This window comes from Xylophilus sp. GW821-FHT01B05 (assembly GCA_038961845.1).
GTDB lineage: Bacteria > Pseudomonadota > Gammaproteobacteria > Burkholderiales > Burkholderiaceae_C > Xylophilus.
In genome coordinates this window covers 5619119-5675858 of record CP152408.1, presented here as the reverse complement: position 1 = coordinate 5675858, position 56740 = coordinate 5619119, and the positions used below count along the sequence as shown (strand labels likewise).

At 65.7% G+C, this 56740-nt stretch carries 50 protein-coding genes, 2 tRNA genes and 3 rRNA genes (2 of these 55 cut by a window edge); 40 read left to right on the top strand and 15 right to left on the bottom strand.

What is annotated here, in order from left to right; translation table 11 throughout:
• Positions 1-316: the end of an IclR family transcriptional regulator C-terminal domain-containing protein gene (locus AAFF27_26470; protein XAH23474.1), read on the top strand. The gene continues 524 nt to the left of window position 1, outside the view; the window shows 316 of its 840 coding nt (coding positions 525-840); the start codon falls outside the window, past its left edge; its stop codon occupies positions 314-316.
• 385 nt (positions 317-701) lie between these two features.
• Here the strand turns inward: AAFF27_26470 and AAFF27_26465 are convergent, their stop codons facing one another.
• Positions 702-1622 carry a LysR family transcriptional regulator gene (locus AAFF27_26465; GenBank protein ID XAH23473.1) on the bottom strand — a complete coding sequence of 307 codons (921 nt, stop codon included), beginning with the start codon at positions 1620-1622 and terminating at the stop codon, positions 702-704.
• A gap of 146 nt (positions 1623-1768) precedes the next feature.
• On the opposite strand from AAFF27_26465, the gene AAFF27_26460 reads away from it, so the two are divergent.
• From AAFF27_26460 to AAFF27_26405, 12 genes are all read left to right on the top strand, one after another.
• On the top strand, positions 1769-2860 hold the full coding sequence (locus AAFF27_26460; GenBank protein XAH23472.1) for a 4-oxalomesaconate tautomerase: 1092 nt from the start codon (positions 1769-1771) through the stop codon (positions 2858-2860).
• Between the two features lie 85 nt (positions 2861-2945).
• Positions 2946-3899, top strand: coding sequence for a tripartite tricarboxylate transporter substrate binding protein (locus AAFF27_26455; protein ID XAH26336.1), 954 nt, complete (start codon positions 2946-2948; stop codon positions 3897-3899).
• Positions 3900-4137: 238 nt separating this feature from the next.
• Entirely contained in the window at positions 4138-5196 is a 1059-nt protein-coding gene (locus tag AAFF27_26450) for a porin (protein ID XAH23471.1), read from the top strand.
• A 551-nt stretch (positions 5197-5747) separates the two neighbouring features.
• The gene (locus AAFF27_26445) at positions 5748-6686 is read left to right on the top strand and encodes a LysR substrate-binding domain-containing protein (GenBank protein ID XAH23470.1); all 939 of its coding nucleotides are present in this window, start codon (positions 5748-5750) and stop codon (positions 6684-6686) included.
• A gap of 194 nt (positions 6687-6880) precedes the next feature.
• Entirely contained in the window at positions 6881-8302 is a 1422-nt protein-coding gene (gene tcuA, locus AAFF27_26440; protein XAH26335.1) for an FAD-dependent tricarballylate dehydrogenase TcuA, read from the top strand.
• On the top strand, positions 8286-9506 hold the full coding sequence (gene tcuB, locus AAFF27_26435; protein XAH23469.1) for a tricarballylate utilization 4Fe-4S protein TcuB: 1221 nt from the start codon (positions 8286-8288) through the stop codon (positions 9504-9506). Before tcuA ends, tcuB begins: the two co-directional genes overlap by 17 nt.
• Before the next feature lie 24 nt (positions 9507-9530).
• On the top strand, positions 9531-10499 hold the full coding sequence (locus tag AAFF27_26430; protein ID XAH26334.1) for a tripartite tricarboxylate transporter substrate binding protein: 969 nt from the start codon (positions 9531-9533) through the stop codon (positions 10497-10499).
• A 25-nt stretch (positions 10500-10524) separates the two neighbouring features.
• Complete coding sequence (locus AAFF27_26425; GenBank protein XAH23468.1) at positions 10525-11322, top strand: class II aldolase/adducin family protein; 798 nt, start codon at positions 10525-10527, stop codon at positions 11320-11322.
• 54 nt (positions 11323-11376) lie between these two features.
• Positions 11377-12378 (top strand): tripartite tricarboxylate transporter substrate binding protein, encoded by a 1002-nt coding sequence (locus AAFF27_26420; protein XAH23467.1) that lies wholly within the window; start codon positions 11377-11379, stop codon positions 12376-12378.
• Positions 12379-12427: 49 nt separating this feature from the next.
• Positions 12428-13330 (top strand): amidohydrolase family protein, encoded by a 903-nt coding sequence (locus AAFF27_26415; protein ID XAH23466.1) that lies wholly within the window; start codon positions 12428-12430, stop codon positions 13328-13330.
• 117 nt (positions 13331-13447) lie between these two features.
• On the top strand, positions 13448-14365 hold the full coding sequence (locus tag AAFF27_26410; protein ID XAH26333.1) for a tripartite tricarboxylate transporter substrate binding protein: 918 nt from the start codon (positions 13448-13450) through the stop codon (positions 14363-14365).
• Complete coding sequence (locus AAFF27_26405; protein XAH23465.1) at positions 14362-15339, top strand: D-2-hydroxyacid dehydrogenase; 978 nt, start codon at positions 14362-14364, stop codon at positions 15337-15339. The genes AAFF27_26410 and AAFF27_26405 overlap by 4 nt, the downstream gene beginning before the upstream one ends.
• Here AAFF27_26405 and AAFF27_26400 read toward each other — a convergent pair.
• Positions 15336-15818, bottom strand: coding sequence for an NUDIX hydrolase (locus AAFF27_26400; GenBank protein ID XAH23464.1), 483 nt, complete (start codon positions 15816-15818; stop codon positions 15336-15338). The two genes, AAFF27_26405 and AAFF27_26400, sit on opposite strands and share 4 nt — an antisense overlap.
• A 146-nt stretch (positions 15819-15964) precedes the next feature.
• Between AAFF27_26400 and AAFF27_26395 the strand changes: the two genes are divergently transcribed.
• The 5 genes from AAFF27_26395 (at position 15965) to AAFF27_26375 (ending at position 21418) form a co-directional block, all read left to right on the top strand.
• Positions 15965-17095, top strand: a complete 1131-nt coding sequence (locus AAFF27_26395) for a Re/Si-specific NAD(P)(+) transhydrogenase subunit alpha (GenBank protein XAH23463.1) — start codon at positions 15965-15967, stop codon at positions 17093-17095.
• 16 nt (positions 17096-17111) lie between these two features.
• Positions 17112-17441 (top strand): NAD(P) transhydrogenase subunit alpha, encoded by a 330-nt coding sequence (locus AAFF27_26390; GenBank protein ID XAH23462.1) that lies wholly within the window; start codon positions 17112-17114, stop codon positions 17439-17441.
• A complete protein-coding gene (locus tag AAFF27_26385) occupies positions 17438-18859 on the top strand; it encodes an NAD(P)(+) transhydrogenase (Re/Si-specific) subunit beta (protein XAH23461.1) in 1422 nt (473 codons plus the stop codon). The genes AAFF27_26390 and AAFF27_26385 overlap by 4 nt, the downstream gene beginning before the upstream one ends.
• 86 nt (positions 18860-18945) lie before the next feature.
• Positions 18946-20619 carry a long-chain-fatty-acid--CoA ligase gene (locus tag AAFF27_26380; GenBank protein ID XAH23460.1) on the top strand — a complete coding sequence of 558 codons (1674 nt, stop codon included), beginning with the start codon at positions 18946-18948 and terminating at the stop codon, positions 20617-20619.
• A gap of 34 nt (positions 20620-20653) precedes the next feature.
• Positions 20654-21418, top strand: coding sequence for a 5'-methylthioadenosine/adenosylhomocysteine nucleosidase (locus AAFF27_26375; GenBank protein ID XAH23459.1), 765 nt, complete (start codon positions 20654-20656; stop codon positions 21416-21418).
• A 48-nt stretch (positions 21419-21466) separates the two neighbouring features.
• Here the strand turns inward: AAFF27_26375 and corA are convergent, their stop codons facing one another.
• On the bottom strand, positions 21467-22453 hold the full coding sequence (gene corA, locus AAFF27_26370) for a magnesium/cobalt transporter CorA (protein XAH23458.1): 987 nt from the start codon (positions 22451-22453) through the stop codon (positions 21467-21469).
• A gap of 460 nt (positions 22454-22913) precedes the next feature.
• Here corA and raiA point away from each other — a divergent pair, with 460 nt between their 5' ends.
• From raiA to hprK, 3 genes are all read left to right on the top strand, one after another.
• On the top strand, positions 22914-23243 hold the full coding sequence (gene raiA, locus AAFF27_26365) for a ribosome-associated translation inhibitor RaiA (protein ID XAH23457.1): 330 nt from the start codon (positions 22914-22916) through the stop codon (positions 23241-23243).
• A 102-nt stretch (positions 23244-23345) separates the two neighbouring features.
• Positions 23346-23813 (top strand): PTS sugar transporter subunit IIA, encoded by a 468-nt coding sequence (locus AAFF27_26360; protein XAH23456.1) that lies wholly within the window; start codon positions 23346-23348, stop codon positions 23811-23813.
• Positions 23810-24763 (top strand): HPr(Ser) kinase/phosphatase, encoded by a 954-nt coding sequence (gene hprK / locus AAFF27_26355; GenBank protein ID XAH23455.1) that lies wholly within the window; start codon positions 23810-23812, stop codon positions 24761-24763. The genes AAFF27_26360 and hprK overlap by 4 nt, the downstream gene beginning before the upstream one ends.
• A 112-nt stretch (positions 24764-24875) precedes the next feature.
• Here hprK and fur read toward each other — a convergent pair whose 3' ends face one another.
• A complete protein-coding gene (gene fur, locus AAFF27_26350; GenBank protein XAH23454.1) occupies positions 24876-25301 on the bottom strand; it encodes a ferric iron uptake transcriptional regulator in 426 nt (141 codons plus the stop codon).
• Between the two features lie 229 nt (positions 25302-25530).
• On the opposite strand from fur, the gene AAFF27_26345 reads away from it, so the two are divergent.
• The 7 genes from AAFF27_26345 (at position 25531) to holA (ending at position 32481) form a co-directional block, all read left to right on the top strand.
• Positions 25531-25989: an outer membrane protein assembly factor BamE gene (locus AAFF27_26345; GenBank protein XAH26332.1), complete on the top strand. Its 459-nt coding sequence runs from the start codon at positions 25531-25533 to the stop codon at positions 25987-25989.
• 56 nt (positions 25990-26045) lie between these two features.
• Positions 26046-26879, top strand: coding sequence for a 4-hydroxy-tetrahydrodipicolinate reductase (dapB, locus tag AAFF27_26340; protein ID XAH23453.1), 834 nt, complete (start codon positions 26046-26048; stop codon positions 26877-26879).
• 8 nt (positions 26880-26887) lie between these two features.
• A complete protein-coding gene (locus AAFF27_26335; GenBank protein ID XAH23452.1) occupies positions 26888-27535 on the top strand; it encodes a MotA/TolQ/ExbB proton channel family protein in 648 nt (215 codons plus the stop codon).
• 15 nt (positions 27536-27550) lie between these two features.
• Positions 27551-27991 carry a biopolymer transporter ExbD gene (locus tag AAFF27_26330; GenBank protein XAH23451.1) on the top strand — a complete coding sequence of 147 codons (441 nt, stop codon included), beginning with the start codon at positions 27551-27553 and terminating at the stop codon, positions 27989-27991.
• Between the two features lie 75 nt (positions 27992-28066).
• Positions 28067-30745 carry a leucine--tRNA ligase gene (leuS, locus tag AAFF27_26325; GenBank protein ID XAH23450.1) on the top strand — a complete coding sequence of 893 codons (2679 nt, stop codon included), beginning with the start codon at positions 28067-28069 and terminating at the stop codon, positions 30743-30745.
• A gap of 14 nt (positions 30746-30759) precedes the next feature.
• A complete protein-coding gene (gene lptE / locus AAFF27_26320) occupies positions 30760-31263 on the top strand; it encodes an LPS assembly lipoprotein LptE (protein ID XAH23449.1) in 504 nt (167 codons plus the stop codon).
• Positions 31264-31395: 132 nt separating this feature from the next.
• Positions 31396-32481 carry a DNA polymerase III subunit delta gene (gene holA / locus AAFF27_26315; protein XAH23448.1) on the top strand — a complete coding sequence of 362 codons (1086 nt, stop codon included), beginning with the start codon at positions 31396-31398 and terminating at the stop codon, positions 32479-32481.
• Positions 32482-32671: 190 nt separating this feature from the next.
• On the opposite strand, the gene phnE (AAFF27_26310) is transcribed toward holA, so the two are convergent.
• The 4 genes from phnE (AAFF27_26310) to phnD form a co-directional block, all read right to left on the bottom strand.
• Positions 32672-33502 (bottom strand): phosphonate ABC transporter, permease protein PhnE, encoded by an 831-nt coding sequence (phnE, locus tag AAFF27_26310; GenBank protein ID XAH23447.1) that lies wholly within the window; start codon positions 33500-33502, stop codon positions 32672-32674.
• The gene (phnE, locus tag AAFF27_26305; protein XAH23446.1) at positions 33495-34301 is read right to left on the bottom strand and encodes a phosphonate ABC transporter, permease protein PhnE; all 807 of its coding nucleotides are present in this window, start codon (positions 34299-34301) and stop codon (positions 33495-33497) included. Before phnE (AAFF27_26305) ends, phnE (AAFF27_26310) begins: the two co-directional genes overlap by 8 nt.
• Entirely contained in the window at positions 34298-35083 is a 786-nt protein-coding gene (gene phnC, locus AAFF27_26300; protein XAH23445.1) for a phosphonate ABC transporter ATP-binding protein, read from the bottom strand. Before phnC ends, phnE (AAFF27_26305) begins: the two co-directional genes overlap by 4 nt.
• 99 nt (positions 35084-35182) lie before the next feature.
• Entirely contained in the window at positions 35183-36175 is a 993-nt protein-coding gene (gene phnD, locus AAFF27_26295) for a phosphate/phosphite/phosphonate ABC transporter substrate-binding protein (protein ID XAH23444.1), read from the bottom strand.
• A 208-nt stretch (positions 36176-36383) separates the two neighbouring features.
• On the opposite strand from phnD, the gene AAFF27_26290 reads away from it, so the two are divergent.
• Entirely contained in the window at positions 36384-37055 is a 672-nt protein-coding gene (locus AAFF27_26290) for a response regulator (protein ID XAH23443.1), read from the top strand.
• Positions 37048-38481 (top strand): sensor histidine kinase, encoded by a 1434-nt coding sequence (locus AAFF27_26285; GenBank protein ID XAH23442.1) that lies wholly within the window; start codon positions 37048-37050, stop codon positions 38479-38481. The genes AAFF27_26290 and AAFF27_26285 overlap by 8 nt, the downstream gene beginning before the upstream one ends.
• Here the strand turns inward: AAFF27_26285 and AAFF27_26280 are convergent, their stop codons facing one another.
• Positions 38482-39216 (bottom strand): ABC transporter substrate-binding protein, encoded by a 735-nt coding sequence (locus tag AAFF27_26280; GenBank protein ID XAH23441.1) that lies wholly within the window; start codon positions 39214-39216, stop codon positions 38482-38484. It lies immediately after the preceding gene.
• 69 nt (positions 39217-39285) lie between these two features.
• Here AAFF27_26280 and AAFF27_26275 point away from each other — a divergent pair, with 69 nt between their 5' ends.
• From AAFF27_26275 to AAFF27_26265, 3 genes are all read left to right on the top strand, one after another.
• Complete coding sequence (locus AAFF27_26275; protein XAH23440.1) at positions 39286-40566, top strand: glutamate-5-semialdehyde dehydrogenase; 1281 nt, start codon at positions 39286-39288, stop codon at positions 40564-40566.
• A gap of 118 nt (positions 40567-40684) precedes the next feature.
• Positions 40685-41980: a glutamate--cysteine ligase gene (gshA, locus tag AAFF27_26270; protein ID XAH23439.1), complete on the top strand. Its 1296-nt coding sequence runs from the start codon at positions 40685-40687 to the stop codon at positions 41978-41980.
• Between the two features lie 177 nt (positions 41981-42157).
• On the top strand, positions 42158-44029 hold the full coding sequence (locus AAFF27_26265; protein ID XAH23438.1) for a potassium transporter Kup: 1872 nt from the start codon (positions 42158-42160) through the stop codon (positions 44027-44029).
• A 61-nt stretch (positions 44030-44090) separates the two neighbouring features.
• On the opposite strand, the gene AAFF27_26260 is transcribed toward AAFF27_26265, so the two are convergent.
• Entirely contained in the window at positions 44091-45014 is a 924-nt protein-coding gene (locus tag AAFF27_26260) for a polysaccharide deacetylase family protein (protein XAH23437.1), read from the bottom strand.
• 84 nt (positions 45015-45098) lie between these two features.
• Between AAFF27_26260 and AAFF27_26255 the strand changes: the two genes are divergently transcribed.
• The 7 genes from AAFF27_26255 to rrf all read left to right on the top strand — a co-directional run bounded on the left by AAFF27_26255 (position 45099) and on the right by rrf (position 53153).
• Positions 45099-46277: a benzoate/H(+) symporter BenE family transporter gene (locus tag AAFF27_26255; protein XAH23436.1), complete on the top strand. Its 1179-nt coding sequence runs from the start codon at positions 45099-45101 to the stop codon at positions 46275-46277.
• Positions 46278-46304: 27 nt separating this feature from the next.
• Positions 46305-47258, top strand: a complete 954-nt coding sequence (gene gshB / locus AAFF27_26250; protein ID XAH23435.1) for a glutathione synthase — start codon at positions 46305-46307, stop codon at positions 47256-47258.
• Between the two features lie 659 nt (positions 47259-47917).
• A 16S ribosomal RNA gene (locus AAFF27_26245) occupies positions 47918-49450 on the top strand.
• 100 nt (positions 49451-49550) lie between these two features.
• Positions 49551-49627: transfer RNA gene (locus AAFF27_26240), tRNA-Ile, on the top strand.
• A gap of 14 nt (positions 49628-49641) precedes the next feature.
• Positions 49642-49717: transfer RNA gene (locus AAFF27_26235), tRNA-Ala, on the top strand.
• A gap of 323 nt (positions 49718-50040) precedes the next feature.
• Positions 50041-52920, top strand: a 23S ribosomal RNA gene (locus AAFF27_26230).
• 120 nt (positions 52921-53040) lie between these two features.
• Positions 53041-53153, top strand: a 5S ribosomal RNA gene (gene rrf / locus AAFF27_26225).
• The 16S, 23S and 5S rRNA genes sit together here with 2 tRNA genes alongside, the layout of an rRNA operon.
• Before the next feature lie 119 nt (positions 53154-53272).
• On the opposite strand, the gene AAFF27_26220 is transcribed toward rrf, so the two are convergent.
• The 5 genes from AAFF27_26220 to AAFF27_26200 all read right to left on the bottom strand — a co-directional run.
• On the bottom strand, positions 53273-54061 hold the full coding sequence (locus AAFF27_26220; protein XAH23434.1) for a class II glutamine amidotransferase: 789 nt from the start codon (positions 54059-54061) through the stop codon (positions 53273-53275).
• 5 nt (positions 54062-54066) lie between these two features.
• A complete protein-coding gene (locus tag AAFF27_26215) occupies positions 54067-55551 on the bottom strand; it encodes an MFS transporter (GenBank protein ID XAH23433.1) in 1485 nt (494 codons plus the stop codon).
• A 23-nt stretch (positions 55552-55574) separates the two neighbouring features.
• Positions 55575-55766: a 4-oxalocrotonate tautomerase gene (locus tag AAFF27_26210; protein ID XAH23432.1), complete on the bottom strand. Its 192-nt coding sequence runs from the start codon at positions 55764-55766 to the stop codon at positions 55575-55577.
• Positions 55767-55776: 10 nt separating this feature from the next.
• The gene (locus tag AAFF27_26205; GenBank protein ID XAH23431.1) at positions 55777-56013 is read right to left on the bottom strand and encodes a cysteine-rich CWC family protein; all 237 of its coding nucleotides are present in this window, start codon (positions 56011-56013) and stop codon (positions 55777-55779) included.
• Between the two features lie 104 nt (positions 56014-56117).
• Positions 56118-56740, bottom strand: the final stretch of a protein-coding gene (locus AAFF27_26200; protein XAH23430.1) for a TonB-dependent receptor. 1510 nt of this gene lie beyond the right edge of the window; 623 of the gene's 2133 nt are visible here — the last part of the coding sequence; its start codon lies off the right edge, out of view; the stop codon is at positions 56118-56120.

The following is a 56740-nucleotide window of genomic DNA, read 5'->3' as shown; positions in this document are numbered from 1 at the left end:
GTCGGCGTTGCCGGATGACGAGGTCAAGGCCACCACCGCAGCCAACGCCGCAGTGCTGGCGCAGTACGGCGGCATGACGCCTGAGCGCATGCAGATCCTGGTGCGCGCCACGCGCGAGCGCGGCTGGTCCGTGATCGGCAACCATGCAACCCAGGGCGTGCTCGCTGCCGGCATGGCGGTGCGCGATGCCAGCGGTGCGCCGGTGGCGGGTATCAGCGTGGCCTCCTCCATCGACCGCATGCCGCGCGAGCGCCAGCAGTTGATAGCGCGCGCCATGCGCAGCGCACTGGCGGCCTTGCTGCCCAAGGGTTTGTAAGACGCATCCCTTTCAAGGTCTTGTGGTCTGTTCGATAGTTCTGGTGTTTTGCTGATGGCGGGAGCTGGGCCGAGCGCAGCGATGGCCCGTGTGGCTGTCCCGGGGTCCCCTCTGTGGCGTCGAGGAGCGGAGGTGGGGGCAGGTTGCCGCGCGTAGCGCGGTCGGCGAGGACTGTTTGAGCGAAGCGAGTTCCGCAGTCGCCTGCCCACGCCGAGCACCGCAGAGCAGTCCGGCAAAGCCGGACCGCCACAGTGGGGTCGCCCTTTCTTTGGTGACTTTCTTTCGGCGACGCGAAAGAAAGTTACTCGCCCGCCGGGGCGAACTCCCGGCACCCGCCGCCTGCAAGGCACACAGCGCAGAGATATCTCAAACACCCTCTCGCGGCTCAGGCCTTGCGAACGCGCGTGGACCGAGCGGAGCGCGTCGCAGCCAGCAGCTCATAAAGCTGCTGCGCAGCCGGCGACAGCGAGCGGCCACGACGCTTGATCAGCCCCATCTGGCGCGTGACGACCGGGTCCACCAGTGGAATGCTCACCAGCGTCGGGTGGTCCTTGCCCGGCATCGCCAGGCCTGGCACGGCGGCCACGCCCAGGCCGGCTTCCACCAGGCCGAGCAGGGTGGTGACATGCTTGGCCTCGTACAGGCATTGCGGCCGGTCGGGTACGTTGGCCAGCGCCAGGTCCATCAGCAGGCGGTTGCCAGAGGTCTTGCCCACCGACATGAAGTCGTGCTGCCCCAGGTCGGCCCAGCTCACCTTCTTGCGCCGCGCCAGTGGGTGGTCGCGCCGGCAGGCGGCAACAAAGCGCTCGGCCAGCACCGGCTTGAATTCGATCTCGGTCTCTTGGCTGCCAATGAAGTTGAGGCCAAAGTCGGCATCGCCCTGGGCCACCGCCACCAGCACCTCGTTGGCGCTGGCGTCGTGCACCTTCACGCGGATGCGCGGAAAGCGCTCGTGGTAGCGCTTCACCACCTGCGGCAGAAAGTAGTACACGGCCGAGGGCACGCAGGCGATGGTGACCTCGCCCATGCGCTGTGCCGCCACGTCGCCCAGGCCCATCAGCATGCCGTCCAGGTCGTCCAGCCACTGCCGCGTCTTGCGCGCGAAGTCGCGCCCCACGGCGGTCAGCGTGACGCGCCGCGTGGTGCGGTCGAGCAGGCGCACGCCCAGCGCTTCTTCGAGCTTGTCTATGCGCCGGCTGAAGGCCGGCTGCGACAGGTGGATGGATTCGGCCGCAGCGCGAAAGCTCTGTAGCTCGGCGACGGCGGCAAAGGCCTGCATGTCGGCCAGGTCGAATTTGGTGTTCATGGATCGGGTGCGTGAGCGGGTGCAGGACGGTGCCGCATGGTGCACCCATCCATGCCCGGCGCGCAATAAGAAACCTCCGTGCCATGCATCAATGCTTGTGAAAATTGCAATTCACAGATGGTCGGTCAGAACCGAACATCGCCGCCATGGTTCACAGCATTCCTTGCGTTCTGATGCGCGGCGGCACTTCCCGCGGCCCTTTCTTTCTGGGCGATTGGCTGCCTGCCGACACGCTGCAGCGCGACCGCGCGTTGATTGCGGCGCTGGGCTCGCCGCACGAGCTGCAGATCGACGGCCTGGGCGGCGGCAACTCGCTGACCAGCAAGGTCGCCATCGTCTCGCGCTCGACCCAGCCGGACTGCGATGTCGACTACCTGTTCGCCCAGGTCAGCGTGGAAGAGGCCCGCGTCGATACCCGCCCCAACTGCGGCAACATGCTGGCGGGCGTGGGCCCGTTCGCCATCGAGCAGGGGCTGGTGGCCGCCAGCGCTGGCAGCGACACGACGCTGGTGCGTGTCTTCAACGTCAATACCCGCTCCCGCATCAACGTACAGGTGCACACGCCCGGCGGCCGTGTGAGCTACGAGGGCGATGTGCGTATCGACGGCGTGCAGGGCACGGCCGCGCCGGTACTGCTCAGCTTTCTGGATGCCTGGGGTGCGGTGACGGGGCAGATCTTCCCCACCGGCAATCGCATCGACCTGATCGACGGCATAGAAGTCAGCTGCATAGACGCGGCGCAGGTCATGGTGCTGGTGCCCGCGCATGCGCTGGGCCTGCGCGGTGACGAGACGCCGGCCGTGCTCGATGCCGACACCGCCCTGCTGGCGCGGCTGGAGGCGCTGCGCCGCAGCGCGGCCCTGCGCATGGGCATGGGCGATGTCTCCAGCAGCGTGCTGCCCAAGCCGGTGCTGGTGTCGCCAGGCCCGCTGCCGGGCAGCATCCAGTCGCGTTACTTCACACCTGCGCGCTGCCACCGCTCGCATGCCGCCACCGGCGCCATCGGCGTGGCCGCAGCCCTGGTGCTGCCGGGCACCGTCGCCACCGATATGCGTTGCACACCCAGCAGCGGCACGCGCCGCGTAACGGTGCTGCACCCGGCCGGCTGCATCCACGTAGAGGTCGAACTGGCCGAGACCGATGGCGTGTTCCGCCTGGTGCAGGCCGCCCTGGTTCGCACGGCGCGAAAGATCCTGGAAGGCACCTTGTACATGCCTGAGAGCGTTCTCGCGACCTGATCCCCGGCGCTGCCAGGCAGCGCCATTTCGCAAAGAAGGAGACATCATGAAAAGCCATCCACCTGGCCCGTCCGGGCGCCGCCGCATGCTCGGCACCATCACCGCCGCCGCGCTGGGCATCTGCGCCTTTGCAGCGCATGCCGCCTACCCCGAACGTGTGATCACGCTGGTGGTGCCGACGGCGGCCGGCGGCGGCAACGACGCCATTGCGCGCACCGTGGCGCAGAAGATGTCCACGCTGCTGGGCCAGCAGGTCATCGTCGACAACAAGGCCGGCGCCAATGGCTCGATCGCCTCCGAGTACGTGGCGCGCGCCACGGGGGACGGCTACACCATCCTGTTCGGCTACATCGGCACGCATGGCATGAACCCGGCGCTGCAAAAGCTGCGCTATGACCCGGTTGCGAGCTTCGAGCCGATCGGCATGGTGTGCTATTCGCCCACGCTGATGGTGGTCAACCCGCAGGTGCCGGCCAAGACCGTGGCTGATCTGGTCCGGCTCAGCAAGGCCCAGCCGGACAAGTTCAACTACGCATCGGCCGGCAATGGCACGGCGCCACATTTCGCGGCCGAGATGTTCAAGCTGGCGAGCGGCGCGCAACTGGCCCATGTGCCCTACAAGGGATCGGCGCCCGCCATGACCGACACCATGGCCGGCCAGACCCAGGTCATGTTCCCCAGCCTGTTCACGGCCTACCCCTACGTCAAGAGCGGCAAGCTGCGCGCGCTGGCGGTAGCGGGTGCCAAGCGCTCGTCCGCCATGCCCGACATCCCGACGCTGGAAGAGCTTGGCATCCAGGGCGTGGACGTGACCCAGTGGTATGCGCTGTTTGCGCCGGCCAAGACGCCGCGCGCCGTCGTCGAGCAGCTCAACAAGGCCCTGAACACCGCGCTGGCCGACAAGGAGATCGTCAGCCGCATCGAAGCCCACGGCGCGGTGGTCGATACCAGCACGCCCGACGGCCTGGGCAGCACGGTGCGCCAGGAATTGGTCAAGTGGCGCGGCGTGGTCGAGCAGGCGCGGCTCGCGGCTGATTGAGGGTACTGCGCCGCTGATATGCCGATAAGTTTTATCGGCACGTCCAATGCCTTTTGCCCGCTATCTGATTGGGGGAGTGCGCCAGAGCGCCAAGGGTTAACCCCAGATAAATAAGTTATTGAGAACGCAAGGCAATCAGAAATCACGCTGCGCCGGGAACTACTGGCCGAGACTGCGCGCTTGGTTTCACCGCCTTGCGGACGACCGTTTTCCCACTAAAAAAACTGAGGAGACTTTCATGAAAAAAACACTCGCACTGTGTGCCGCCCTGGCGGGCAGCCACGCCATGGCGCAGACCAGCAATGTCACGCTCTACGGCATCGCCGATGCCAGTGTGCGCCATGCCAGCGGCCTGTCGCCGTCGTTTGCGCCGGCGGCGGGCTCGTTCAGCGGGCTCAACAGCGGGGTCGACAACACCAGCCGCTGGGGGCTGCGCGGCACCGAGGACCTGGGCGGTGGCCTGCGGGCGCTGTTCCTGCTGGAGGCGGGCCTTAACCTGGATACCGGGACGTCGGTCAACAGCAAGTACTTTGACCGGGGCTCGTACCTTGGCTTGTCGGGGCCTTGGGGCACGGTGACGGCGGGCCGCCAGACCACGGTGCTGGCCGATGCCATCTCGCCGGTCGACCCGCTGGGCATGCGGGTGGCCAGCTTCAACCCGAACATCAACACCGTCGCCCTGAGCCAGCACGGCCTGGGCATTCAGTTTGGCAGCGCGGGCCTGACCACCGGCTCTTACCGGCTCGACAACTCCGTGAAGTACAGCGGCAGCTTTGGCCCGGTGACCGCACGCGCGATGTACGGCTTTGGCGAGGCGGCAGGCAGCACATCGTCCCTGTCCTCCAGCGGAGCGGGCCTGGCCTATGCCAGCGGCGACCTGGCGGTATCCGGCGCCTACCAGGGCTTCAAGGATGCCGATGGGCGCAAGCTCGAGGCCTACACGCTGGGCGCCTCTTACCGCTGGGGCGCGCTGCGCCTGGCCGCCAATGCGGGACGCAACAAGGCGCAGACCTCGGCCACCGCCGAGACGGTGCAGCGCGTGCTCTCGGCCGGCGGTACTTTTGCGGCAACCCAGGCCATCGACATCACGGCGGCCTACTACAAGGTGGATCGCTCGCGCACCACGGCGCGGGCCGACGGCTATGGCCGTGCCGTGGTGGTGGGCGAATACAAACTGTCGCGCCGCACGCGCCTGTATGCCGAACTGGACCTGACCCGCTGGCAGGACGGCTACCAGGGCGCGGGCAACAAGTCGCGCTCCACCGGGGCTTCGCTGGGGGTGATGCACACCTTCTGAGCGGCATCGCTTTGAAGGTCTTGTGATCGGTTCGGTAGTTCTCGTGTCTTGCTGACGGCGGGAGCCGGGCCGAGCGCAGCGATGGCCCGTGTGGCTGTCCCGGGTCCCCTCGGGATGCGCCGAGGAGCGCAGCGGCAGGCGGATAAGGGATCGCCCTTGTCTGAGCGAAGCGAGTTTGGGCGATACCCCGCCTGACGCGAGTACCGCAGGTTGCCCCGCAGCGAAGCGCAGGGGACGCAGCACGTGGGGTCGCCTTCTCTTTGGTGACTTTCTCTTGGGCAGACCACAAGAGAAAGTTACTCGCCCGCCGGGGCGAACTCCCGGCTCCCGCCGCCTGCAAGGCAAGCCGCCAAGGGATATCTCAAAGACCTTGAAAGGGATGCTTCTGAGCGGCGCGCTTCCCGGGGGCAGATCAGAATATTGATGAAATATGCCTCTAGCCCAGGCGCCACTTGGGCTAATAGCTATCTATTTAATAGCTTACATGCGGTGCTGGCTGCAGGCGCTGGTTCCGCAGGACAATCCCGCTTCTTCATCCAGACAGGGAGCCCGTGGAACTGCGCCAACTCCGTTATTTCGTCCGCGTCGTGGAACTTGGCTCCATGGGCCGTGCCGCGCTGGACCTGGAGTTGGTGCCTTCGGCCCTGAGCCAGCAACTGAGCCGACTCGAGAGCGAGCTGGCCACGCGCCTGCTGCAGCGCAGCAGCAAGGGCGTGGCGCCGACCGAGGCCGGGCTGGCCTTCTTCCGCGAGGCCCAGCTCACGCTGCGCCACGCCGAGCAGGCGGTGCGCGCGGCGCAGCAGGCGCGGCTCACCGGTTCGGTCACCGTGGGCCTGGCGCCCACCACCGCATCGGTGCTGGGCGTGCCGCTGATGCGCGCCATGCGCGAGCGCTATCCCGACGTGCGGCTGCATATGGTCGAGGGCCTGTCGGGCCATCTGTCCACCATGCTCAACGCGCGCCAGCTGGACCTGGCCGTGCTGTTCGACACCCAGCCCGCACGCCGCTGGAGCGTGCTGCCGCTGCTGGACGAGGCGCTGTTCCTGATCCGCTCCGCGCAGGCCATGGATGCCCCACTGCCGGCGCGCCTGCGCCTGGCACAACTGCGCGACGAGCCGCTGATCCTGCCCAGCGGCCCGCATGGCCTGCGCAGCACGCTGGACGCGGCCTTTGCCCGCGCGCGCACCAAGCCGCGCATCGCGATGGAGATCGACTCGCTGGCGCTGGTCATGGACGCGGTCAACGCCGGCCTGGGCAGCACGCTGCAGCCCTGGTCTGCCGTGGGGCGCTTTCACGACGCGGCGCAGCGCTTTCATCTGGCCGAGATCGCCGACGCTGCGGCCCGGCGCCGCTCGCTGCTGTGCAGCCTGTCGGACGACGAACTGTCGCCCGCCGCGCTGGCGGCACGCGTGGTGCTGGCCGACTGCGCCCGCGCGCTGGTCGGGGCCGGCCGCTGGGCCGGCGCCACGCTGCTGCCAGCGGATAGCTGACGCACGCACCCATCACGAATCGTGATGGGGCCATGCCTGCACGCGCCTTTCGCCCGGGCGCCGCACTGCCTACATTCAGTGCAAACAAAACCCCACGACGGAGACCGCTCTGTGCACCGCAGCTTCCAACGGGCAGGCCTGGGCCTGCCTGCTCTTCACTCCCGCCTGATCGCCAAAGGCCGCGCATGATGGCGCTGCCTGATGTGTTGGTAATAGGCGGCGGCAACGCCGCGCTGTGCGCCGCCCTCATGGCACGCGAGGCCGGCGCCAGCGTGCTGCTGCTGGAGGCCGCGCCGCGTGCCTGGCGCGGCGGCAATTCGCAGCACACCCGCAACCTGCGCTGCATGCACGATGCGCCGCAAGACGTGCTGGTCGATGCCTACCCGGAAGAGGAATACTGGCAAGACCTGCTGAAGGTCACCGGCGGCCAGACCGACGAGCACCTGGCGCGGCTGGTGATACGTGCCTCGTCCCGCTGCCGCGACTGGATGCGCAGCCACGGCGTGCACTTCCAGCCGCCGCTGTCGGGCGCGCTGCATGTGGCGCGCACCAATGCCTTCTTCATGGGCGGCGGCAAGGCCCTGGTCAATGCCTACTACCGCAGCGCCGAGCGCCTGGGCGTGCAGATCCGCTACGACACACCGGTGACTTCCGTGGAGCTGGACGGTGATTGCTTTGTCGCGGTGCACACCGAGCGCGGCGAACGCATCGCCGCCAAGAGCTGCGTGCTGGCCTGCGGCGGCTTCGAGTCCAACCGCGAATGGCTGCGCGAGGCCTGGGGCCAGAACGCGCGCGGCGAATGGCCGGCCGACAACTTCCTGGTGCGTGGCACGCGCTTCAACCAGGGCGTGCTGCTCAAGCACATGATCGAGGCCGGCGCCGACACCATTGGCGATCCGTCGCAGGGCCACATGGTGGCGATAGACGCGCGCGCGCCGCTCTACGACGGCGGCATCTGCACCCGCATCGACTGCGTGTCGCTGGGCATCGTGGTCAACCGCGAGGCGCGCCGTTTCTACGACGAGGGCGAAGACTTCTGGCCCAAGCGCTACGCCATCTGGGGCCGCCTGGTGGCGCAGCAGCCGGGGCAGGTCGGCTACTCGATCATCGACCAGAAGGCCATCGGCCGCTTCATGCCGCCAGTGTTCCCGGGCACCACCGCGCAGACGCTGCCCGAGCTGGCGCGCAAGTTGGGCCTGGACGAGGCCACCTTCCTGCAGACCGTGGCCGACTACAACGCCGCCTGCCGTGTCGGCACTTTCGACCACACCGCGCTCGATGACTGCCACACCGAAGGCCTGTCGCCCGCCAAGACGCACTGGGCGCGGCCGATAGACACGGCACCCTTCTACGGCTACCCGCTTAAGCCCGGCATTACCTTCACCTACCTGGGACTGAAGGTGGACGACACCACCGCCGTGCGCTTTGGCGGCAGGCCCAGCCCGAACCTGTTCGTCGCCGGCGAGATGATGGCCGGCAACGTGCTGGGCAAGGGCTACACCGCAGGCGTGGGCATGAGCATAGGCACGGCCTTTGGCCGCATCGCCGGCACCCAGGCCGCACGTGCGGCGCAGCAAAAGAATCACCAGGAGGCCGCGCATGCAGCAGGTCGTTGAGCTTGTAGAGCGTGCCAAGGCCGATGCCGGCGGCATCGCCAGCCCGCGCGTCATACCGATCCACGCAGCAGCGCTGCCGTTGAACGCCGGCGAGGCCGAGGTCGCGCGCATCCTGCAGATCTGCAATGCCTGCCGCTACTGCGAGGGCTTTTGCGCCGTGTTCCCGGCCATGACGCGCCGGCTGGAGTTTGGCAGCGCCGACACGCACTACCTGGCCAACCTCTGCCACAACTGCGGCGCCTGCCTGCATGCCTGCCAGTACGCGCCGCCGCACGAGTTCGCCGTCAACGTGCCCAAGGCCATGGCCGAGGTTCGTGGCCAGACCTATGCCGACTACGCCTGGCCACCCGCCTTGGGCGCGCTCTACAAGCGCGCCGGCCTGACCGTGGCGCTGTCCCTGGCGGGCGGCCTGGCGCTGTTCCTGGTGCTGGCCGTGGCTATGGCGGGCGCGCTGGTGCACGCGCCGCTGGCGGGCAACTTCTACGCCATCTTTCCGCACAACTTTCTGGCGGCTGTGTTTGGCAGCGTGTTTGCGTTTGTCGTGTTCGCCCTGGGCATGGGCGTGCGCCGCTTCTGGCGAGAGGTCTCGCCGGCCCGCGATGACCCGGCCGGCACGGCCCGCGTGCGCGGCGCCGCCGCAAGCGAGGCCGCGCAAGATGCGCTGCGGCTGAAGTACCTCGATGGCGGCCACGGCGAGGGCTGCAACAACGCAGACGACCGCTTCACGCTCTGGCGCCGGCGCTTCCACCATTTCACCTTCTACGGCTTCATGCTGTGCTTCGCCTCGACCGGTGTGGCCACGCTCTACCACTACCTGCTGGGTCTGCAGGCGCCCTATGCGCTGTCCAGCCTGCCGGTGTTGCTGGGCACGGCTGGTGGCATCGGGCTGGTGATAGGGCCCGTGGGCCTGCTGTGGCTCAACCTGCGGCGCGATCCGCAGCATGGCGACGCGGCGCAAAAGCCCATGGACCGCGGCTTCATCGCACTGCTGCTGCTGGTGAGCCTGACCGGCCTGGCGCTGCTGGTGCTGCGCGACACGCGCTTCATGGCGCTGTGGCTGGCGATCCACCTGGGCACGGTGATGGCGCTGTTCCTCACGCTGCCCTACGGCAAGTTTGCCCACGGCATCTTCCGCTCGGCCGCGCTGCTCAAGTACGCGATAGAGAAGCGCCTGCCCAGCAGGCTGCAGCTAGGGTCGGATTGAACAACAACAGGAGACAAAACCATGATGAAACGACGCACTGCCTGCCTCGCCGCAGCCTGCGCACTCGCTGCCGCAGCGATGCCCGCCGCGGCCCAGGATTTCCCGCCATCCAAGCCGGTCACGCTGGTGGTCGGCTTCGCGCCCGGTGGCGCGGCCGATGCCGCCGCGCGCATCATCGCCAAGAAGCTGGGCGAGAACATCGGCCAGTCGGTCGTGGTGGACAACAAGGGCGGCGCTGGCGGCAACATCGCGCACCAGCAGGTGGCCCATGCGCCGGCCGATGGCACGGTGCTGCTGTTTGGCTCCGTCGGGCCGCTGACGATTGCGCCGCACCTGATGAAGGTCGGCTATGACCCGTTCAAGGACCTCGCGCCGGTGTCCGGCGGTGTCAACTTTCCCAACGTGCTGGTGGTGCACAAGGGCCTGGGCGTGAAGACCCTGGCCGAGTTCGTCGCCCTGGCCAAGAACGGCGGCCGGGTGGAGTTCGCCTCCACCGGCGCCGGCTCGGCCTCGCACCTTGCGGGCGAGCTGTTCAACCAGCGCGCAGGCATAGAGATGGTGCACGTGCCCTACAAGGGCGGCGCGCCGGCGCTGCAGGATTTGCTGGGCGAGCGCGTGGCCTCTTACTTCTCGGCGCCGCCCACGGCCATGCCGCATGTAGAGGCGGGCAAGCTCATCCCGCTGGCCACCACCGGGCCCGCCCGCCCGGCCTATCTGCCCAATATCCCGACCGTGGCCGAGGCCGGCTACCCCGGCTTTGAGGCGCTCAATTGGTACGCCTTTGTTGCGCCCGGCAAGACGCCCGTGCCCTTGCTCAATCGCTGGAACATAGAGATCGTCAAGGTGCTGAACGACCCCGAGGTCAAGGCCGCGCTCGACAAGCATGGCCTCACGCCGCAGCCAACGACACGCGAAGAACTCGCTGGCTTCATGCGCAGTGAATCTGACAAATGGGGCAAGGTCGTACGCGAACGCAAGATCACCGCGAGTTGACCAACACGGAAAAAAGGAAACCCATATGACCACCTCCGCCAGCACCGGCGTGCTGCAGATCCCCTCGATGCGCGCGCACTGCAGCGACGCCGAATGGCAGGCCCGCGTCGACCTTGCCGCCTGCTACCGCCTAGTCGCCCACTACGGCATGGCCGACATGATGGCCAACCACATCTCCTCGCGCGTGCCCGGCGAGGACGGCGCCTTCCTCATCAACGCCTACGGGATGATGTACGAAGAGATCACGGCGTCCAGCCTCATCAAGGTGGACCACGACGGCGCCATCCTCGCCAAGCCCGACTTTGGCGCGCTCGGCTATGGCGTCAACAAGGCCGGCTACGTGATCCACAGCGCCGTGCACGAGGCGCGGCCCGAGGTGGCCTGCGTGATCCACACGCACAGCTGGGCCTCGATGGCGGTATCGGCACTTGAATGCGGGCTGCTGCCGATCACGCAGACTGCGATGCGCTTCCTCAAGATCGGTTACCACGACTACCAAGGTGTGGTGCTCGACACGGCCGAGCAGGCCTCGCTGCTTCTAGACCTGGGCCAGGGCGAGGCGCTGATCCTGCGCAACCACGGCGCGCTCACCGTGGGCCGCACCGTCGGTGAGGCCTTCAACTGGATGCACCGGCTTGAGCTTGCCTGCCGCTCGCAGCTCGCCGCCATGGCCACCGGCAGCCCGCTGGCCCAGGTGGCGCAGCCGGTGCTGGAAGAAACCTGGAACAACTACCAGCCCGGCACCCGCCGCCCCTACGGCGTGATGGAGTGGCCCGCGCTGCTGCGCATGCTCGACCGCATCGACCCGAGTTACCGCGACTGAGGCCCCAGGCCTACGGCGTCACGCCGCCTACCCACAACGAAAAAGGAGACCCCCATGACTACCCGCCGCAGGCAACTGCTGGGTTGGGCCGCCGCTTGCGCGGCTGCCGGCCCCTTCTCTGCCCCGCATGCACTTGCTGCTGCCAACGGCAGCGGCTTTCCACGCAAGCTGGTCATGCTCGTCGTGCCGTTTGCACCGGGTGGCAATCTCGACCTCGTCGCACGTGCCATCGCGCCGGCGCTGCAGGACACGCTCGGCCAGAGCATCGTGGTGGACAACCGCGCCGGCGCCGGTGGCGCCATCGGGGTGACGGCTGTTGCGCGCGCCGAAGCCGACGGCCACACGCTGCTGGTCACCACGCCCAATGCCCTTGCGGTGCTGCCACGCATGGTCAAGACCACCTACACGCTGCAGAGCTTTGAGCCGGTCGGGCTGGTGTCGAGTACGGCACTGGTGCTGGCCACCAGCGCGCAAAACAAGCGCCTGCCCGACGCAGCAGCGCTGCTGCGCGAGGCCAGGGCCAATCCCGGCCGCCTCAGCGCCGGCCATGCGGGGCCGGGCACCACCAACCACGTCGCGCTGATGCTCATCGAGGATGCTGCGAACGTCCGCTTCAACCTCGTGGCCTACAAGGGGTCGGCCCCGGCGCTGGTGGATGCTATCGGTGGCCAGACCGATCTGATTTGCGACCAGCTCTCCAGTTCGCTCCAGCACATCCAGTCGGGCGCGCTGCGGCCGCTGGCGGTGCTCTCGCGCGAGCGCGACCCGCAACTGCCGCAGGTGCCCACCTTGCACGAAGCAGGCGTTGCCAACTTCGACGCCACCACCGCTACCGGACTGCTCGCACCACGCGGCACACCGGCCGAGGCAGTCGCCACCTTGAACGCTGCGCTGGCCAAAGCCCTGGCCGACCCACAGGTGCGCCAGCGGCTGCAGACCATTGGCAGCACGCCGCGGCCCAGCAGCGCCGCTGCATTCGACCAACTGCTGCAGCAAGAAGACCAGCGCGCTCAGAAGCTCGCGCAGTCCGGCCGGCTGGCGGGAAGCAATACCTGATGGGGCTCGCACCACGCCCGTCACCACCACTTGCTAGAGGAGTCCCCGCATGACCCGCCCCTGCCTGCCGCCACGCGCCACCCATGAGCCGGCGGCCTTTGCCGTGCCCCCCGGCGCCTGCGACAGCCATGCCCATGTGTTTGGCCCCTATGCCCGCTATCCGCTGGCCGAGGACCGCAGCTACACGCCTGACCAGGCGCCTATCGAGGCCTTCCTGGCGCATCTGGACCGCTTTGGCCTTGCGCGTGGCGTGCTGGTGACGGCCAGCGCCAGCGGTACCGACAACGGCGTGGCGCTGGACGCACTGCAGCGCCATCCCAATCGCCTGCGCGCGGTGGCCGTGCCGTCACCTGCCACCAGCGACGACGAGCTAGACCGCTGGCACGACGCCGGCATCCGCGGCGTGCGCATCAACCTGTTCCAGCGCGAGGGCCATGCGGTCTACCGCAATGGCGTAGGCCTCGACGTGCTGGAGGCGCTGGCCCCGCGCATCGCGCGCCGCGGCTGGCATGCGCAGGTGTGGATCCATGCGCCCGACCTGCCCGCGCTCAGTACCCGGCTGCTGCGGCTGGGCCTGCCGCTCGTCGTGGACCACATGGGCCGCATGGCCACCGATCGTGGTGTGGACGACCCGGGCTTCGAGCACCTGTGCCGCATGCTGGAGCGCGGCGAGGCCTGGACCAAGATCTCCGGCGCCGACCGCAACACCCAGGGCGGGCGCGACTACGCCGACATCGATCCGTTCGCCCAGGCCCTGCTGCGGGCCAATCCGGCACGCGTGGTCTGGGGCAGCGATTGGCCGCACATCAACTACTACGACCCGGCCCAGGTGCCGGACGACGGCGCGCTGCTCAACTTGCTGGCGCGCTGGCTGCCCGACGAAGCGACCCGCCGCCGCGTGCTGGTCGACAACCCTGCTGCTCTCTACGGCTTTGCGCCCGTGCCGGCCTGAGCCCCGTTGTTCGCCACCACAAGTACAGGAGACACCACCATGAACCGCCACCTTCCTTCGTCACCGCCACGCCGCCAGGCACTGGCCGCAGGCCTGGGCCTCGCCGCATCTGCCGCCATGCCGTTCACGGTCCAGGCGCAGGAGCGCTGGCCCACCAGGCCGGTACGCGTGGTCGTTGCCTTCACGGCCGGCGGCACCACCGACATCCTGGCGCGCGCCGTGGCCAACAAGCTGGGCGAGAAGCTCGGCCAGCCCTTCATCATCGACAACAAGCCTGGGGGCGGCGGCAACATTGGCACCGCCGAGGTGGTGCGTGCCGTGCCTGACGGCGCCACGCTGCTGGTCAACTCGGTCGGGCCGATCTCGATCAACCAGACGCTCTACAAGAACCTGCCGTACGACCCGCTGACTGACCTGGTGCCCATCGTGCAGATCGCAGACGTACCCAATGTGCTGGTCGTCCACCCGTCGGTGCCAGCCAAGACCTTCGAGGAGTTCGTGGCCTACCTCAAGGCCAACCCCGGCAAGCTCAGCTACGGCTCCACCGGCGTTGGCACCTCTTCGCACCTGTCGAGCTACATGCTCGGCCAGCGCGTGGGCGGCGAGCCGCTGCACGTGCCCTACAAGGGCGCCAACGCCTTGAACGATCTGCTGGCCGGGCGGCTGCAGTTCATGTTTGCCACCATCCCTTCGGTGATCCAGCAGGTGAAGGCCGGCAAGCTGCGTGCGCTCGCGGTGTCGAGTTCCCGGCATTCACGCTCGCTGCCGGGTGTGCCGACGGTGGCCGAGAAGGGTTTCCCCGGCTTTGAAGCAGGCTCTTGGTTCGGCTTCTTCGGCCCGAAGGGAACGCCCGACAAAGTCGTCGAGGCCCTGAACCGGGCCGTCAACGAAGTCCTGCCGCAGTTGCAAGAGCAGATGATCAGCGAAGGCGCCGACCCGGTGGGCGGCACGCCCCAGCAGTTCGGCGCCTTCACGCGCAAGGAGTATGAGAAGTGGAAGATCATCGTGCAGGCCTCGGGAGCCGTGGCGGAGTGAGTGTCCCGGAGCCGCTGCGCCTGCTGCTGTCCGACCCGGCGCGCGAGCGCCTGGGCACGCGGCTCGGCGCGGCGGTCGTGCCGCTGTCGCTTGCAGAGGCCGCAGCCGGCGCGCCGTTCGATGCGGCCTTCGTCTCGCGCGATGTGACCGGGCTCTCGACCAAGCACCAGGTGCTGCCCGCCACCCAGAGCTTCTACGACGCGTTGCTGGCCGCACCCGCGCTGCGCTGGGTGCATGTGCACTCGGCAGGCGCTGACCGGCCGGTGTTCGTGGAACTGCGCGCGCGTGGCGTGCAAGTGACTACCTCGGCCGGTACCAATGCCGCCGTGGTTGCGCAGACCGCGCTGGCAGCCGTGCTGGCGCTGGCACGGCAGTTCCCGCGCCTGCTGGCGGCGCAGCGCGAGGCGCGCTGGGCGCCGCTGCTCGGCAGCGGCATGCCGCGCGACCTGGCCGGCCAGACGGCGGTGATCGTCGGCTGGGGCGCCATCGGCCGCCAGCTCGGGGCCTGGCTGGTGGCGCTGGGCCTGCATGTGGTGGCCGTGCGGCGCGAACACGCAGGGCCTGCGGACGGTGTCGAAACCGTCGCCTACGACGAGCTGCCGGCCGTGCTGCCGCGCGCTGACTGGCTGGTGCTGGCCTGCCCACTGACCGAGCGCACCCATGGCCTGGTCGATGCGGCGGCGCTGGCGCGGCTGCCGCAGGGCGCGCACCTGGTGAACGTGGCGCGCGGCGAGGTGGTGGATGAGCCCGCGCTCATCGACGCGCTGCGCGGCGGCCGGCTTGCGGGCGCCTTCCTCGACGTGTTCGCGCACGAGCCGCTGCCGGCTGATTCACCGCTTTGGCATCTGCCCAATGTCATCGCCACGCCGCACAGCGCGGGCTTCTCCGACGGCAATGCGGCGCGCGTGGAGGCGCTGTTCCTCAGCAATCTTGCGCGCTGGCAGGCCGGGCAGCCGCTGCAGAACCTGGCCTAGATTCCCGCCAATACCGAAGCATCGGTGTAGACGATGTCCAGCGGATAGCGCTTGCCGGCCAGGTAGTCGTCCAGGCAGCGCAGCAGCAGCGGGCTGCGGTGGCGGTCGGGGCAGGCGCGGATCTCATCGGCCGTCATCCATAGCGTGCGCACGATGCCATCGTCCAGCGTGCGCCAGGCGTGGTGGGTGCCCACATCGCCGGCAAACGCAAAGCGCAGGTAGGTGATGTCGTCGCCCGTATCGCTGCGCTGGAAGCGCGAGATGTACACGCCCACCAGCGCCGTAGGCGTGAAGTCATAGGCGGACTCTTCCAGCGCCTCGCGCGTGCAGCCCTGGGCCGGGGTTTCGCCCGGGTCCAGGTGGCCGGCCGGGTTGTTGAGCTTGAGTCCTTCGGAGGTCTGCTCTTCCACCAGCAAAAAGCGGCCGTCCCGCTCGATCACCGCTGCCACGGTGACGCTGGGCTTCCATCGCGTCGTCACGGGTTTATTCATGCCGGCATTATCCCGTCGGGATATGGCGCCGCCGCACGGCGAACTGCGGGTTTGCGGCAGGCGGTCCAGGCGGTTACATCCGGTAAGCTCCGCCTTCGCGCGCTGAGTTTCCTTCCATTCCAGAGGAGAGTCCCATGCAGATAGGAGTACCCGCCGAAACCACGGTGGGCGAAGCCCGAGTAGCCGTCACCCCGGAGACAGCGAAGAAGCTCATCGCGCAAGGCCACGTGCTGCGGGTGCAGTCCGGCGCCGGCGTGGCGGCCAGCGTCACCGACGCGGCCTATGTCGCAGCCGGGGCCGAGATCACCGACCGCGCTGGCGCCTTTGGCAGCGATCTGGTGCTCAAGGTACGCAGCCCGCAGCCCGACGAACTGGCCCTGATGCGCTCCGGCGCCGCGCTGCTCGGCATGCTCGACCCTTTCGACAAGGACGGCCTGCAGCGCCTGGCGGGCGCAGGCCTGACCGCCTTTGCGCTGGAAGCCGCGCCGCGCACCACGCGCGCGCAGAGCATGGATGTGCTCTCGTCCCAGGCCAATATCGCCGGCTACAAGGCCGTGATGATCGCAGCCGACAAATACCAGCGCTTCTTCCCCATGCTCATGACCGCCGCTGGCACGGTGAAGGCCGCGCGCGTCGTGGTGCTGGGTGTGGGCGTGGCGGGGCTGCAGGCGATTGCCACGGCCAAGCGTCTGGGCGCCGTCATTGAAGCCTCGGACGTGCGGCCTTCCGTCAAGGAGCAGGTCGAGTCGCTCGGCGGCAAGTTCATCGAGGTGTCCTATGACACCGACGAAGAAAAGGAAGCCGCCGTCGGCGTTGGCGGCTACGCCAAGCCCATGCCGGCCAGTTGGCTGGCGCGCCAGCAGGTGGAAGTGGCCAAGCGCGTGGCGCTGGCCGACATCGTCATCAGCACCGCGCTCATTCCCGGCCGCGCTGCGCCCACCCTGGTCACCGAGGACATGGTCAAGGCCATGAAGCCGGGCTCGGTCATCGTCGACATCGCCGCGGGCAAGGGCCCGGGTGGCGTGGGTGGCAACTGCCCGCTGTCCGAGGCTGGCAAGACCGTGGTCCAGCATGGCGTGACCATCGTCGGCGAGACCAACCTGCCTGCGCTGGTGGCGGCTGATGCCTCGGCGCTTTATGCGCGCAACATCCTGGATTTTCTCAAGCTCGTGCTCACCAAAGAGGGCGGCCTGCAGGTCAACCTGGACGACGACATCGTGGCCGCCTGCCTTGTGGCACAGGGCGGCGAAGTCAAGCGTAGTTGAACCGCAAGAGGACGCCATGGAAATCTCCCACACCCTCACCAACCTGATCATCTTCGTGCTGGCGATCTATGTCGGCTACCACGTGGTCTGGACGGTCACGCCCGCGCTGCACACGCCGCTGATGGCCGTGACCAATGCCATCTCGGCCATCGTCATCGTCGGCGCCATGCTGGCCGCCGCGCTCACCACCACGCCCTTGGGCAAGACCATGGGCGTGCTGGCCGTGGCGCTGGCGGCGGTCAATGTCTTTGGCGGCTTTCTGGTCACCCGGCGCATGCTGGAGATGTTCCGCAAGAAAGACAAGAAGGTAGCTGCGCCTGCGGCCGACAAGGGAGATGCGGCATGAGCATGAACCTTGTCACGCTGCTGTATTTGGTCGCCAGCGTCTGCTTCATCCAGGCCCTGAAGGGCCTGAGCCACCCCACCACCTCGATTCGCGGCAACATCTTCGGCATGACCGGCATGGCGATCGCCGTGCTGACCACCGCTGCGCTGATCGTCACGCTGGCCGGCAGCGCGCTCGGCCTGGGCTGGGTGCTGCTGGGCCTGCTGGTGGGCGGCACGGCGGGCGCGGTGATGGCGCAGCGCGTGGAGATGACCAAGATGCCCGAGCTGGTCGCCTTCATGCACAGCATGATCGGCCTGGCCGCGGTGTTCATCGGCGTGGCCGCGGTGGCCGAGCCGCATGCCTTCGGCATTGCGCTGCAGGGCGATCCGATCCCGCCGGGCAACCGGCTGGAGCTGTTCCTGGGCGCGGCCATCGGCGCCATCACCTTCAGCGGTTCGGTGATTGCCTTTGGCAAGCTTTCGGGCAAATACAAGTTCCGCCTGTTCCGTGGCGCGCCGGTGCAGTTCAAGGGCCAGCACATGCTCAACCTGGTGCTGGGCCTGCTGACCGTTGCCCTGGGCCTGCTGTTCGTGGCCACCGAGAGCTGGCCGGCCTTCTTTGCCATGCTGGCGCTGGCCTTCGTCATGGGCGTGCTCATCATCATCCCGATCGGCGGGGCCGACATGCCGGTGGTGGTGAGCATGCTCAACAGCTACTCGGGCTGGGCGGCCGCGGGCATTGGCTTCAGCCTGAACAACAGCATGCTGATCATTGCCGGCTCGCTGGTGGGCAGCTCGGGCGCGATCCTGAGCTACATCATGTGCAAGGCCATGAACCGCTCCTTCTTCAACGTGATCCTGGGCGGCTTTGGCGGCGAGGCGGCCACCGCTAGTGCCGGCAGCAGCGAACAGCGGCCGGTCAAGAGCGGCAGCGCCGACGACGCCGCCTTCGTGCTGTCCAACGCCGAGACGGTCGTGATCGTGCCCGGCTACGGCCTGGCCGTGGCGCGCGCCCAGCATGCGGTGAAGGAACTGGCCGCCAAGCTCACCGAGAAGGGCATCACCGTCAAGTACGCCATCCACCCGGTGGCCGGCCGCATGCCGGGCCACATGAACGTGCTGCTGGCCGAGGCCGAGGTGCCCTACGACCAGGTGTTCGAGATGGAAGACATCAACGGCGAGTTCGGCCAGGCCGACGTCGCCATCATCCTCGGCGCCAACGACGTGGTGAACCCGGCTGCGCACACCAAGGGCAGCGCGATCTACGGCATGCCCATCCTGGAGGCCTACAAGGCCAAGACGGTGATCGTGAACAAGCGCTCCATGGCCGCGGGCTATGCCGGCCTGGACAACGAGCTGTTCTACATGGACAAGACCATGATGGTGTTTGGCGACGCCAAGAAGGTGGTCGAGGACATGACCAAAGCCATCGAGTGAGATGCCGCGCCTGCGGGCGCGGGCGGCGTTTTAGAACGATCGTGCTTTTTGGGCCACAATGGGCCACTTGAGGAGACACAAAACCTATGGAAAAGACTTGGCTTTCGCAGTATCCGGCGGGCGTGCCGGCAGAGATTGATCCCGGGCAGTACCGCTCGCTGGTGGCCCTCATGGAAGAGAGCTTTGGCCGCTATGCGGACCGCACGGCCTACAGCTTCATGGGCCGCGACGTCAGCTACGCAGAGACCGACAACACCAGCCGCAAGCTCGCGGCTTACCTGCAGGGCCTGGGGCTGACCAAGGGCGACCGCGTCGCCATCATGATGCCCAACGTGCCGCAGTACCCGGCGGCCGTGGCGGCCATCCTGCGCGTGGGCTGCGTGGTGGTCAACGTCAACCCGCTCTACACCCCGCGCGAGCTGGAGCACCAGCTGAAGGACTCCGGCGCCAAGGCCATCGTCATCATCGAGAACTTCGCGCACACGCTGGAGCAGTGCATTGCCGCCACGCCGGTGAAGCACATCGTGCTGTGCGCCATGGGCGACCGGCTCGGCTTCCTCAAGGGCGCCATCGTCAACTATGTGGTGCGCAGCGTGAAGAAGCTGGTGCCGCCCTATCGCCTGCCGGGCGCGGTGCGCTTCAACGACGCCCTGGCCCAGGGCGCGCGCGGCAGCTTCACCGCCCCCGCCATCGGCCCCGACGACGTAGCCCTGCTGCAGTACACCGGCGGCACCACGGGCGTGAGCAAGGGCGCAACGCTGCTGCACCGAAACATCATTGCCAACGTGCTGCAGTCCGAGGCCTGGAACCTGCCCGCCATGCACAAGGTGCCCGCAGGCGAGCAGCCCACGGCCATCTGCGCGTTGCCGCTCTATCACATCTTCGCCTTCACGGTGAACATGATGCTGAGCATGCGCACCGGCGGCAAGACCGTGCTGATCCCCAATCCACGCGACCTTGCTGGCACGCTCAAGGAGCTGTCCAAGCACCGCTTCCACAGCTTTCCTGCGGTCAATACGCTGTTCAACGGCCTGGCCCACCACCCTGACTTCGACAAGGTGGACTGGAGCCATCTGAAGATCTCGGTCGGCGGCGGCATGGCGGTGCAGGCAGCGGTGGCCGAGCTGTGGCTCAAGAAAACCGGCTGCTCGATCTGCGAGGGCTACGGCCTGTCGGAAACCTCGCCTTCGGTCAGCTGCAACCCGACCAACAGCACCGCCTACACCGGCACCATCGGCCTGCCGCTGCCCTCCACCGAGATGAAGCTGCTGGACGACGAGGGCAACGAAGTCCCGCTGGGCGAGCGCGGCGAGCTCGCCATCCGCGGCCCGCAAGTGATGGCCGGCTACTGGCAGCGCCCGGACGAGACCGCCAAGGTCATGACCGCCGACGGCTTCCTGCGCTCTGGCGACATCGGCGTGGTCGACGAGCGCGGCTACTTCCGCGTCGTCGACCGCAAGAAGGACATGATTCTGGTCAGCGGCTTCAACGTCTACCCGAACGAGGTCGAGGACGTGCTGGCGGCCATGCCCGGCGTGCGTGAATGCGCGGCAGTCGGCGTGCCGGACGAGAAGACCGGCGAGACCGTCAAGGTGGTGATCGTGCGGCAAGACGAAACCCTGACCGAAGCCCAGGTGCTCGACTACTGCCGCGCCAACCTGACCGGCTACAAGCGCCCGCACGTGGTCGAGTTCCGCGCCGAGCTGCCCAAGACACCGGTCGGCAAGATCCTGCGGCGCGAGCTGCGCGACAAGCGCTGACCCGGCCCACGCGCCGCGTGGGATCATCGGGCGCATGCCTCTCACCGCCCATGCGCCCACCGCCATCCTCAGCGCACTCCCCGAAGAACAAGCCGGCCTGGCCATGCGATTGGCCGCTCCGGTCGCCAGCAGCCATGCTGGCCGCAGCTTCGTCCAAGGCACGCTCGACGGCCTGCCCGTGGTGCTGGCGCTGTCCGGCATTGGCAAGGTGGCCGCAGCCAGCACCGCCACCCTATTGATCGAGCGCTTTGGCGCGGCGCGCATCCTGTTCACCGGCGTGGCCGGCGGGCTCGGGGCGCAGGTGCGGGTGGGCGACGTCGTGGTGGCGCGCGACTTCGTACAGCACGACATGAATGCAGCGCCGCTGTTCCCGCGCTTCGAGGTGCCGCTTACGGGTGTTTCACGCTTCCCCGCAGATGCCGCCCTGACCGACGCTCTGTTGCAGGCGGCGCGCGCGGCGCTGGCGGACCCGGATCTGGTCGATGCAGCCGAGCGCCTGCGCTTTGGCCTGCAGCAGCCAAAGGTGCACCATGGCTTGCTGGCAAGCGGCGACCGCTTTGTGTCCTCGCACGCCGAGGTGGCAGAGCTGCGCGCCGCGCTGCCCGAGGCGCTGGCGGTCGACATGGAAAGCGCCGCCGTGGCCCAGGTCTGCGCGGCCTACGGCCTGCCCTTTGCCGCGGTGCGCACCGTGTCCGACCGGGCCGACGATGCCGCGCATGTCGACTTCCCCGCCTTCGTCACGGCCGTGGCCAGCCGCTATGCCGGGGTCATCATGGGGTGCTACTTAAATAATAGCTAGTAGCCCAGGTGGGATAAGGGCTAGAGGCACTTTTCTCTTAAAAATGGCTCAGCCCAGCCAGCCGCGCCGGCGGAAGTACCACATGGGCACCACCGCGCTGGCGATCATCAGCCCCAGCACATAGGGGTAGCCCCAGGCCCAGTCCAGCTCCGGCATGATCTTGAAGTTCATGCCGTAGATGCTCGCGATCAGCGTCGGCGGCAGCAGTGCCACGCTGGCCACCGAGAAGATCTTGATGATCTTGTTCTGGTTGATGTTGATGAAGCCGACCGTCGCATCCATCAGGAAGTTGATCTTGTCGAACAGGAAGGCCGTGTGGTTGTCCAGCGACTCGATGTCGCGCAGGATCTGGCGCGCTTCCTCGAACTGCTCGGCGTTGAGCATCTTGCTGCGCATCATGAAGCTCACCGCGCGGCGCGTGTCCATCACGTTGCGGCGGATGCGGCCGTTCAAGTCTTCCTGCCGCGCAATCGCACCCAGCACCTCGCCGGCCAGCGCATCGGTCACGTCGCCCGACAGCACCTTGGTGCTGGCTTTTTCCAGCTCGTCGTAGATGTCCTCCAGCGTGTCGGCGGAGTATTCGGCATCGGCGTCGAACAGCTTGAGCAGCACGTCCTTGGCATCCTCGATCAGCCCCGGCGCCCGGCGCGCGCGCATGCGCAGCAGGCGGAAGGTTGGCACATCCTCGTCGTGGATGGTGAACAGCACGCCGCGGCTGCGGTTGCCGCTGTTGTGCTGGTTCAGGATGAAGGCCACGCGCACCGAGCGCGGCTCTTCCTCGTCGGCGATCAAAAAGTCGCTGCGCACATGCAGGTCGCCGTTGTCTTCTTCGTAGAAGCGGGCCGACTCCTCGATGTCTTCGCCCGTGGCGTCCTCGGGGATCGACAGCGCGTAGTGCTGCTTGATCCAGCGCTTTTCCTCAAGCGTTGGTGATTCCAGGTCCACCCAGATCGGCTGGAAGCGGGTCAGCTCTTCGAGGGATTCGATCTCCTCCTGGACCAGGCGACCGTTGACGAGCGAGAAGATATTGAGCATGGAGCATTCCCGTAGGGGTAGGGCATCGGCAAGGTGTGGGGGACTGGCTTTCAGCTCCCGGTGCACGATGCGTCACGGGCCCTGAAAGCTACCGACTGGGAGAGGACTCCATGGTGCTTTTCCTGCAAAAAATGCTAGCGCGAAATTATCGCACCGCACCATGTCGGGCCCCGGCCCGTGGGCACCAAAAAAGCGCATCGCAAGCCAGGCGGGATTGCCCTGTTGGCGCTGGGGTTTCTGGCCGCAACAGCCCTTGCAGACGGACTTTTACATCGTGCTTCAGTCTCGAAAAGATCAATGAAATCATAGGCCTGCATGCGGGTCACCAGGCGTTGCCGGCGCTCCTGATTGATTTCGGCGTACGGCCGGCGCATAGTGAATCCGACTCGAGAAAACATGCGTTCGCGCCGCCCTGCAACGGGGTGGTATTTCCAACCGGAGCTTTTCCTGGAGGCTATTTATGAACTTGACGATCAGCGGTCATCACCTCGATGTCACCCCTGCGCTGCACAACTACGTAACTGCCAAGATGGACCGAATCACACGCCACTTCGATCAGGTGGTGGACGTGAAGGTCTTGCTCACAGTCGAGAAGCAAAAGGAGAAGCAACGCCGCCAGCGCGCCGAGTGCAACATCAACGTCAAAGGCAACACCATGTTCGCGGAATGCGCGCATGCCGATCTTTACGCTGCGGTAGATGAACTGTTCGACAAGCTCGACCGCCAGGTCGTCCGGCACAAGGACCGCCTGCAGGACCACCACCACGAACCGTCCAAGCGCCTCATGTAAGCGGCTCGGGGCCGCCCGCGGCTGTTGCGCATATGCGCCAACCGTACTGGCCCCTGGGGGTGGATTGTTGCACCGCAAGGTGCATAATCCGCCCTCACCACTATGAACCGTCTCGCCTCCATTCTGCCGGCCGCTCAGGTGCTTGTGAGCGTCGATGCCACTAGCAAGAAGCGCGCATTCGAAGAGGCCGGACTGCTGTTCGAAGAACAGCACGGCCTGAGCCGAGCCCTCATCACCGACAGCCTCTTCGCCCGTGAACGGCTGGGCTCCACCGGCCTCGGGCATGGTGTGGCCATCCCCCACGGCCGCATCAAGGGACTGAAGGCGCCCATGGCTGCCGTGTTCCAACTGGCGCAGCCGATCGGCTTCGATGCCCCCGACGAGCGCCCGGTTGCCCTGCTGATCTTCCTGCTGGTGCCTGAAGCCGCCACGCAGAAGCATCTGGAGATCCTCTCCGAGATCGCCGAGTTGCTGAGCGATGCACCGCTGCGCGAGAAGATCAAGACCTGCGCTGACGCCACCGAACTGCACACCACGATTGCCAGTTGGCAATCCACTCAGCCTGCGTGAAACCCACCGTCGTCAGCGCTGACGTTCTGTTCGAGGAGTTTCGCTCTTCGCTGCGCTGGGAATGGGTTGCGGGCCTGGGCGCCTCCGAGCGCAGCTTCGAAGCCGTGGCCGTCAGCGCCGCGCGCTCCGGCGCCGACCTGGTCGGTTACCTGAATTACATCCACCCTTACCGGGTGCAGATCCTGGGTGAGCGCGAGGTGGCCTACCTCACCAATGCCACCCCTGAGGACTGCGCGCGGCGCATCGCGCGCATCGTCACGCTCGAGCCGCCGGTGCTGATCCTGACCGACGGCCAGACCGCACCCGATGCGCTGGTGTCCATGTGCGAGCGGGCGCAGATCCCGATGTTCGCCACGCACGAGTCGGCGGCCTTTGTCATCGACGTGCTGCGTGCCTACCTGTCCAAGCATTTCGCCGACCGGGTCACCATGCACGGCGTCTTCATGGACATCCTGGGCCTGGGCGTGATGATCACCGGCGAGTCGGGCCTGGGCAAAAGTGAGCTTGGGCTGGAGCTGATCTCGCGTGGCAACGGCCTGGTGGCCGACGATGCGGTGGACCTGTTTCGCATCAACCAGGCCACCATCGAGGGGCGGTGCCCCGAGCTGCTGCAGAACCTGCTGGAGGTGCGCGGCATCGGTTTGCTGGACATCCGCGCCATCTTTGGCGAGACGGCGGTGCGCCGCAAGATGCGGCTCAAACTGATCGTGCACCTGGTGCGGCGCGAAACCATGGAGCGCGAGTACGAGCGCCTGCCGCATGAGCCCCTAACCCAGGATGTGCTCGACGTCCCGGTGCGCAAGGCAGTGATCCAGGTGGTCGCCGGCCGCAACATCGCCGTGCTGGTCGAGGCTGCGGTGCGCAACACCATCCTGCAGTTGCGCGGTATCGACACCTACCAGGAATTCGTCGAGCGCCACCAGCGCGCGATGGAACGCGGCGAGCCTTAAGGCGCCGACCTATCAGCCCAAGGGCACCACGGAACCGGCTCCGCCGGGCCGTAGGTGCCGCCCCGGAAGGGGGTTGGCGAAGACACGAAGTGCGAAGCCTGGGGGGCGAGCTTTAGCCTTTTGTCTTGATGCAGTCGGCGCACAGCCCGTACAGCGCCATGGCGTGGTCCTGCATTTGCCAGCCCATGGCCTTGGCCACGGCCAGTTGGCGCTTCTCGATCTCGGCGTCGTAGAACTCCTCGACCTTGCCGCAGCTGGTGCAGACGAAGTGGTCGTGGTGCGAGCCTTCGTTGAGCTCGTAGACGGCCTTGCCGCTTTCGAAATGGCGCCGGCTCAGTATGCCGGCCTGCTCGAACTGGGTCAGCACGCGGTAGACCGTAGCCAGGCCGATGTCGGAGCGCTCTTCCAGCAACACACGGAACACGTCCTCGGCCGTCATGTGGCGCTGCTTGCCCTTCTGGAAGATTTCCAGAATCTTCAGGCGCGGCAAGGTGGCCTTGAGACCGGTACTCTTGAGGTCTTCGATGTTGCTGGACATGGATGGGTTCTCCGAAGCTGCCACTGCGGCCATGCAAGGATTTTGCATGGCGGGTGGGCGGGACGGCGGCAAAAGGGGCTGCCGCTACAATGGGCCGATCATATCGTCAGCCTTCCTTCCCATGCCCGAACTTCTCCGCAGCGGCGCCCTGGCCGGCGCCATTGTCGCCCTGAGCGCTCTGCTGCCGGCCTGCGGCTCGGTCGACAGTGCCAGCAACCGCATTGCCAGCATGGTGACGCCCTACAAGATCGAGGTCGTGCAGGGCAACTTCGTCTCCAAGGAGCAAGCGGCGGCGCTGCAGACGGGCATGAGCCGGCTGCAGGTGCGCGAAGTGCTGGGCACTCCGCTGGTGACCAGCATCTTCCACGCTGATCGCTGGGACTATGTGTTCACCATCAAGCGCCCCAATGTCGAACCCCAGGCACGGCGCCTGAGCGTGTTCTTCAAGGACGACCTGCTTGAGCGCTTCGAGGGCGACGAGATGCCGAGCGAAGCCGACTTCGTGGCCCAGCTCGATACCCGGCCCCGGGCTTCCGGCAAGGCGCCGGTGCTGGAGGCGACCGAAGCGCAGCTCAAACGCTTTCCTGCCAGCAAGGCGCCGTCGCCCGATGCCGCGACGTCCCAGGCGGCCGAGCCGCCACTGCCCACCAGCTACCCGCCGCTCGAATCGTCCTCTACCGGGCGCTGAGCACCTGGTGCCGCCGCGGTGCACCAATTCCTCCTCTTTTTCCTGATGCCATTCGCATGAGCGCTACGCCTTCTTCTTCCGCTGCCCGGCACCGTGTGGCCATTGCCGGCGCCTCCGGCCGCATGGGCCGCATGCTGATCGAGGCGGTGCGTGCCGCCGACGACTGCGTGCTGGCCGGTGCGCTGGACGCCGCCGCCAGCCCCGCCATCGGCTCGGATGCATCTGCATTCCTGGGCCTGGCCAGCGGCGTGCAGATCACGGCAGACCCGGCCATCGGCGTGGCCGGTGCGGATGCGCTGATCGACTTCACCCGCCCGGAAGGCACGATGGCGCACCTGGCGGCCTGCCGTGAGCGCGGCGTGGCGCTGGTGATCGGCACCACCGGTTTTACCGCGGCGCAGAAGGCAGACATTGCGGCTGCCGCGCGCGACATTCCCATCGTCATGGCGCCCAATATGAGCGTGGGCGTGAACGTCACGCTCAAGCTGCTGGAGATGGCTGCCAAGGCCTTGTCCACCGGCTATGACATCGAGATCCTGGAGGCCCACCACCGCCACAAGGTGGATGCGCCCTCGGGCACGGCGCTGAAGATGGGCGAGGTGATTGCCAGCGCGCTTGGCCGCTCGCTCGACGAATGCGCGGTCTATGCACGCGAGGGCGTTACCGGCGAGCGCGATCCCTCCAGCATCGGCTTTGCCGCCATTCGCGGTGGCGACATCGTGGGCGACCACACGGTGCTGTTCGCCGGCACCGGCGAGCGCATCGAGATCTCGCACAAGGCCTCCAGCCGCGCCGGCTACGCCCAGGGCAGCCTGCGTGCGGTGCGCTTCCTGGCTGGCAAGAAGCCGGGCCTCTACGACATGTTCGATGTGCTGGGCCTGCACGGCTGAGCGGTGCGATGAACGCGGCGCGCTTCCTGATCGAAGGTGATGCCGTTTCGCGCAGCGTCGCGATTGGCTTGCTGGTGCTGTCGGTGGCGAGCTGGGTGGTGATTGCCTGGAAGCTCTGGTTGCTGCAGCGCGCCGTGGCCGACGTGGCACGCGGCACCGCCGCTTTCTGGCAGGCCAACTCGCTGGCGGATGCCCATCGCGCCGTGGCAACCTTCGACCGGCATGCGCTGGTCACTCCCTTCCTGGCAGCCCTGGCGCCACTGGCTGCAACACCGGGCTTGGCGGGCACCGGCGACCGCCAGCAGCGGCGCACCCGGGTGCTGCGCGATGTCCTGCACGCGGTCCTGGGCCGCCTGCAGTTTGGCCAGGTGCTGTTGGCCACGGTGGGCGCGATTGCCCCGTTTGTGGGCCTGCTCGGCACGGTCTGGGGCATCCACCGTGCGCTGGTCGATATCGCCGGTGCCGGCCAGATCACCATCGAGCGCATCGCCGGCCCGGTGGGCGAGGCCCTGGTGATGACGGCCGCCGGCCTGGCCGTGGCCATTCCTGCGGTGCTGGCCTACAACCTGTTTGGCCGCCGCATCACGCGCATCGAGGCGGCTCTCGAAGGCTTCGCGCAGGACCTGCGCGACCTGCCGGAGCTGCCGCCGGGCTGAGCCGGCCGCCGCACCATGGCCTTCGGACGTCTCGACCGCGGCGCCAGCAGCGCGCCCCTCAGCGACATCAACGTCACGCCGCTGGTGGATGTGATGCTGGTGCTGGTGGTGGTCTTCCTGCTGACCGCGCCCCTGCTGGCCAGCAGCATCCGGCTCGACCTGCCCCAGGCGGCTTCCGCCGCGCCGGTGAGCAAGCCGGCATCCCTGGCGGTGGTGATGGACAAATCCGGCCAGGTGTTCCTGGACGACAAGCCGGTGGCCGTCGAGGCCGTGGCGGCGCGTTTTGCCGATGCCGCGCGGGCTGATCCGGCCACCGAACTACAGCTGCGCGCCGATGCCGGCGTGCCTTACGGCCGCGTGGTCGAGGTGCTGGGCCTGGCGCAGAAGGCAGGCCTCACGCGCATCGGCTTCATGGCCGACCCGGCTGTTGCGGCACCCGCCGGGCGGAAACCCTAAAATCGCGGCGTCATGCCGCCGTCTGCGGCTCGTGCCGAGCGCCGCGCAGCGGGCGCCGGCAAACCCACCGTTTCCATGCAAGACAAATACCAACACACCGAGGTCGAGCGCGCTGCGCAGGCCGACTGGACCGCCCGCGACGCCTACCGCGTGACCGAGAACGCGGACAAGCCCAAGTACTACGCCTGCTCGATGCTGCCTTACCCCAGCGGCAAGCTGCACATGGGTCATGTGCGCAACTACACCATCAACGACATGCTGACCCGCAGCCTGCGCATGAAGGGCTACAACGTCCTGATGCCCATGGGCTGGGACGCCTTCGGCCTGCCGGCCGAGAACGCGGCGCTGAAGAACGGCGTGCCGCCGGCGCAGTGGACCTACGACAACATCGCCTACATGAAGAAGCAGATGCAGGCGATGGGGCTGGCCATCGACTGGTCGCGCGAAGTCGCCACCTGCGACCCCAGCTACTACAAGTGGAACCAGTGGCTGTTCCTGAAGATGCTGGAGAAGGGCATCGCCTACCGCAAGACCCAGGTCGTCAACTGGGACCCGGTGGACCAGACCGTGCTGGCCAACGAGCAAGTGATCGACGGCAAGGGCTGGCGCACCGGCGCCGTGGTGGAAAAGCGCGAGATCCCGGGCTACTACCTGAAGATCACCGACTACGCCGAAGAGCTGCTGGACCATGTCCAGACCAAGCTGCCGGGCTGGCCCGAGCGCGTGCGCCTGATGCAAGAGAACTGGATCGGCAAGAGCCAGGGCGTGCGCTTTGCCTTCCCGCACGACGTTCGCGGCGATGACGGTGCGCTGATCGGCGACGGCCGGCTCTACGTCTTCACCACCCGTGCCGACACCATCATGGGCGTGACCTTCTGCGCCATTGCGCCCGAGCATCCGCTGGCGCTGCATGCGGCCAAGACCCAGCCCAGCGTGGCCGCCTTCATCGAAGAGTGCAAGTCTGGCGGCACCACCGAGGCCGAGATCGCCACCCAGGAGAAGAAGGGCGTGCGCACCGGCCTGACCGTGACGCACCCGTTCACCGACGAGCAGGTCGAGGTCTGGGTTGGCAACTACGTGCTGATGTCCTATGGCGACGGCGCCGTGATGGGCGTGCCCGCGCACGATGAGCGCGACTTTGCCTTTGCGCTGCAGTACGGCATCGAGATCAAGCAGGTGGTGCTGGTCGACGGCGAGCACTACGACTACCACCGCTGGCAGGACTGGTACGGTGACAAGCAGCGCGGCGTCACCATCAATTCCGACAGCTTCAGCGGCCTGCCCTACCAGGAGGCGGTCGATGCCGTCGTCCATGCGCTGCAGGCCAAGGGCCTGGGCGAGAAGAAGACCACCTGGCGCCTGCGTGACTGGGGCGTGAGCCGCCAGCGCTACTGGGGCACGCCGATCCCCATCATCCATTGCGAAGACTGCGGCGCCGTGCCGGTGCCTGAGAAAGACCTGCCGGTGGTGCTGCCGCAGGACTGCATCCCGGATGGCTCGGGCAACCCGCTGCACAAGCACGAAGGCTTTCACGCTGGCGTCGTCTGCCCGCATTGCGGCAAGCCGGCGCGGCGCGAGACCGACACCATGGACACCTTCGTGGACTCGTCCTGGTACTTCATGCGCTATTGCGACCCGAAGAACGAGCAGGCCATGGTCGGCGCGGGCGCCGACTACTGGATGCCGATGGACCAGTACATCGGCGGCATCGAGCACGCGATCCTGCACTTGCTCTACGCCCGCTTCTGGACCAAGGTCATGCGCGACCTGGACTTGGTCAAGGTCGACGAGCCCTTTGCCAAGCTGCTCACGCAGGGTATGGTGCTCAACCACATCTACTCGCGCCGCACCGAGAAGGGCGGCAAGGAATACTTCTGGCCGCATGACGTCGAGCATGTGCTGGACGAGGCCGGCAAGGTCATTGGCGCCAAGCTGGTCAATGCCGTGGGCGCGCTGCCGGTGGGTACCGCCATCGACTACGAGGGCGTGGGCACCATGTCCAAGTCCAAGAACAACGGCGTCGACCCGCAGGACCTGATCAGCAAGTACGGCGCCGACACCGCGCGGCTCTACACCATGTTCACCGCGCCGCCCGAAGCCACGCTGGAGTGGAACGACGCTGCGGTCGAGGGCAGCTACCGCTTCCTGCGCCGCGTCTGGAACTTCGGTGCCAAGCTTTCTGCTATTGATTCTGTAGCTGCCAGCCTAAGCGTAGCGGGGGCTAAAGCCCTGAAAGACGTAAAGTTTGGCAAGGAAGCCAAGGCCCTGCGCCTGGAAGTCCACACCGTGCTCAAGCAGGTGGACTACGACTACCAGCGCATGCAGTACAACACCGTCGTCTCTGGCGCGATGAAGCTGCTCAATGCGCTGGAAAGCTTCAAGTCCACCGGCACGCCGGGCGCTGAAGTGGCGCTGATCGAAGGCTTTGGCATCCTGCTGCGCGTGCTCTACCCAGCCACGCCGCACCTCACGCACACGCTCTGGTCGCAGTTGGGCTATGCCGGCGAATTGGGCGATCTGCTCGATGCGCCCTGGCCGGTGGTGGATGAATCCGCCCTGCAGCAGGACGAGATCGAGCTGATGCTGCAGGTCAACGGCAAGCTGCGCGGCGCGATCCGCGTGCCGGCCGGCGCCTCCAAAGAGGTGATCGAGCAGGCCGCGCTGGCCAATGAGGAGTACCGCAAGCTGGCCGCTGGTGCCGCCCCCAAGAAGATCGTGGTGGTGCCTGGCCGTTTGGTCAACATCGTCATTTGAACCGGAGCCGCAGCATGCAGCGACGCGCCTTTGCCTCTTCTCTTGTGGTCCTTGCCTCGGCGGGTGGCCTGGCCGGCTGCGGCTTCCATCTGCGGCAGGCGCCCAACTTCGCCTTCTCCAGCATCTACCTGGCGACCAACTCATCCTTCGGCATCGAGCTGCGGCGCAACCTGGAGTCGGGCGGCAAGATCACCGTGATCCGCGACATCGCCCAGCGCGACAACGCGCAGGTCATCCTGGAGGTGCTGCAGGACCAGCGCGAACGCGTGGTGCTGGGCTACAACTCGGCCGGCCAGGTGCGCGAGTTCCAGCTGCGCATACGCGTGCGCTTTCGCCTGCGCTCGCCGGACGACCGCGAACTGCTGGCGCCGACCGAGATCCTCATGCAGCAGGACCAGAGCTACGACGAAACCCTGGCCCTGGCCAAGGAAGCCGAAGCGCAGCTGATCTACCGCAGCATGCAGACCGACGTGGTGCAGCAAATCATGCGGCGCCTTGCTGCTGTAAAAACTATATGACCCCCAGGCTTCGCGCTTCGCGTCTTCGCCAACCCCCTTGCAGGGGGCAACACCAGCGGCCCGGCGGAGCCGGTTCCGCGGTGTTCTTGGCATTGGGCCGCGCATCGTGCAACGCCATGGCGGGGCACTGATATGCAACTGGCCCCGGCCCAGCTCGCCGCCCATCTGCAAAAGGGCTTGCGCCCGCTCTATGTGCTGCATGGCGACGAGCCGCTGCTGCAGCAGGAGGCGGCCGACGCCATCCGCGCGGCCGCGCGCGCGCTCGGCCCGGCTGAGCGCACCGTCTACACCGTGGCTGGCGCGCATTTCGACTGGAGCGAGGTGCTGGCCGCCGGCGGCTCGCTCTCGCTGTTTGCCGAGCGCCAGATCGTCGAGATCCGCATCCCCTCCGGCAAGCCGGGCAAGGACGGCAGCGCCGCGCTGCAGCAACTGGCCGCTGGCGCCGCCGGGCAAGAGGGCACGCTGACCCTGGTCATGCTGCCGCGCCTGGACAAGGCGACGCGCACCGGCGCCTGGTTCATGGCGCTGGAGAACGCCGGCGTCACGCTGCAGATCGACCCGGTGGAGCGCGGCGCGCTGCCGCAGTGGATCGCCCAGCGCCTGCAGCGCCAGGGCCAGCAGGTGGCGGCCGGCGATGAAGGCCAGCGCACGCTGCAGTTCTTTGCCGACCGGGTCGAGGGCAATTTGCTCGCGGCGCACCAGGAGATCCAGAAGCTCGCGCTGCTCTACCCGGCCGTGCCCGGCACGCCCTGCGTGCTGACGCAGGAGCAGGTCGAGGCGGCGGTGGCCAATGTGGCGCGCTACGACGTCTTCAAGCTATCAGAGGCGGTGCTGGGCGGCCAGGCGGCGCGGGTGCAGCGCATGCTCGACGGCCTGCAGGCCGAGGGCGAGGCCGAGGTGCTGGTGCACTACACCCTGGCCGAAGACATCCGCGCCCTGAAGCGCGTGAAAGACGCGATGTCTGCGGGCCGCCCGCTGCCGATGGCGCTGCGCGAGCAGCGCATCTGGGGCCCGCGCGAGCGCCTGTTCGAGCGCGTGCTGCCCCGGCTCGATGCGCGCACGCTGGCCCGTCTGCTGCAGGCCGCGCACCAGGTCGACGGCATCGTCAAAGGCCTGCCGCAGGAAGGCTGGCCGCGCAACGGCTGGCAGGCGCTGCACCGGCTGGCCCAGGGCCTGTGCCGGGCCTGCGCCGCGACGCCTGCGCGCGCCGGCGCTTGATGCTCCTTATTTGATAGCTATAAGCCCAGGACCCACCTGGGCTTAAGCCACTTTTTGTTCAAAAAACGTAACTACTCAGCCCCCACACCGTTCGGGCTGAGCTTGTCGAAGCCCTGCCACGCATCACCAAGCCCTTCGACAGGCTCAGGGCGAACGGGGGTGAGTAGTTACCAAAAAACCTGGCGCGGCGTCACAGCACCCGCTTGCGCACCTGGGTCACCACCACCTCGGCCAGCACCACCACGGCAAAGACCGCGATCAGGATCACCGCCACCTGGGTCCACTGGAACAGGTTGAGTGCGGTGTCCAGCGCCACGCCGATGCCGCCTGCGCCCACCAGGCCAAGCACGCCGGACTCGCGCACATTGATGTCCCAGCGCAGCAGCACCACCGACCAGAAGGCCGGCTTGACCTGCGGCCAGTAGCCGTACCAGATCTGCGCGGAAGTGGAGGCGCCCGCGGCCTGCAGCGCCTCGATCGGGCCGCGCGGCGCCTGCTCGATCGCCTCGCCCAGCAGCTTGCCGACAAAGCCCACCGAGCGGAAGGCAATGGCGAACATGCCGGCCAGCGGCCCGGGCCCGAAGATCGCCACGAACAGCAGCGCCCAGACCAGCGAGTTGACCGAGCGGCTGGCCACCAGCACCACGCGCGCCGCGAAGTTCAGCGCGCGGTTGCGGGTGACGTTGCCGGCCACCAGCAGGCCCAGCGGGATCGCCAGCGCCAGCGACAGCAGGGTGCCGAGCGTGGCCATGTGCAGCGTCTCGACCAGGGCTGCGTGCACCACCGCCGGGTAGTGCGACCAGTCCACCGGCCACATGCGCTGCAGCATGTCGACCATCTGCTCGGGCGCATCGACGAGGAACTCCGGGATCACCTCGACCGTGCGCGCCGACTGCACCACGGCCCAGACGACCAGCAGCGTCACCGCGTAGCGCAGCAGCCGCTGGCCGAGCGAGAAGCGCTGCCACTGGCGCGGCGCGGCGGCCGCAGCAGCAGCAGGCAGGAGGGCGGGGCTAGACATTCAAGGCCTTTCGCGTGGCGTTCACCACGATTTCCCCGACGACGATGATGGCGATCACCGTGGCCAGGATGGTGCAGACAAAGCTGTATTCAAAGCGCAGGAAGGCGGAGAACAGCGCACCGCCAATGCCGCCCGCGCCGACGATGCCCACCATGGTGGAGTTGCGCAGGTTGGAGTCGAGCTGGTAGGTGGCAAAGCCGACGAAGCGGCCCATCACCTGCGGCAGCACGCCAAACAGCACCACGTTGGCGAACGATGCGCCGGTGGCGCGCACCGCCTCGATCTGCTTGGGCGAGATCTCTTCGATCGCATCGGCAAACAGCTTGCCGACAAAACCCACCGTGGCCACCACCAGCGCCAGGATGCCCGCCAGCGGGCCAAAGCCGACCGCCTTCACGAACAGGATGGCGGTGATCACCGGGTGCAGCGAGCGGCACACCGCGATCAGCCCGCGCGCGCCGGTGCGCACATAGCCCGGCACCATGTTGCGCGCCGCCAGCAGGCCCACCGGCAGGCTCAGCGCCACGCCGGCCACGGTGGCCAGCACGGCGATCTGCAGCGTCTCGCGGATGCCTTCCCACAGCACATCCATCTTGGAGAAATCGGGCGGCACCATGCGCCCCAGGAAGCGCGCGCCCTGGTGCATGCCGGTGGACAGGCGTGCCCACGACAGGTCCATCTGCGCGATCACGTAGACGCTGTAGGCCAGCACGGCGAGCAGCACGGTTTTTTGCGTGCCGCTCCAGGCAAAGGCCTGCGCCGGCCTGGGCGCGGGCGTGGCGGCTTGGGCGCTGCTCATTGCATCCATTCCTGGCCGCCGTAGATGGTCTGCAGGTGGGCGTCGGTCAGGCCGGCGGGCGGGCCGTCGTAGACCACGTGGCCGCCGGTCATGCCAACGATGCGGTCGGAGTGCCGCCGCGCCAGCTCCACGTCGTGGATGTTGACGATCACCGGGATGCCGCGCGCGCGGCCCTGCTCGCGCAGCAGCTGGATGATCTCGACCGAGGTCTTGGGGTCGAGCGAAGACGTGGGCTCGTCGGCCAGCAGGATCGCCGGCTGCTGCATCAGTGCGCGCGCGATGCCCACGCGCTGGCGCTGGCCGCCGCTCAGCGCATCGGCGCGCTGGTGGGCGAAGCTGCCCAGCCCGATCACGTCAAGCAATTGGTAGGCGCGCTCGAAGTCCTCGGCCGGGAACTTGCGGCGCCAGGCCTTCCAGGCCGACAGATAGCCCAGGCGGCCGGTCAGCAGGTTTTCCATGACGGTCAGGCGCTCGACCAGGTTGTATTCCTGGAACACCATGCCGATATGGCGCCGGCTGCGGCGCAGCGCGCTGCCGCGCAACTGGGCCATGTCGAGCCGCTCGCCGGCCACGTCGAGCCAGATCTGGCCGGCGGTCGGATCGACCAGGCGGTTGATGCAGCGGATCAGCGTGGACTTGCCGGTGCCCGAGGGGCCGATGATGCTGGTCAGGCCGGTGCCGTCGATGCGCAGGTCGATCGACTTCAGCACCGGCACGCCCGGGCGGTATTCCTTCACCAGCTTCTGGATGTGCAGCGAGCCTGCATGCAGGGAGGGGGTCATGCGAATCTTCCGTGAGATGGGGGCGCCTCCCGGCCATGGCGGCGGGAAGCGGCAAGACCGCGCACGCGGCGCGGTCTGTGGGTGGTGGCCGTGGCCGGCTTACTTCTTGCCGGAGGCGGCCTTGTCGTAGGCGTCGCGGGTGAAGGACTCACCGGCAGAGGTCGCCACCTTGCGCACCAGCTCCCAGTCCTTCTGGTAGCTGATCGGCAGGAAGCGGTCGCCGCCCAGGCCCTTGGCCATTTCGGCCGGCACCTTGTACTCGTAGAAGCACTGCTTGATCTTGCTTTGCAGCGCCGGTTCGAGGTTGTGCGCGTAGGCGTAGGCGTCGGTCGGGAACTTGTCGCTGGTGTAGAGCACCCGGAAGTCGTCGGCCTTGACCACGCCGCGCTCGGTCATGTGCTGCAGCACGTCGCTGGCCACCGGTGCCGCGTCGTAGTCGCCCGACTTCACGCCCAGGATCGACTGGTCGTGCTTGCCCGAATAGACCACCTTGTAGTCGGTGTCGGGCGTCAGGCCGATGGCCGGGAACAGCGCGCGCGGCGCCAGGTTGCCCGAGTTGGACGAGGGCGAGGTGTGCGCGATCTTCTTGCCCTTGAGGTCGGCAATCTTCTGGAACGGGCTGTCCTTGCGCACGATCATCTGCAGGTTCATGCCGACCGAGCCCTCGCTGTTGCCACGGATGGCAAAGGGCACGGCGCCGGCCAGGTTCACGGCAAAGTTCACCGGGCCCGGCGAGAACGCCGCCATGTGCAGCCGGCCCGAGCGCATGGCCTCGATCTGCGCGGCATTGGACTGCACGGCGAAGAACACCACTTTCTTGTCCAGGCACTGCGACAGGTGGCCCATGAAGGGGCGGAACAGCTTTTCGTAGATGGCGGGGTCTTCCACCGGCGTGAAGGCGAACACCAGGGTGGACGGGTTGCGCAGCTTCTTCGGGTCGGTCGGGGTGTCGGCCACCAGGTCGCGGTTGGCGTCGCAGTAGGCGGCGTCCAGGTCGCCGCGGTAGGCGCAGGCGTCCTGCGCAAATGCACCGGCGGCGCCCAGCAGCAGGGCGGTGGAGGCGGCGATCTTGCCGGCGGTTATTTTTTTCATGCCAGTCCTTTGGTTGGTAAACGCTGCGGACTATAGGCAGCGCAGCCGGCGCTGGGGGCCGCGCCTTTCGCTCAGCCTTCAGGGGGCTTTCAAACTGCTTGCAAAATACCCTGGTACTTGCCCGGGGACGCATGCATGGCGCGGCGCCCGGATGATCCGGCATGGCCCCGACCGCTCCCGCCCCTCTCCCTTTCCTGGACCCGACCCGATGAAGCTGCTGCTGGTGGAAGACGATTTCGACCTGAGCGGCGCCCTGGTGCGGGTGCTGAGCCGGCGCGGCTTCGAGCTGACCCACTGCAACGACGGCGTGAGCGCGCTGGAGCTGCTGCAGAACGGCCGCTTCGATGTCGTCATGCTGGACCTGGGCATTCCCGGCATCGACGGCCTGCAACTGCTGCAGCGCCTGCGCGGCCGCGGGCTGACCGTGCCGGTGCTGGTGCTGACCGCACGCGGCGCGGTGGGCGACCGCATTGCCGGGCTCCAGGCGGGCGCAGACGACTACCTGCCCAAGCCGTTTGACCTGGACGAGCTCGACGCCCGCCTGCGCGCGCTGGTGCGCCGCTCGGGCGGCATGGAGGCGCCGCGCTGCGGCGAGCTGCGCTACGAGCGCGGCTCGGGGGCCTTCTACCTGGGCCAGAGCCCGCTCGAACTCACGCCGCGCGAAAGCGCCCTGCTGGCCGCGCTGATGGACCGCCCTGGCCACGCCATGACCAAGCAGCGCCTGACGGTGCTGGCCTTTGGCCAGGAGCCGCCGGCCCAGGCCGATGCCATCGAGGTCGTGGTGCACCGCCTGCGCAAGAAGCTGGCCCATACCGGCGTGCAGATCACCACGCTGCGCGGCGTCGGCTACCTGGTGCAGGAAGCGCGCGGCCATGCCTGATGCGCAAGGGCTGGCGCGGCCGCGCTCGCTGCGCAGCCGGCTGCTGCTCTGGCTGGTGGCGCCGCTGGTCGTCTTCCTGGCGCTGGACGCCTATGCCAACTACCGCGCCGCACTGCAGACCGCGCAACTGGCCTTCGACCGGCTGCTGGTCACCTCGGCCCATGCGCTGGCCGATCTGATCCGGCTGGAGCGCGGCGAGCTGCAGATCACCCTGCCGCACGCCGCCCTGGAGATCTACGACGGCGCCGGCGCCGGCGGCGGCACGCCGGAAGACGGCCCGGGCCGCAGCCGCATGGTCTACCGCGTGAGCTTTCTCGACGGCGCCTACCTGGCCGGCGACGAAGACCTGGCGCCCTACCGTGGCCGGCCGCCGCAGCACCCGGTGTACCAGTCGATGATCGAGCTCTATGACACCGTCAAGGGCACCGAGCCCATGCGCATGGCGGCCCTGGTGCAGCCGGTGGAGTCTTTCGAAGGCATGCGCCTGGTGGTGGTGCAGGTGGGCGAGTCCTCGGCCTACCGCACCCGGCTGGCAGCGCAAATCCTGCGCGGCACCTTGCTGCGGCAGGCGGGGTTGCTGTCCATCCTGCTGCTGCTGATCTGGGGCGTGGCCACGGTCGCGCTCAAGCCGGCGCGGGCGCTGGCGCGGCAACTGGACCTGCGCCAGGCACGCGACCTGACGCCGGTGCTGCTGGAGCGGCCGCCGAGCGAGCTGTTGCCAGTGGTGGCCGGCTTCAATGGCCTGTTGTCGCGGCTGGCCGCAGCGCAGGAGCAGCAGCGGCGCTTTGTGGCCGACGCCTCGCACCAGTTGCGCACGCCGCTCACCGTGCTGCAACTGCAGGCTGACGCCGGCCTGCGTGGCGACCTGCCCGAGCGCGAGGCGCTGGCCAGCGTCGCGGCCACCACGCGGCGGGCCACCGGCCTGGTGCAGCAGCTACTGTCGCTGGCGCGCGCGCAGCAGGCCGCCACCCAGGAGCCGGCCGAGCCCTTCGACCTGCGCGCCGTGGCAGAGGACGTGGCGGTGGAGCTGTCGCCGCTGCTGGCCCAGCGCCACCTCGACTTCCAGCTGGAGGGCGAGGCCGCCACGCTGAGCGGCTACGCCTGGATGGTGCGCGAGATCCTGGGCAACCTGCTGAAGAACGCCATCGAGTTCACCCCCGAGGGCGCGGCGCTCGGCATGCGCATTGGCCTGCCGGCGCCGGGCGGCGCCACGCTCACCGTCTGGGATTCCGGGCCGGGGCTGTCGGAGGCGATGCAGGAGCAGGTCTTCACGCCCTTCGCCACCGACCGCCCGTCACGCGGCAGCGGCCTGGGGCTGGCGATATGCCGTGATCTGGCGCAGGCGCTGGGCGGCTCGCTGGTGCTGCAGAACCGCGTCGCAGGCGGCGCGGTGCAGGGGCTTGATGCGGTGCTGACTTTGCCGTGATCAGGCGGCGGGCGCCACCGAGGCACCCTGGATGCCATGCCGCTTCAGCGCCGCAGCCACGAAGCCGCTGGCCTTCTGCTCTTCCACATAGCGGGCCAGCGCTGTGGCGGCCGCGTCGCCACGGCCCTTGGGCAGGCCCATGGCCTGCTGGATCACCATGAAGCGCCCCGGCAGCAGGCGCAGGCCGGGCAGGCGGCGCGCATCGGCCTCCAGTTGCTGGCGCACGCCGGCGGCGACCTCCAGGCCTTGCGCCAGAAAGGTGTCGACCACGGCGGGCGAGGAGGGCGCGCGCACGATCTCCGCCGCCTTCAGCTCGCGCGTCAGGAACAGGTCATAGGCGCTGCCCTTGCCCACCGCCACGCGCTGGCCGGCGCGGTCCACCTCGGCATTGCTGTGCAGGGGCGAGCCATTCTTCACCAGGTAGCTGCCTTCGATCAGCACATAGGCTGCGGTAAAGGCAATGCCGGCGCCGCGCAACGGATCGATGGCAAAAAAGCCGATGTCGGCCTGCTCCTTGGTCACCGCGTCGACCGACTCGCCGGCGGTGTTGAACACCACCAACTCCAGGATGCAGTCCAGTTGTGCAGCAAAGCCGCGCGCCAGGTCGACCGACACGCCGACCGGCGCGCCAGTGGCCGGATCAATGCCGGCCAGGATCGGGTTGCCCAGGTTGATGGAGGCGCGCAGGTGGCCTTTCGGGGTGAAGGCGGCGCGGACGGCGGCTGGCAGTGGCATGGCGTTTCCCGGAGTGAGGCGACGATGCTAGCGCCTCGGGGAAATAGGCCGCGTGAGAAAATGCCCGCCATGAACGCTCTCAACGTTGCCGAATACGTCCAGACCCTCGGTGTGCAGGCCCGGGCTGCTTCCGCCCTGATGGCGCGGGCCGACGCCGCCACCAAGAACCGCGCGCTGAAGGCGCTGGCACGGCGCCTGCGCGAGGCTGGCCCGGCGCTGGCCGCTGAAAACGCCAAGGACCTGACCCGCGCCGAGGCCGCCGGCCTGGCCGCGCCCATGGTGGACCGCCTGCGCCTCACGCCCAAGGTGATAGAGACCGTGGCCCAGGGCTGCGAGCAACTGGCCGCCATGCCGGAGCTGATCGGCGAGCTCAGCGGCCTGAAGCAGCAGCCCAGCGGCATCCGCGTGGGCCAGATGCGCGTGCCGTTGGGCGTGTTTGGCATGATCTTCGAGAGCCGCCCCAATGTGACCATTGAGGCCGCCAGCCTGTCGATCAAGAGCGGCAATGCCTGCATATTGCGTGGCGGCTCGGAGGCGATCGACTCCAACAAGGCGCTGGCCGTGCTGGTGCAGCAGGCGCTGGAAGAGGCCGGCCTGCCGGCTGACGCGGTACAGATGGTGGCCACCACCGACCGCGAGGCCGTGGGCCAGCTCATTGCCATGCCCGATTACGTTGACGTGATCATCCCGCGCGGCGGCAAGAGCCTGATCGAGCGCATCAGCCGCGAGGCCAAGGTGCCGGTCATCAAGCACCTGGACGGCAACTGCCACACCTATGTGGACGACCCGTGTGACATCGCCATGGCGGTCAAGGTGGCAGACAACGCCAAGACGCAGAAGTACAGCCCCTGCAATGCCAGTGAAGGCCTGCTGGTGGCGCGCGGCGTGGCGGCGGCCTTCCTGCCCCTGATCGGTGCGGTCTACGCGGGCAAGGGCGTGGAGATGCGCTGCGACGCCGAGGCGCGCGCCATTCTGGCGGAGGTGCCGGGCGCCCAATTGGCCGACGCCACCGAGGCGGATTGGTCCGAGGAATACCTGGCGCCCATCATCAGCGTCAAGGTGGTGGCGGGCGTGGACGAGGCGATTGCGCACATCAACCGCTATTCGTCCCACCACACCGACGCCATCCTCACGCGCGACCACGTGCATGCCCAGCGTTTTTTGCGCGAGGTCGATTCGGCCAGCGTTATGGTCAATGCGAGTACCCGCTTCGCGGATGGCTTCGAGTACGGGCTGGGGGCGGAAATCGGCATCAGTACCGACAAGTTCCACGCCCGCGGCCCGGTCGGGCTGGAGGGGCTGACCTCGCTCAAGTGGGTGGTGCTGGGAGACGGCGAAATCCGCGTCTGACGGGGCTGGCGAGTGCGGATATGAAAGCCCGGCGTGCTTACCCTTGCACACCGGGCAAGTGACCTCATATCCCTACAATTCGCTCCGCCTTTCCCGACACACACGACACGAGGGCCGCATGGTTCCGCATCTCATCACGGCGCTCACCGGCCCGATCAACGAACTCGAACAACGCGTCATTGACTCCATGCCGGCCATCGAGCGCTGGTTCCGCCTTGAATGGATGGAGCACACGCCGCCGTTCTACAGCTCGGTCGATATCCGCAATGCCGGCTTCAAGCTGGCGCCGGTAGACACCAATCTCTTCCCCGGCGGCTGGAACAACCTCACGCAGCAGATGCTGCCGCTGGCGGTGCAGGCGGCGATGGCCGCCATCGAGAAGATCTGCCCCGAGGCGCGCAACCTGCTGGTGATCCCCGAGAACCACACGCGCAACGTGTTCTACCTGCAGAACGTGGCGCAACTGGTGCGCATCTTCCACATGGCCGGGCTCAATGTGCGCGTGGGCTCGATCAGCCCGGAGGTCAAGGAATCCACCGTGGTCGACCTGCCCAATGGCGGCCGCGTCACGCTGGAGCCGGTGATCCGCTCGCAGCACCGGCTGGGGCTGAAGGATTTCGATCCCTGCACCATCCTGCTGAACAACGACCTGTCGGCTGGCGCCCCCGGCATCCTGGAAGACCTGCACGAGCAGTACCTGCTGCCGCCGCTGCACGCGGGCTGGTCGGTGCGCCGCAAGAGCAACCACTTCCAGAGCTACGAAGAGGTGTCCAAGCGCTTTGGCAAGCTGCTGGGCATAGACCCGTGGCTGATCAACCCGATGTTCGGCAAGTGCGGCGAGGTCGATTTCTCCGACGGCTCGGGCATGGACTGCCTGACCAGCAATGTCGACACCCTGCTGGCCAAGATCAAGCGCAAGTACAAGGAATACGGCATCAACGAGAAGCCGTTTGTGGTGGTCAAGGCCGACAACGGCACCTACGGCATGGGCATCATGACGGTGCGCGACGCCAAGGACCTGGACGCGCTGACGCGCAAGGCCAAGAACAAGATGGGCGTCATCAAGGACGGCCAGGCGGTCAGCAACGTGATCATCCAGGAAGGCGTGCTGACCAACGAGCGCATCGGCGAGAGCGTGGCCGAGCCGGTGGTCTACATGATGGACCGCTACGTGGTCGGCGGCTTCTACCGGGTGCACGGCGAGCGCGGCGTGGACGAGAACCTCAACGCGCCCGGCGCCAGCTTCCAGCCGCTGGAGTTCGACGACAGCGCCCACCTGCTGCAGCCGGGCGGCAAATCGGCCGCCGATGCGCCCAATCGTTTCTATATGTACGGCGTGATCGGCCGGCTGGCCATGCTGGCGGCCAGCTACGAGCTTGAGGCCACCAACCCCGAAGCCGAGATCTACGAATAGCCCTGCACCGGCGCCGGACGGGTTGTTGCGCTGCAACATCCGCCGCTGCCGACGCATGGTTTTGGGGCGCCTGGGCGCACAATGGCGGTCCCCCAGCAACCAGGACGGCCTGCCCCGTCGACGCGGCAAGACTTTCGGCCCGTCGCCACGCAAGGGTGGCCGCCGCACCCGCGCTTCGTGTCCGCTACCTCCAAATCGACCCTCCCGGCTCTGACCCTGGGCGCCATCGGCGTCGTCTACGGCGACATCGGCACCAGCGTGCTCTATGCGATGCGGGAGGTGTTCCATGCCGGGCACGTGCCGTTCAACCACGAGAGCATCTATGGCGTGCTGTCCATGTTCTTCTGGACATTGGTGGTCATCGTCTCGCTCAAGTACGTGGTGCTGGTGCTGCGGGCCGACAACAACGGCGAAGGCGGGCTGGTGGCCATGCTGGCGCTGGCCTCGCAGGCGGTAAAAGACAAGCCCCGGCTGCGCCGCGTGCTGCTGGTGGTGGGCATCTTTGGCACCTCGCTGTTCTATGGCGACGGCGTCATCACCCCGGCGATCTCGGTGCTGTCGGCGGTGGAAGGCCTGGAGGTGGTGTCGCCTGAATTCCGCAACTACGTGATCCCGCTGACGCTGGTGGTGCTGTTTGCGCTGTTTGCGGTGCAAAAGCGCGGCACTGGCGGCATCGGCAAGTTCTTCGGGCCGATTACGCTCACCTGGTTCATCGTCATTGCGGCGCTGGGCGTGATGCACATCGCTGGCCACCCCGAGATTCTGAAGGCGCTCAACCCCTATTACGCGCTGCTCTTCATCTGGCACCAGCCGCTGATCACTTTCATCATCCTGGGCGCGATGGTGCTGTGCGTGACCGGCGCCGAGGCGCTCTACGCCGACCTGGGCCACTTCGGCAAGCGGCCGATCCGCCTGGCCTGGTTCGCCGTGGCCATGCCGGCACTCACGCTCAATTACTTTGGCCAGGGCGCGCTGCTGCTGGCCGACCCAAGCGCGGTGCAGAACCCGTTCTTTCGCATGGCGCCCGAATGGGCGCTGATCCCGCTGGTGCTGCTGGCCACCATGGCCACCGTGATCGCCTCGCAGGCGCTGATCTCGGGCGCCTTCAGCATCACCAAGCAGGTGATCCAGCTGGGCTACCTGCCGCGCCTCAATATCCAGCACACCAGCGTGCGCGAGGCCGGGCAGATCTACATCCCCTTCGTCAACTGGGGGCTGTTCGTGGCCATCGTACTGGCCGTGGTGACCTTCCGTTCGTCCAGCAACCTGGCGGCGGCCTATGGCATTGCGGTGACGCTGGACATGCTGATCACCACCATCCTGACCTTCTTCGTGATCCGCTACGGCTGGAAGTACCCGCTGCCGCTGTGCATCGCCGCCACCGGCGCGTTCTTTGTCATCGACCTGGCGTTCTTCAGCTCCAACCTGCTCAAGCTGTTCATCGGCGGCTGGTTCCCGCTGTTGATCGGGGGCTGCGTCTTCACATTGATGATGACCTGGAAGCGTGGCCGCGAGCTGCTCAACGAGAAGATGCACGCCGACGCGATCGACCTGCCCGGCTTCCTCGACGCGGTCTTTGTCAGCCCGCCGACCCGGGTCGAGGGCACGGCGGTGTTCCTCACCGCCGAGCCGGGCGCCGTGCCCAATGCGCTGCTCCACAACCTCAAGCACAACAAGGTGCTGCATGCGCAGAACCTGTTCGTCACGGTGCGCAACCACGAGAAGCCCTGGATCGGCCTGGACCGCCGGCTGGAAGTCGAGCCGCTTGGCCATGACTGCTGGCAGGTGGTGGTGCACTACGGCTTCAAGAATGACCCGGACCTGCCCAAGGCGCTGTCGCAACTGAGCGGGCGCGGCTGCGACATGGAGCCGATGGTGGTCAGCTACTTCCTCTCGCGCGACACCGTGATCCCCACCATGGGCCGCGGCATGGCGCCTTGGCGCGAGAAACTGTTTGCCCAGATGCACCGCAATGCCAGCGGCGCGGCCGACTTCCTGCACCTGCCCAACAACGCGGTGGTGGAGCTGGGGTCGAAGATCGAAATCTGAGTGGTGCTATTAAATAAGTAGCTAATAGCCCAGGCTGTGCCTGGGCTAGAGGCGTATTTCATCAAAATTCCCCGGGCCGCTCGGCAGCCAGGGCATCCACATGGCGGCAGATCGCGCCAGGCGTGGTGAACCAGATGTCGCCCGCATCCCGGGCCCGCGCCAGGTGCTCCAGCGCGCGGCGCAGGTGGCGCAGCCGGTAGGGCTGGCCGACGATGTAGGGATGCAGCGCCAGCCCCATCACCAGCGGTTGCGCCTGTGACTGCAGGCGCATCTCGTCGAAGTTGTCGATCACCATGGCGGTAAACGCCGCCGCATCCATCTGGCGGTGCACGATCGCCGGGATGTCGTTGAGCTCCTGCGGGTAGGGCACCGACCACAGGCGCTGGCCGCCGCGGGTGCGCATCGGCACGGGCTGGTCGTCGTGGCACCAGTTCAGCGTGTAGCGGTAGCCGGTCTCGGCCAGCAGATCGGGCGTACGCGGGGTCTCGGATATCCACGGCGACAGCCAGCCATCCGGCGCCTGGCCGCTCTCCGTGGCGATGCGGCTGCGGCAGTGCGCCAGCAGGGCGCGCTCGCCCGCCTCGTCCAGCGCGCCCTGGCGCTCGGCATTGCTGTGGCCATGGCCGATCAGCTCATCGCCGCGCGCCACCAGCGCCGCCACCAGTTCCGGGCAATGCGCATACAGCGCGGTATTGATAAGTGCGCCGGCTGGCAGGCCCAATTGATCGAACAGCTCCAGGCAGCGCCAGGCGCCGACGCGGTTGCCGTATTCGCGCCACGTGTAATTGAGCACGTCGGGCTGCGGCGACGCTGGCCCGATGTTGGCGCCCAGCCCCTCGCCAAAGGCAAAGTGCTCAATATTGAAGCCCAGGTACACCGCCAGCCGCGCGCCGCCCGGCCAGGCGTAGTCGGGGCGGCGCGTGATCGGCGCATAGCCAAAACGGCCGTGGTGCGGCAAGGCTCCGGTAAACGTTGGATTGGGCACAGGTATCTCCAGTCGCTGCGGGTTCAGCAAGAGACATGCCCTGCTCGCACAATGGCGCCCTTCATATAAGGGGGAGATGGAGACATGCGGTTCTTCAGGGATCTGAGTTTGTCGGCGGCCACCGCCGGTTTTGTGGCGGTACTGGTGGGTTTCACCAGCTCGGTCGCCATCGTGTTCCAGGCCGCGCGCGCCTTTGGCGCCGGGTCTGAGGTGATCAGCTCATGGATGTGGGCGCTGGGCCTGGGCATGGGCCTGTGCTCGGCCCTGCCCTCGCTCTGGTGGCGCCAGCCGGTGATGGTTGCCTGGAGCACGCCGGGCGCCGCCGTGCTGGCCGTCGCGGGCAGCGGCTTTGGCTTGAACGATGCCGTTGGCGCCTTTCTGGTCAGCGCCGCGCTGGTGGTGCTGGTTGGCGCCACCGGCTGGTTCGAACGCGTCATGAACCGCATCCCCGTCGCCATCGCCTCGGCCCTGCTGGCCGGCGTGCTCGCGCGCTTCGGCCTGCAGGCCTTTGCCGCCGCCGGCACGGCGCTGCCGCTGGTCGGCAGCATGCTGCTGGCCTATCTGCTGGCGCGCCGGCTCGCGCCGCGCTATGCCGTGCCGGTCACGTTGTTGGTCGCTATTGTTTTCGTAGCTATACGCGGAGACCTGGTCTCGGCTCAGTGGCATTTTGACCTGGCAAAACCGGTCTTCATCGCACCGGCATTCCATTGGCAGGCCGTCATCAGCCTGGCGCTGCCGCTGTTTGTGGTCACCATGGCATCGCAGAACCTGCCTGGTGTCGCGGCCATCCGCGCCGCTGGCTACAGCATGCCGGTCTCCAAGGTCATCACCCTCACCGGCCTGGTCACCCTGGTGCTCGCGCCCTTCGGCGCCTTTGCGCTGAACCTGAGCGCCATCACCGCGGCCATCTGCATGGGCCGCGAGGCGCATCCTGACCCGGCGCGCCGCTACACCGCCGCCGTGTGCTGCGGCGCACTCTATGTATTGATCGGCATCTTTGGCGCGGCTGTCACCGGCTTGCTCACCGCCTTCCCCCCAGAACTGGTGGCGGCCATCGCCGGGCTGGCCTTGCTCGGCACCATCGGCGGCGGGCTGGCATCGGCCCTGCGCGACGACACTCACCGCGAAGCCGCCACCATTACTTTCCTCGTCACGCTCAGTGGCGTCGCAATAGCCGGCATCGGCTCAGCCTTCTGGGGCGTGGTCGCAGGCGCGATTGCGCTCTTCGTACAACAATACCGGGCCCGGCCGCAGCGCTCCTGACTGCGCGCCACCACTTGCTGCCGCACCATGCACATCCTGTTCATCGCCGATCCGCTCGACACCTTCAAGATCTACAAGGACACCACGTTCGCCATGATGCGAGAGCTGCAGCGGCGCGGCCACACGCTGGCGGCCTGCGGCCCGCAAGACCTGGCCTGGCAAAGCGGCGGCCAGGTCACGGCGGTCGTGCAGAACCTGCGCCTCACTGGCGACGCAGTGAACTGGTTCAGCGCAGAAGCGGTTGCGCAGCCCCAGGCGCTGAACAGCTTCGGCGCCGTCCTGATGCGCAAGGATCCGCCCTTCGACTCCGAATACTTCTACGCCACCCATCTGCTCGAGCAGGCCGAGCGCGAAGGCGCGCGCGTCTTCAACAAGCCGCGTGCACTGCGCGACCATCCAGAGAAGCTCGCCATCATGGAGTTTCCGCAGTTCATCGGCCCCACGCTGGTGACCCGTAGCGCCGACGCCATCCGCGCCTTCCACGCCGAGCACCGCGACATCATCCTGAAGCCGCTCGACGGCATGGGCGGCATGGGCATCTTCCGCGTCAAGGACGACGGCCTGAACCTGGGCTCCATCACCGAAACCCTGAACCGCGACGGCGCGCAAACGGTGATGGTCCAGAAATTCCTGCCGGCCATCGCAGAGGGCGACAAGCGCATCCTGATCATCGGCGGCAAACCCGCACCGTACTGCCTGGCGCGCATCCCCCAGGGCGGAGAAGTGCGCGGCAACCTGGCGGCCGGTGGCAAAGGCGTGGCTCGGCCTCTTACCAATAGAGACCGTGAAATCGCCGAAGCCCTGGGCCCGGCCCTGTTCGCGCGCGGCCTGTTGCTGATCGGCCTGGACGTCATCGGCGACAAAGTCACCGAAATCAACGTCACCAGCCCCACCTGCTTCCAAGAGATCCAGCAGCAAGCCGGCTTCGATGTCGCAGCCATGTTCGTCGACGCACTGGAGGCCTCCCTGGCAGGGGCTTGAGCAGGCCCCTTCGTGGGCCTTGTGCACGCCAAACTTCCCGTGCTATAGTCGAGGGCTTCGCTACTGAGAGCTGCCCTGAGAAGGGTTGGTTGGAAGTCGTGAAGTGGGCAAGGCCTTGGATTAGTTGCTGATTAGATTTTGAAGAGATTCAAATATCATTTCAGTAGTAACGCAAAAGCGGTATATAATCGAAGGCTCTGCTAAAAACGGTGGATTGGTTAATTGCTGCAAAGCGGATTGACTGAGAAGTCGGAGCAAAAAGATTGTGGTTGAGTTGAAAAACTCGTGCTAGAATCGAAGGCTCAGCTAAAACGGTTGGTGAGATTGATGTTGCCGCAAGGCGGTGCTGATCAAAGCGAATCGAAGGTGGTTGAGAAAAAAGTTTGACGGTACTTAAAAAGCCGTGCTAGAATTCAAGGCTTCGCTGATCGCAGCGAGGTTAAGAAGATGGATTGAGACGCTGAGGTGTTTTGGTTTGTTTTCTGGGATCATTAAAAATATACAGCCGATAAGCGTGGGCGTTTGAAGGTGACTGCCAAGTTCTTTGGAACTAAGTCGCAAGACTTTTAAACGCTCATGAGAATAGAAGTGAAGTTCACTTCAATTTCTTTTTTTATGAGTTTTGTTCAACCGCGAGGTTGGACGCAAAAATCAAGATCGAACTGTAGAGTTTGATCCTGGCTCAGATTGAACGCTGGCGGCATGCCTTACACATGCAAGTCGAACGGTAACAGGTCTTCGGATGCTGACGAGTGGCGAACGGGTGAGTAATACATCGGAACGTGCCCGATCGTGGGGGATAACGCAGCGAAAGCTGTGCTAATACCGCATACGATCTACGGATGAAAGCAGGGGATCGCAAGACCTTGCGCGGACGGAGCGGCCGATGGCAGATTAGGTAGTTGGTGGGGTAAAGGCTCACCAAGCCGACGATCTGTAGCTGGTCTGAGAGGACGACCAGCCACACTGGGACTGAGACACGGCCCAGACTCCTACGGGAGGCAGCAGTGGGGAATTTTGGACAATGGGCGCAAGCCTGATCCAGCCATGCCGCGTGCAGGATGAAGGCCTTCGGGTTGTAAACTGCTTTTGTACGGAACGAAAAGACTCTTTCTAATAAAGAGGGTCCATGACGGTACCGTAAGAATAAGCACCGGCTAACTACGTGCCAGCAGCCGCGGTAATACGTAGGGTGCAAGCGTTAATCGGAATTACTGGGCGTAAAGCGTGCGCAGGCGGTGATGTAAGACAGATGTGAAATCCCCGGGCTCAACCTGGGAACTGCATTTGTGACTGCATCGCTGGAGTGCGGCAGAGGGGGATGGAATTCCGCGTGTAGCAGTGAAATGCGTAGATATGCGGAGGAACACCGATGGCGAAGGCAATCCCCTGGGCCTGCACTGACGCTCATGCACGAAAGCGTGGGGAGCAAACAGGATTAGATACCCTGGTAGTCCACGCCCTAAACGATGTCAACTGGTTGTTGGGTCTTCACTGACTCAGTAACGAAGCTAACGCGTGAAGTTGACCGCCTGGGGAGTACGGCCGCAAGGTTGAAACTCAAAGGAATTGACGGGGACCCGCACAAGCGGTGGATGATGTGGTTTAATTCGATGCAACGCGAAAAACCTTACCCACCTTTGACATGTATGGAATTTGCCAGAGATGGCTTAGTGCTCGAAAGAGAGCCATAACACAGGTGCTGCATGGCTGTCGTCAGCTCGTGTCGTGAGATGTTGGGTTAAGTCCCGCAACGAGCGCAACCCTTGTCATTAGTTGCTACATTTAGTTGGGCACTCTAATGAGACTGCCGGTGACAAACCGGAGGAAGGTGGGGATGACGTCAAGTCCTCATGGCCCTTATAGGTGGGGCTACACACGTCATACAATGGCTGGTACAAAGGGTTGCCAACCCGCGAGGGGGAGCTAATCCCATAAAGCCAGTCGTAGTCCGGATCGCAGTCTGCAACTCGACTGCGTGAAGTCGGAATCGCTAGTAATCGTGGATCAGAATGTCACGGTGAATACGTTCCCGGGTCTTGTACACACCGCCCGTCACACCATGGGAGCGGGTTCTGCCAGAAGTAGTTAGCCTAACCGCAAGGAGGGCGATTACCACGGCAGGGTTCGTGACTGGGGTGAAGTCGTAACAAGGTAGCCGTATCGGAAGGTGCGGCTGGATCACCTCCTTTCTGGAAACTGCGGTCTAATTTGAACGCCCACACTTATCGGTTGTTGGAAAAGGTTGTCGCCAGCGGCTTGGATCGAGTCTGAGCCTCTAGTGGCCGGCTTGGGTCTGTAGCTCAGTTGGTTAGAGCACCGTCTTGATAAGGCGGGGGTCGTTGGTTCGAATCCAACCAGACCCACCATTCCGTCGATCCTTGGGGGATTAGCTCAGCTGGGAGAGCACCTGCTTTGCAAGCAGGGGGTCGTCGGTTCGATCCCGTCATCCTCCACCAACATCTTGTTTTTATCTTATTGTGTTTCAACACCAAAGCGGCTTTGTGCAATGCATGAGGCTTCTTTGTTGTTGATTGCCATCGTGTAATCAATCGGCTGTTCTTTAAAAATTCATAGAGTCGAATCAGCGCTGCTAGCGGAAAGGGCGAAAGCCCACCGTGCCGTTAGCAGCATGAATTTTTGATTGCGTCAAAACGAATATCAGACTTGTCTGAAATTCAAGTATCGAAGCGAAAGCTTCATACGGCATAACGCGCCAGGTGAAAGACCTGGCAATTCCTTGATGTGCTTTGGAGTCTCGCAAGAGAAGTCAAAGTTATAGGGTCAAGTGAATAAGAGCATGTGGTGGATGCCTTGGCAATGATAGGCGACGAAGGACGTGATAGCCTGCGATAAGCTTCGGGGAGCTGGCAAATTAGCTTTGATCCGGAGATTTCCGAATGGGGAAACCCACCTGAAAGGGTATCGCATACTGAATACATAGGTATGCGAGGCGAACCGGGTGAACTGAAACATCTCAGTAGCTCGAGGAAAAGACATCAACCGAGATTCCGAAAGTAGTGGCGAGCGAAATCGGAAAAGCCTGTTAGTGATAGCACGACTCTTAGCAAAACGGTTTGGAAATGCCGGCCATAGCAGGTGATAGCCCTGTATGCGAAAAGAGACGTGTGGTACTGAGCTAACGAAAAGTAGGGCGGGACACGTGTAATCCTGTCTGAATATGGGGGGACCATCCTCCAAGGCTAAATACTCATCATTGACCGATAGTGAACTAGTACCGTGAGGGAAAGGCGAAAAGAACCCCGGGAGGGGAGTGAAATAGATCCTGAAACCGCATGCTTACAAAAAGTAGGAGCCTCGTAAGGGGTGACTGCGTACCTTTTGTATAATGGGTCAGCGACTTACATTCAGTGGCAAGGTTAACCGAATAGGGAAGCCGTAGAGAAATCGAGTCCGAATAGGGCGTCCAGTCGCTGGGTGTAGACCCGAAACCAAGTGATCTATCCATGGCCAGGATGAAGGTGCCGTAACAGGTACTGGAGGTCCGAACCGACTAGTGTTGCAAAACTAGCGGATGAGCTGTGGATAGGGGTGAAAGGCTAAACAAACTTGGAAATAGCTGGTTCTCTCCGAAAACTATTTAGGTAGTGCCTCGCGTATTACCTTCGGGGGTAGAGCACTGTTTTGGCTAGGGGGTCATGGCGACTTACCAAACCAAGGCAAACTCCGAATACCGAAGAGTACAGCGCGGGAGACAGAGCACCGGGTGCTAACGTCCGGACTCAAGAGGGAAACAACCCAGACCGCCAGCTAAGGTCCCTAAAATTGGCTAAGTGGGAAACGAAGTGGGAAGGCTAAAACAGTCAGGATGTTGGCTTAGAAGCAGCCATCATTTAAAGAAAGCGTAATAGCTCACTGATCGAGTCGTCCTGCGCGGAAGATGTAACGGGGCTAAGCCAGTTACCGAAGCTGCGGATTTGCAATTTATTGCAAGTGGTAGGAGAGCGTTCTGTAAGCCTGTGAAGGTGCGTTGTAAAGCGCGCTGGAGGTATCAGAAGTGCGAATGCTGACATGAGTAGCGTTAAAGGGGGTGAAAAGCCCCCTCGCCGTAAGCGCAAGGTTTTCTACGCAACGTTCATCGGCGTAGAGTGAGTCGGCCCCTAAGGCGAGGCAGAGATGCGTAGCTGATGGGAAACAGGTCAATATTCCTGTACCGATGTGTAGTGCGATGTGGGGACGGAGAAGGTTAGCTCAGCCAACTGTTGGATATGTTGGTTCAAGCCTGTAGTCGTGCCCGGTAGGCAAATCCGCCGGGCTTAGATGAGGGGTGATAACGAGTCTGCTTGCAGACGAAGTGAGTGATACCCTGCTTCCAGGAAAAGCCACTAAGCTTCAGCTACACACGACCGTACCGCAAACCGACACTGGTGCGCGAGATGAGTATTCTAAGGCGCTTGAGAGAACTCAGGAGAAGGAACTCGGCAAATTGACACCGTAACTTCGGAAGAAGGTGTGCCTTTAGTAGGTGAAGGGATTTACTCCTGGAGCCCAATGAGGTTGCAAAAAATCGGTGGCTGCGACTGTTTATTAAAAACACAGCACTCTGCAAACACGAAAGTGGACGTATAGGGTGTGACGCCTGCCCGGTGCTGGAAGATTAAATGATGGGGTGCAAGCTCTTGATTGAAGTCCCAGTAAACGGCGGCCGTAACTATAACGGTCCTAAGGTAGCGAAATTCCTTGTCGGGTAAGTTCCGACCTGCACGAATGGCGTAACGATGGCCACACTGTCTCCTCCTGAGACTCAGCGAAGTTGAAATGTTTGTGATGATGCAATCTCCCCGCGGAAAGACGGAAAGACCCCATGAACCTTTACTGTAGCTTTGTATTGGACTTTGAACGGATCTGTGTAGGATAGGTGGGAGGCTTTGAAGTGTGGTCGCTAGATCACATGGAGCCAACGTTGAAATACCACCCTGGTGCGTTTGAGGTTCTAACCTAGGTCCATTATCTGGATCGGGGACAGTGCATGGTAGGCAGTTTGACTGGGGCGGTCTCCTCCCAAAGTGTAACGGAGGAGTTCGAAGGTACGCTAGTTACGGTCGGACATCGTGATAATAGTGCAATGGCATAAGCGTGCTTAACTGCGAGACTGACAAGTCGAGCAGATGCGAAAGCAGGACATAGTGATCCGGTGGTTCTGTATGGAAGGGCCATCGCTCAACGGATAAAAGGTACTCTGGGGATAACAGGCTGATACCGCCCAAGAGTTCATATCGACGGCGGTGTTTGGCACCTCGATGTCGGCTCATCTCATCCTGGGGCTGTAGCCGGTCCCAAGGGTATGGCTGTTCGCCATTTAAAGAGGTACGTGAGCTGGGTTTAAAACGTCGTGAGACAGTTTGGTCCCTATCTTCCGTGGGCGCTGCAGATTTGAGGAAGCCTGCTCCTAGTACGAGAGGACCGGAGTGGACACACCTCTGGTGTATCGGTTGTCACGCCAGTGGCATTGCCGAGTAGCTAAGTGTGGAAGAGATAACCGCTGAAAGCATCTAAGCGGGAAACTCGTTTCAAGATGAGATCTGCCGGGGCCTTGAGCCCCCTGAAGAGTCGTTCTAGACCAGGACGTTGATAGGTCAGGTGTGGAAGCGCAGTAATGCGTTAAGCTAACTGATACTAATTGCTCGTGCGGCTTGACCCTATAACTTTGATCAGCAGATCAAGGTGTTATGCCAAGTTGACGCATTCAAAATACTCAAGCTGATTCCAAACTCTATGAATTCGTTGTGTTGAACCATGTTCAGCACGACACCCAGTTATGCCTGATGACCATAGCGAGGTGGTCCCACTCCTTCCCATCCCGAACAGGACAGTGAAACGCCTCCGCGCCGATGATAGTGCGGGTTCCCGTGTGAAAGTAGGTCATCGTCAGGCTCTTACAGCCCTCAAACACCCCCAGTCGAAAGATTGGGGGTGTTTGTCTTTGGGCGAACGCTTTTTTAACTCAGCACTGCGCGTGCTGAGGGATTATTGAAGTATTGCCGCCTGCCGCTTCAGGTCGGCAGGTTCAGCGCTTCTACTTCGTGCTCCGCGCCGTCTACGAATACCTTCAGCTCCCCTGGCGCAAAGGCCTGCCATTGCTCATTGCTGGTCAAGGGGGCGGTCACGATGACTGCGATGCGGTCTTGCGGCGTGGTGTGGGCGGCGAAATCTATGGTGACGTCTTCGTCTGCAAGCTCGGCTGAGGCAAATGGGTGGCGACGCTCTATGTAATACAGCTGGGTGGACGCGTGCGCCCAGAGCGCTTGCCCGTTCGAGAGCAAAAAATTGAAGGTGCCGTGCGCAGCAATCTGCGGCGCCAGCTCGCGCAATGTGCGCGTGAGTTCGTCGACGCTGGGTACGCCGGCGTGGGATTTGGCCAGTTCCTGCATGATCCAGCAGAAGGCGCGTTCGCTGTCGGTGCTGCCTACCGGGTGGAAGCTGCCGTGCAGCCGCGGCTGAAAGTCTTTGAGGTCGCCGTTGTGCGCGAAGACCCAGTAGCGGCCCCATAGCTCGCGCACGAAGGGGTGGCAGTTCTGCAGGCTGACGACGCCTTGCGTGGCTTTGCGGATGTGGGCGATAACGTGCTGGCTTTTGATGGGATAGCGCCGTATCAGTTCGGAAATGGGCGAATCAACAGCACGCTGGTGATCAACAAAATGGCGCAGGCCCAGGCCTTCGAAGAAGGCGATGCCCCAGCCGTCGGAGTGGTCCGAGGTGCCGCCACCGCGTTGCGCAAAGCCTGAGAAGCTGAAGGTGATGTCGGTGGGCGTGTTGCAGTTCATGCCCAGCAGTTGGCACATGGAATTCAATCTTTCTGTGGCGGGGTGCGGTGGGGTCCGTGGCGCAGTTGCGAGGCGGCGGCGAGCGCCAGCAGGCACAGCGCCGCAAGCATGAGGAAGGTGTCGCCAAAGGCGGCCAGGCGCTCTGGGCTGGTGGCGGGGTTGCTGAGCGTGTCGCCATGCGCGGCCAGCCGCCATTCGAGCACGATGCCGCACAGGCTGACGCCGGCGGCGCCGCCGAGCATGCGCACGAAATTGACCACGCTCGCGCCCTGGGGGATCAGGGGTGGCGCCAATGGCTGCAGCGCGCCGAGGTTGAGCGAGGGCAGGATGAAGCCCAGGCCGATGCGCCCGAGGACGGCAAAGGCGATCAGCAGCCAGATCGCGCTGTCCAGGCGCACCAGCACCATCAGCGCGAAGGAGGCGGCCAGCAGCGCCAAGCCTATCGATACCAGCAGATAGGTGGGATGGCGGTCGGCCAGCCGGCCGACCAGGGCGATGGCGATGGCCAGCACGAAGCCGGCGGGCATGAGGATGGTGCCGACGTAGGACGGCGACAGCTGCAGCCCGAGCTGCATATAGACCGGCAGCAGATAGGTCGAGCCGAACAGCGCCGTGCCGTAAATGAAGGAGACGATGCTGCCCATGGCGAACTGGCGGTGCGAGAACAGCGCCAGGTTCATCAGCGGTTGCCGGCCTTGCTGCCCAAGCCCGCGCTCCCACCAGATGAAGACGATCAGCGCTGCAACGGCCGCGGCCAGCAGCAGTGCGGCTTGCAACGGGCTGCTGCCGCGCAGCGCGACCAGGCCGTTGAGCAGGCACAGGGTGCCGATGCAGCCGAGCAGCAGGCCGCGCCAGTCCAGGCCTTTGCCGGCGCGGTCTGTTGCGATGCCGCCGGGGGCGGTAGTTGGCACAAACTTTTGGCCCAGCCACAGCGACACCAGGCAGAAGGGCACGACCAGGAAGAAGATGGAGCGCCAGCCGAACAGGTCGACCAGCACGCCGCCGATGCTGGGGCCGATGGCCGGGGCCAGCACCACGCCCATGCCGAAGATGCCGCTGGCGCGGCCCTGCTCATGCGGTGCGAAGGCGCGCAGGATGATGATGGCCGGGATCGGCTGCACCACGCCGGCGGCCAGGCCTTCGGCCACGCGGGCGCCGAGCACCAGGCTGTAGGCATTGGCAAAGCCGCCGAGCAGGCCACCGGCCAGCAGCAGCCACATTGCGCCGGCGTAGGTCTTGCGGTAACCGTAGCGGTTGAGCAGCCAGGGCGTGGCCAGCATGGAGACGGTCATGGCGACCATGAAGCCCGAGGACACCCACTGCGCACGCTCTTGTCCGAGCGTGAAGTGGTGGCTCATGCCGGGAATGGCGACGTTGACGATGGTCGAGGACATGACCGAGGCCATGGTGCCGATCATCACCGTCATCAACAGCAGCCAGCGGTAGCGCTCCCCGTAGCGCTCGCGCAGCGAAAGCGCGGGGGGCGGTGGGCTGGCGGCGGCCGACATGGGGAGCGGGAAGGGCGTGCGGCTTACTCGCGCGGTTCGGACCAGAGCTTGCCGCCGGTGGCCCAGTTGTGGCGCGCGATGTCGGTGATGAGGATGTCGACCGACTCAGGCGAGCCGCCCAGAATTTCGACGGAAACGCGGGTGATTTCGGCCACCAGCTTTTTCTTCTGTTCGACCGTACGGCCTTCCATCATTTCGATGTGATAGGTGGGCATGCAGAGCTTTCTACGCAGAGTGATGAGGGGTGTCGATCATAGGAGCGCCGGCGGCGCAGCGCGCGCAGATGCAGGCCTGGCCGCGTGCGGCGGCCGGGATGCGCGCCAGCGCTGCGGCGTCTATGGCCGGCAGCTTGAAGCACCAGCAATCGGTGGGCGCCGTGCCCGTGGCCCGTGCCGCTTCGACGGCGCAGCTATTGAGCGCGCCGCACAGCGGGCAGTGATTGGCGTCGGCGGGGCGGGACATGGGGAGCCAGTGTAGCCGCGCCGCCAGGTGTTTTAAGCGAAAAGTGCCTGAAGCCCAGGTGGTGCCTGGGCTATTAGCTATTAAATATGTAGCTGACGTTGAAATCAGCGAAAGCGCTTTTCCAGCTCGATGCCCGCGTACAGCGCGCGTGGCAGGCCGGGCTCGAAGAAGCGGCCATTGCTTTCGTTGACGATGACCGAGCCGGCGTAGCGGCGGTTGGTGGCGTTGTCCAGGCGCACGAACTGGCGCAGCGTCCAGTCGTTGCCGAAATCCTGCTGAAAGCGGGCGCCGAGCGCGAGCACGGTGGCGCCGGCGGCGAAGTCGCTGTTGCGGTCATCCACGGCGATGCGCGTGCTGTGGCGCAGTTCTGCGGTGAACACGCTTTTATCCCAGGGCTCCCAGGCCAGTTGCAGGTAGGCCTGGGTGCGCGGGATGGCCGGCATGCGGTTGCCGGCGGGCACGGTCTGGCCGCCGGAGGCAAAGCTGTCGGCGTACTCGGCGCGCATCCAGGTGAGCGCGCCGTTGAGCGTGACCCGGCCCCATTGCGCGTCGCCCGACAGCTCCAGCCCGCGGCGCGTGGTGGCGCCGGCGTTTTGGTAGGTGGAGCGGCCGCCGGTGTTGGCCAGCACCACGATCTCGTTGCGCGTGCGGATGTCAAAGACGGTGGCGGTCCAGGCGCCTACGCCGTGACGGCCGCGCAGGCCGGCCTCGGCGCTGCGGCTGCGGC

Excerpts from the sequence above, each read along its gene's own strand:
- dapB (XAH23453.1), top strand. The coding sequence starts at position 26,046 with ATGAGCGCTACGCCTTCTTCTTCCGCTGCCCGGCACCGTGTGGCCATT.
- lptE (XAH23449.1), top strand. The coding sequence starts at position 30,760 with ATGCAGCGACGCGCCTTTGCCTCTTCTCTTGTGGTCCTTGCCTCGGCG.
- holA (XAH23448.1), top strand. The coding sequence starts at position 31,396 with ATGCAACTGGCCCCGGCCCAGCTCGCCGCCCATCTGCAAAAGGGCTTG.
- AAFF27_26345 (XAH26332.1), top strand. The coding sequence starts at position 25,531 with ATGGTGACGCCCTACAAGATCGAGGTCGTGCAGGGCAACTTCGTCTCC.
- raiA (XAH23457.1), top strand. The coding sequence starts at position 22,914 with ATGAACTTGACGATCAGCGGTCATCACCTCGATGTCACCCCTGCGCTG.
- phnE (XAH23447.1), bottom strand. The coding sequence starts at position 33,502 with ATGTCTAGCCCCGCCCTCCTGCCTGCTGCTGCTGCGGCCGCCGCGCCG.
- AAFF27_26275 (XAH23440.1), top strand. The coding sequence starts at position 39,286 with ATGAACGCTCTCAACGTTGCCGAATACGTCCAGACCCTCGGTGTGCAG.
- AAFF27_26255 (XAH23436.1), top strand. The coding sequence starts at position 45,099 with ATGCGGTTCTTCAGGGATCTGAGTTTGTCGGCGGCCACCGCCGGTTTT.
- tcuB (XAH23469.1), top strand. The coding sequence starts at position 8,286 with ATGCAGCAGGTCGTTGAGCTTGTAGAGCGTGCCAAGGCCGATGCCGGC.
- phnD (XAH23444.1), bottom strand. The coding sequence starts at position 36,175 with ATGAAAAAAATAACCGCCGGCAAGATCGCCGCCTCCACCGCCCTGCTG.
- AAFF27_26425 (XAH23468.1), top strand. The coding sequence starts at position 10,525 with ATGACCACCTCCGCCAGCACCGGCGTGCTGCAGATCCCCTCGATGCGC.
- AAFF27_26330 (XAH23451.1), top strand. The coding sequence starts at position 27,551 with ATGGCCTTCGGACGTCTCGACCGCGGCGCCAGCAGCGCGCCCCTCAGC.
- AAFF27_26335 (XAH23452.1), top strand. The coding sequence starts at position 26,888 with ATGAACGCGGCGCGCTTCCTGATCGAAGGTGATGCCGTTTCGCGCAGC.
- AAFF27_26375 (XAH23459.1), top strand. The coding sequence starts at position 20,654 with ATGCCTCTCACCGCCCATGCGCCCACCGCCATCCTCAGCGCACTCCCC.
- gshB (XAH23435.1), top strand. The coding sequence starts at position 46,305 with ATGCACATCCTGTTCATCGCCGATCCGCTCGACACCTTCAAGATCTAC.
- AAFF27_26420 (XAH23467.1), top strand. The coding sequence starts at position 11,377 with ATGACTACCCGCCGCAGGCAACTGCTGGGTTGGGCCGCCGCTTGCGCG.
- leuS (XAH23450.1), top strand. The coding sequence starts at position 28,067 with ATGCAAGACAAATACCAACACACCGAGGTCGAGCGCGCTGCGCAGGCC.
- AAFF27_26430 (XAH26334.1), top strand. The coding sequence starts at position 9,531 with ATGAAACGACGCACTGCCTGCCTCGCCGCAGCCTGCGCACTCGCTGCC.
- AAFF27_26410 (XAH26333.1), top strand. The coding sequence starts at position 13,448 with ATGCCGTTCACGGTCCAGGCGCAGGAGCGCTGGCCCACCAGGCCGGTA.
- AAFF27_26385 (XAH23461.1), top strand. The coding sequence starts at position 17,438 with ATGAGCATGAACCTTGTCACGCTGCTGTATTTGGTCGCCAGCGTCTGC.
- gshA (XAH23439.1), top strand. The coding sequence starts at position 40,685 with ATGGTTCCGCATCTCATCACGGCGCTCACCGGCCCGATCAACGAACTC.
- AAFF27_26415 (XAH23466.1), top strand. The coding sequence starts at position 12,428 with ATGACCCGCCCCTGCCTGCCGCCACGCGCCACCCATGAGCCGGCGGCC.
- AAFF27_26360 (XAH23456.1), top strand. The coding sequence starts at position 23,346 with ATGAACCGTCTCGCCTCCATTCTGCCGGCCGCTCAGGTGCTTGTGAGC.
- AAFF27_26455 (XAH26336.1), top strand. The coding sequence starts at position 2,946 with ATGCTCGGCACCATCACCGCCGCCGCGCTGGGCATCTGCGCCTTTGCA.
- phnC (XAH23445.1), bottom strand. The coding sequence starts at position 35,083 with ATGACCCCCTCCCTGCATGCAGGCTCGCTGCACATCCAGAAGCTGGTG.
- AAFF27_26205 (XAH23431.1), bottom strand. The coding sequence starts at position 56,013 with ATGTCCCGCCCCGCCGACGCCAATCACTGCCCGCTGTGCGGCGCGCTC.
- AAFF27_26285 (XAH23442.1), top strand. The coding sequence starts at position 37,048 with ATGCCTGATGCGCAAGGGCTGGCGCGGCCGCGCTCGCTGCGCAGCCGG.
- fur (XAH23454.1), bottom strand. The coding sequence starts at position 25,301 with ATGTCCAGCAACATCGAAGACCTCAAGAGTACCGGTCTCAAGGCCACC.
- phnE (XAH23446.1), bottom strand. The coding sequence starts at position 34,301 with ATGAGCAGCGCCCAAGCCGCCACGCCCGCGCCCAGGCCGGCGCAGGCC.
- AAFF27_26395 (XAH23463.1), top strand. The coding sequence starts at position 15,965 with ATGCAGATAGGAGTACCCGCCGAAACCACGGTGGGCGAAGCCCGAGTA.
- AAFF27_26290 (XAH23443.1), top strand. The coding sequence starts at position 36,384 with ATGAAGCTGCTGCTGGTGGAAGACGATTTCGACCTGAGCGGCGCCCTG.
- AAFF27_26220 (XAH23434.1), bottom strand. The coding sequence starts at position 54,061 with ATGTGCCAACTGCTGGGCATGAACTGCAACACGCCCACCGACATCACC.
- AAFF27_26380 (XAH23460.1), top strand. The coding sequence starts at position 18,946 with ATGGAAAAGACTTGGCTTTCGCAGTATCCGGCGGGCGTGCCGGCAGAG.
- AAFF27_26390 (XAH23462.1), top strand. The coding sequence starts at position 17,112 with ATGGAAATCTCCCACACCCTCACCAACCTGATCATCTTCGTGCTGGCG.
- AAFF27_26450 (XAH23471.1), top strand. The coding sequence starts at position 4,138 with ATGAAAAAAACACTCGCACTGTGTGCCGCCCTGGCGGGCAGCCACGCC.
- AAFF27_26460 (XAH23472.1), top strand. The coding sequence starts at position 1,769 with ATGGTTCACAGCATTCCTTGCGTTCTGATGCGCGGCGGCACTTCCCGC.
- corA (XAH23458.1), bottom strand. The coding sequence starts at position 22,453 with ATGCTCAATATCTTCTCGCTCGTCAACGGTCGCCTGGTCCAGGAGGAG.
- AAFF27_26280 (XAH23441.1), bottom strand. The coding sequence starts at position 39,216 with ATGCCACTGCCAGCCGCCGTCCGCGCCGCCTTCACCCCGAAAGGCCAC.
- AAFF27_26215 (XAH23433.1), bottom strand. The coding sequence starts at position 55,551 with ATGTCGGCCGCCGCCAGCCCACCGCCCCCCGCGCTTTCGCTGCGCGAG.
- AAFF27_26465 (XAH23473.1), bottom strand. The coding sequence starts at position 1,622 with ATGAACACCAAATTCGACCTGGCCGACATGCAGGCCTTTGCCGCCGTC.
- AAFF27_26210 (XAH23432.1), bottom strand. The coding sequence starts at position 55,766 with ATGCCCACCTATCACATCGAAATGATGGAAGGCCGTACGGTCGAACAG.